At 73.1% G+C, this 55577-nt stretch carries 50 protein-coding genes (2 of these 50 cut by a window edge); 20 read left to right on the top strand and 30 right to left on the bottom strand.

Annotated features, from left to right (window positions below; genetic code table 11):
- The 3 genes from ACIQ6Y_RS01790 to ACIQ6Y_RS01780 form a co-directional block, all read right to left on the bottom strand.
- Positions 1-652, bottom strand: partial view of an Fpg/Nei family DNA glycosylase gene (locus ACIQ6Y_RS01790; protein WP_404031404.1) — the 5' portion only. The gene continues 212 nt to the left of window position 1, outside the view; only the first 652 of its 864 coding nucleotides appear in the window; its start codon is at positions 650-652; its stop codon lies off the left edge, out of view.
- Between the two features lie 31 nt (positions 653-683).
- Complete coding sequence (locus tag ACIQ6Y_RS01785) at positions 684-2768, bottom strand: SpoIIE family protein phosphatase (RefSeq protein WP_404031401.1); 2085 nt, start codon at positions 2766-2768, stop codon at positions 684-686.
- A 104-nt stretch (positions 2769-2872) separates the two neighbouring features.
- Positions 2873-4102: a DUF6777 domain-containing protein gene (locus tag ACIQ6Y_RS01780; RefSeq protein WP_404031399.1), complete on the bottom strand. Its 1230-nt coding sequence runs from the start codon at positions 4100-4102 to the stop codon at positions 2873-2875.
- A 127-nt stretch (positions 4103-4229) separates the two neighbouring features.
- Between ACIQ6Y_RS01780 and ACIQ6Y_RS01775 the strand changes: the two genes are divergently transcribed.
- A complete protein-coding gene (locus ACIQ6Y_RS01775; RefSeq protein WP_404031396.1) occupies positions 4230-5651 on the top strand; it encodes a lipase maturation factor family protein in 1422 nt (473 codons plus the stop codon).
- A gap of 28 nt (positions 5652-5679) precedes the next feature.
- Here ACIQ6Y_RS01775 and ACIQ6Y_RS01770 read toward each other — a convergent pair whose 3' ends face one another.
- On the bottom strand, positions 5680-6861 hold the full coding sequence (locus ACIQ6Y_RS01770; RefSeq protein ID WP_404031393.1) for a PP2C family protein-serine/threonine phosphatase: 1182 nt from the start codon (positions 6859-6861) through the stop codon (positions 5680-5682).
- A 189-nt stretch (positions 6862-7050) separates the two neighbouring features.
- Between ACIQ6Y_RS01770 and ACIQ6Y_RS01765 the strand changes: the two genes are divergently transcribed.
- Positions 7051-7605 (top strand): cysteine hydrolase family protein, encoded by a 555-nt coding sequence (locus ACIQ6Y_RS01765; RefSeq protein WP_404031390.1) that lies wholly within the window; start codon positions 7051-7053, stop codon positions 7603-7605.
- Positions 7606-7614: 9 nt separating this feature from the next.
- Here ACIQ6Y_RS01765 and ACIQ6Y_RS01760 read toward each other — a convergent pair whose 3' ends face one another.
- The 3 genes from ACIQ6Y_RS01760 to ACIQ6Y_RS01750 all read right to left on the bottom strand — a co-directional run bounded on the left by ACIQ6Y_RS01760 (position 7615) and on the right by ACIQ6Y_RS01750 (position 9766).
- On the bottom strand, positions 7615-8265 hold the full coding sequence (locus ACIQ6Y_RS01760; protein ID WP_404031387.1) for a zf-HC2 domain-containing protein: 651 nt from the start codon (positions 8263-8265) through the stop codon (positions 7615-7617).
- A 289-nt stretch (positions 8266-8554) separates the two neighbouring features.
- On the bottom strand, positions 8555-9067 hold the full coding sequence (locus ACIQ6Y_RS01755; RefSeq protein ID WP_404031385.1) for a hypothetical protein: 513 nt from the start codon (positions 9065-9067) through the stop codon (positions 8555-8557).
- Between the two features lie 150 nt (positions 9068-9217).
- Complete coding sequence (locus tag ACIQ6Y_RS01750; protein WP_404031382.1) at positions 9218-9766, bottom strand: sigma-70 family RNA polymerase sigma factor; 549 nt, start codon at positions 9764-9766, stop codon at positions 9218-9220.
- 214 nt (positions 9767-9980) lie between these two features.
- On the opposite strand from ACIQ6Y_RS01750, the gene ACIQ6Y_RS01745 reads away from it, so the two are divergent.
- Positions 9981-11138: a CapA family protein gene (locus tag ACIQ6Y_RS01745; protein WP_404031379.1), complete on the top strand. Its 1158-nt coding sequence runs from the start codon at positions 9981-9983 to the stop codon at positions 11136-11138.
- A gap of 16 nt (positions 11139-11154) precedes the next feature.
- On the opposite strand, the gene ACIQ6Y_RS01740 is transcribed toward ACIQ6Y_RS01745, so the two are convergent.
- A complete protein-coding gene (locus ACIQ6Y_RS01740) occupies positions 11155-11610 on the bottom strand; it encodes a universal stress protein (protein WP_404031376.1) in 456 nt (151 codons plus the stop codon).
- A 147-nt stretch (positions 11611-11757) separates the two neighbouring features.
- On the opposite strand from ACIQ6Y_RS01740, the gene ACIQ6Y_RS01735 reads away from it, so the two are divergent.
- The gene (locus tag ACIQ6Y_RS01735) at positions 11758-12591 is read left to right on the top strand and encodes a polysaccharide deacetylase family protein (protein ID WP_404031374.1); all 834 of its coding nucleotides are present in this window, start codon (positions 11758-11760) and stop codon (positions 12589-12591) included.
- A 33-nt stretch (positions 12592-12624) separates the two neighbouring features.
- Here the strand turns inward: ACIQ6Y_RS01735 and ACIQ6Y_RS01730 are convergent, their stop codons facing one another.
- Entirely contained in the window at positions 12625-13302 is a 678-nt protein-coding gene (locus ACIQ6Y_RS01730; protein ID WP_404031371.1) for a class F sortase, read from the bottom strand.
- 638 nt (positions 13303-13940) lie between these two features.
- Between ACIQ6Y_RS01730 and ACIQ6Y_RS01725 the strand changes: the two genes are divergently transcribed.
- On the top strand, positions 13941-14345 hold the full coding sequence (locus ACIQ6Y_RS01725; RefSeq protein ID WP_404033641.1) for a hypothetical protein: 405 nt from the start codon (positions 13941-13943) through the stop codon (positions 14343-14345).
- 116 nt (positions 14346-14461) lie between these two features.
- Here ACIQ6Y_RS01725 and ACIQ6Y_RS01720 read toward each other — a convergent pair whose 3' ends face one another.
- The 3 genes from ACIQ6Y_RS01720 to ACIQ6Y_RS01710 all read right to left on the bottom strand — a co-directional run bounded on the left by ACIQ6Y_RS01720 (position 14462) and on the right by ACIQ6Y_RS01710 (position 16485).
- Positions 14462-14995 (bottom strand): hypothetical protein, encoded by a 534-nt coding sequence (locus tag ACIQ6Y_RS01720; RefSeq protein ID WP_404031368.1) that lies wholly within the window; start codon positions 14993-14995, stop codon positions 14462-14464.
- Positions 14996-15250: 255 nt separating this feature from the next.
- Positions 15251-16015: a DUF4239 domain-containing protein gene (locus tag ACIQ6Y_RS01715; protein WP_404031365.1), complete on the bottom strand. Its 765-nt coding sequence runs from the start codon at positions 16013-16015 to the stop codon at positions 15251-15253.
- A gap of 197 nt (positions 16016-16212) precedes the next feature.
- The gene (locus ACIQ6Y_RS01710; protein WP_404031362.1) at positions 16213-16485 is read right to left on the bottom strand and encodes a hypothetical protein; all 273 of its coding nucleotides are present in this window, start codon (positions 16483-16485) and stop codon (positions 16213-16215) included.
- Between the two features lie 595 nt (positions 16486-17080).
- On the opposite strand from ACIQ6Y_RS01710, the gene ACIQ6Y_RS01705 reads away from it, so the two are divergent.
- The 4 genes from ACIQ6Y_RS01705 to ACIQ6Y_RS01690 all read left to right on the top strand — a co-directional run bounded on the left by ACIQ6Y_RS01705 (position 17081) and on the right by ACIQ6Y_RS01690 (position 21721).
- Complete coding sequence (locus ACIQ6Y_RS01705; RefSeq protein WP_404031359.1) at positions 17081-18025, top strand: SCO0930 family lipoprotein; 945 nt, start codon at positions 17081-17083, stop codon at positions 18023-18025.
- 208 nt (positions 18026-18233) lie between these two features.
- The gene (locus ACIQ6Y_RS01700; RefSeq protein ID WP_404031356.1) at positions 18234-19046 is read left to right on the top strand and encodes an SAM-dependent methyltransferase; all 813 of its coding nucleotides are present in this window, start codon (positions 18234-18236) and stop codon (positions 19044-19046) included.
- Complete coding sequence (locus tag ACIQ6Y_RS01695) at positions 19043-21187, top strand: putative bifunctional diguanylate cyclase/phosphodiesterase (RefSeq protein ID WP_404031353.1); 2145 nt, start codon at positions 19043-19045, stop codon at positions 21185-21187. Before ACIQ6Y_RS01700 ends, ACIQ6Y_RS01695 begins: the two co-directional genes overlap by 4 nt.
- Before the next feature lie 54 nt (positions 21188-21241).
- Positions 21242-21721 (top strand): ester cyclase, encoded by a 480-nt coding sequence (locus tag ACIQ6Y_RS01690; RefSeq protein ID WP_404031350.1) that lies wholly within the window; start codon positions 21242-21244, stop codon positions 21719-21721.
- A gap of 3 nt (positions 21722-21724) precedes the next feature.
- Here ACIQ6Y_RS01690 and ACIQ6Y_RS01685 read toward each other — a convergent pair whose 3' ends face one another.
- Complete coding sequence (locus tag ACIQ6Y_RS01685; RefSeq protein WP_404031347.1) at positions 21725-22609, bottom strand: LysR family transcriptional regulator; 885 nt, start codon at positions 22607-22609, stop codon at positions 21725-21727.
- A gap of 120 nt (positions 22610-22729) precedes the next feature.
- Here ACIQ6Y_RS01685 and ACIQ6Y_RS01680 point away from each other — a divergent pair, with 120 nt between their 5' ends.
- From ACIQ6Y_RS01680 to ACIQ6Y_RS01660, 5 genes are all read left to right on the top strand, one after another.
- Positions 22730-23401, top strand: coding sequence for a succinate dehydrogenase (locus ACIQ6Y_RS01680; protein WP_404033639.1), 672 nt, complete (start codon positions 22730-22732; stop codon positions 23399-23401).
- A 2-nt stretch (positions 23402-23403) separates the two neighbouring features.
- Positions 23404-25353 (top strand): fumarate reductase/succinate dehydrogenase flavoprotein subunit, encoded by a 1950-nt coding sequence (locus tag ACIQ6Y_RS01675; protein WP_404031345.1) that lies wholly within the window; start codon positions 23404-23406, stop codon positions 25351-25353.
- Positions 25350-26096, top strand: a complete 747-nt coding sequence (locus ACIQ6Y_RS01670; protein ID WP_404031342.1) for a succinate dehydrogenase/fumarate reductase iron-sulfur subunit — start codon at positions 25350-25352, stop codon at positions 26094-26096. Before ACIQ6Y_RS01675 ends, ACIQ6Y_RS01670 begins: the two co-directional genes overlap by 4 nt.
- A 245-nt stretch (positions 26097-26341) precedes the next feature.
- A complete protein-coding gene (locus tag ACIQ6Y_RS01665) occupies positions 26342-27118 on the top strand; it encodes a GNAT family N-acetyltransferase (RefSeq protein WP_404031339.1) in 777 nt (258 codons plus the stop codon).
- Positions 27118-27996, top strand: a complete 879-nt coding sequence (locus ACIQ6Y_RS01660; RefSeq protein WP_404031336.1) for a lysophospholipid acyltransferase family protein — start codon at positions 27118-27120, stop codon at positions 27994-27996. Before ACIQ6Y_RS01665 ends, ACIQ6Y_RS01660 begins: the two co-directional genes overlap by 1 nt.
- Here the strand turns inward: ACIQ6Y_RS01660 and ACIQ6Y_RS01655 are convergent.
- The 6 genes from ACIQ6Y_RS01655 to ACIQ6Y_RS01630 form a co-directional block, all read right to left on the bottom strand.
- Positions 27951-31271 carry an SAV_2336 N-terminal domain-related protein gene (locus ACIQ6Y_RS01655; protein ID WP_404031333.1) on the bottom strand — a complete coding sequence of 1107 codons (3321 nt, stop codon included), beginning with the start codon at positions 31269-31271 and terminating at the stop codon, positions 27951-27953. The two genes, ACIQ6Y_RS01660 and ACIQ6Y_RS01655, sit on opposite strands and share 46 nt — an antisense overlap.
- Positions 31272-31356: 85 nt before the next feature.
- Complete coding sequence (locus ACIQ6Y_RS01650) at positions 31357-32307, bottom strand: AAA family ATPase (RefSeq protein ID WP_404031331.1); 951 nt, start codon at positions 32305-32307, stop codon at positions 31357-31359.
- The gene (locus ACIQ6Y_RS01645) at positions 32304-34454 is read right to left on the bottom strand and encodes a trypsin-like peptidase domain-containing protein (protein WP_404031328.1); all 2151 of its coding nucleotides are present in this window, start codon (positions 34452-34454) and stop codon (positions 32304-32306) included. The genes ACIQ6Y_RS01650 and ACIQ6Y_RS01645 overlap by 4 nt, the downstream gene beginning before the upstream one ends.
- A gap of 3 nt (positions 34455-34457) precedes the next feature.
- Positions 34458-34853, bottom strand: coding sequence for a CU044_2847 family protein (locus ACIQ6Y_RS01640; RefSeq protein ID WP_404031326.1), 396 nt, complete (start codon positions 34851-34853; stop codon positions 34458-34460).
- A 119-nt stretch (positions 34854-34972) separates the two neighbouring features.
- Positions 34973-37309 carry an ATP-binding cassette domain-containing protein gene (locus tag ACIQ6Y_RS01635; protein WP_404031323.1) on the bottom strand — a complete coding sequence of 779 codons (2337 nt, stop codon included), beginning with the start codon at positions 37307-37309 and terminating at the stop codon, positions 34973-34975.
- 25 nt (positions 37310-37334) lie between these two features.
- Positions 37335-38333, bottom strand: a complete 999-nt coding sequence (locus tag ACIQ6Y_RS01630) for an LLM class flavin-dependent oxidoreductase (RefSeq protein ID WP_404031321.1) — start codon at positions 38331-38333, stop codon at positions 37335-37337.
- Between the two features lie 115 nt (positions 38334-38448).
- Here ACIQ6Y_RS01630 and ACIQ6Y_RS01625 point away from each other — a divergent pair, with 115 nt between their 5' ends.
- Entirely contained in the window at positions 38449-40098 is a 1650-nt protein-coding gene (locus ACIQ6Y_RS01625) for a TROVE domain-containing protein (protein ID WP_404033637.1), read from the top strand.
- Positions 40099-40108: 10 nt separating this feature from the next.
- On the top strand, positions 40109-40600 hold the full coding sequence (locus ACIQ6Y_RS01620) for a hypothetical protein (protein ID WP_404031318.1): 492 nt from the start codon (positions 40109-40111) through the stop codon (positions 40598-40600).
- A gap of 36 nt (positions 40601-40636) precedes the next feature.
- On the opposite strand, the gene ACIQ6Y_RS01615 is transcribed toward ACIQ6Y_RS01620, so the two are convergent.
- Positions 40637-40852, bottom strand: coding sequence for a dodecin (locus ACIQ6Y_RS01615; RefSeq protein ID WP_404031316.1), 216 nt, complete (start codon positions 40850-40852; stop codon positions 40637-40639).
- Positions 40853-41084: 232 nt separating this feature from the next.
- Here ACIQ6Y_RS01615 and ACIQ6Y_RS01610 point away from each other — a divergent pair, with 232 nt between their 5' ends.
- Positions 41085-42356, top strand: a complete 1272-nt coding sequence (locus tag ACIQ6Y_RS01610; RefSeq protein ID WP_404031313.1) for an extracellular solute-binding protein — start codon at positions 41085-41087, stop codon at positions 42354-42356.
- A 19-nt stretch (positions 42357-42375) separates the two neighbouring features.
- Here the strand turns inward: ACIQ6Y_RS01610 and egtD are convergent, their stop codons facing one another.
- From egtD to egtA, 4 genes are read right to left on the bottom strand one after another with little or no spacing between them, the layout of a single operon-like run.
- Complete coding sequence (gene egtD / locus ACIQ6Y_RS01605) at positions 42376-43347, bottom strand: L-histidine N(alpha)-methyltransferase (RefSeq protein WP_404031310.1); 972 nt, start codon at positions 43345-43347, stop codon at positions 42376-42378.
- The gene (gene egtC / locus ACIQ6Y_RS01600) at positions 43344-44135 is read right to left on the bottom strand and encodes an ergothioneine biosynthesis protein EgtC (protein WP_404031308.1); all 792 of its coding nucleotides are present in this window, start codon (positions 44133-44135) and stop codon (positions 43344-43346) included. The genes egtD and egtC overlap by 4 nt, the downstream gene beginning before the upstream one ends.
- Entirely contained in the window at positions 44135-45457 is a 1323-nt protein-coding gene (gene egtB, locus ACIQ6Y_RS01595) for an ergothioneine biosynthesis protein EgtB (protein WP_404031306.1), read from the bottom strand. The genes egtC and egtB overlap by 1 nt, the downstream gene beginning before the upstream one ends.
- The gene (gene egtA / locus ACIQ6Y_RS01590) at positions 45454-46767 is read right to left on the bottom strand and encodes an ergothioneine biosynthesis glutamate--cysteine ligase EgtA (protein ID WP_404031303.1); all 1314 of its coding nucleotides are present in this window, start codon (positions 46765-46767) and stop codon (positions 45454-45456) included. Before egtA ends, egtB begins: the two co-directional genes overlap by 4 nt.
- 323 nt (positions 46768-47090) lie before the next feature.
- On the opposite strand from egtA, the gene ACIQ6Y_RS01585 reads away from it, so the two are divergent.
- Both ACIQ6Y_RS01585 and ACIQ6Y_RS01580 read left to right on the top strand, forming a co-directional pair.
- Positions 47091-47924 (top strand): TIGR02452 family protein, encoded by an 834-nt coding sequence (locus ACIQ6Y_RS01585; protein WP_404031300.1) that lies wholly within the window; start codon positions 47091-47093, stop codon positions 47922-47924.
- 207 nt (positions 47925-48131) lie between these two features.
- Positions 48132-49205 (top strand): hypothetical protein, encoded by a 1074-nt coding sequence (locus ACIQ6Y_RS01580; RefSeq protein WP_404031297.1) that lies wholly within the window; start codon positions 48132-48134, stop codon positions 49203-49205.
- Positions 49206-49238: 33 nt separating this feature from the next.
- Here the strand turns inward: ACIQ6Y_RS01580 and ACIQ6Y_RS01575 are convergent, their stop codons facing one another.
- The 4 genes from ACIQ6Y_RS01575 to ACIQ6Y_RS01560 all read right to left on the bottom strand — a co-directional run bounded on the left by ACIQ6Y_RS01575 (position 49239) and on the right by ACIQ6Y_RS01560 (position 52916).
- Positions 49239-49688 (bottom strand): type II toxin-antitoxin system PemK/MazF family toxin, encoded by a 450-nt coding sequence (locus ACIQ6Y_RS01575; RefSeq protein WP_404031295.1) that lies wholly within the window; start codon positions 49686-49688, stop codon positions 49239-49241.
- Between the two features lie 48 nt (positions 49689-49736).
- Complete coding sequence (locus ACIQ6Y_RS01570) at positions 49737-51125, bottom strand: flotillin family protein (RefSeq protein WP_404031292.1); 1389 nt, start codon at positions 51123-51125, stop codon at positions 49737-49739.
- 121 nt (positions 51126-51246) lie between these two features.
- Positions 51247-51465, bottom strand: a complete 219-nt coding sequence (locus ACIQ6Y_RS01565) for a hypothetical protein (RefSeq protein WP_404031289.1) — start codon at positions 51463-51465, stop codon at positions 51247-51249.
- Between the two features lie 26 nt (positions 51466-51491).
- Positions 51492-52916: an amidase gene (locus ACIQ6Y_RS01560; protein WP_404031287.1), complete on the bottom strand. Its 1425-nt coding sequence runs from the start codon at positions 52914-52916 to the stop codon at positions 51492-51494.
- A gap of 155 nt (positions 52917-53071) precedes the next feature.
- Here ACIQ6Y_RS01560 and ACIQ6Y_RS01555 point away from each other — a divergent pair, with 155 nt between their 5' ends.
- Entirely contained in the window at positions 53072-54061 is a 990-nt protein-coding gene (locus tag ACIQ6Y_RS01555; RefSeq protein ID WP_404031285.1) for an NAD-dependent epimerase/dehydratase family protein, read from the top strand.
- Between the two features lie 233 nt (positions 54062-54294).
- On the opposite strand, the gene ACIQ6Y_RS01550 is transcribed toward ACIQ6Y_RS01555, so the two are convergent.
- Together ACIQ6Y_RS01550 and ACIQ6Y_RS01545 are read right to left on the bottom strand one after the other, a co-directional pair.
- Complete coding sequence (locus tag ACIQ6Y_RS01550; protein WP_404031282.1) at positions 54295-55404, bottom strand: sensor histidine kinase; 1110 nt, start codon at positions 55402-55404, stop codon at positions 54295-54297.
- A gap of 3 nt (positions 55405-55407) precedes the next feature.
- A protein-coding gene (locus tag ACIQ6Y_RS01545) for a response regulator transcription factor (protein WP_404031280.1) crosses the window boundary here: on the bottom strand, positions 55408-55577 show its end. The gene runs 565 nt beyond the window's last position; only the last 170 of its 735 coding nucleotides appear in the window; its start codon lies off the right edge, out of view; it ends in the stop codon at positions 55408-55410.

Raw genomic sequence — 55577 nt, 5'->3', positions numbered from 1 at the left:
CCGCCTCGGTGAGGGTGGTGCGCAGGGCGTCGTAGAGGCGGGAGGTCTCCTCGGGGGTGAGGGACGCGGCCAGCTTGAACGGGGACATCTTCGCGGCGTGCAGGATCTCGTCGCTGTAGGCGTTGCCGACACCGGCGATCAGGCTCTGGTCGCGCAGGGCGCCCTTGAGCTGCCGTCGCTCACCCGCGAGCAGCGCGGCGAAGCGGGCCTCGTCGAAGTCGTCGGCGAGCGGGTCGGGGCCGAGCCTCGAGATGCCCTCGACCTGCCCCGGGTCGTCGACGACGTACACCGCGAGCCGCTTCTGCGTCCCGGCCTCGGTCAGGTCGAAGCCCGCGCCCGTCTCCAGGGCGACCCGCAGGGCGAGGGGGCCCTTGCCGGGGCGGGGCGGGCCGTCGGGCAGGCGGTCCTTCCAGTGCAGCCAGCCCGCGCGCGCCAGGTGGGTGACCAGATGCGGGCCGCCGTCCGTGGCGAGGTCGAGGAACTTGCCGTACCGGTGCACGGCGCCGACCTCGCGGCCCTCCAGGGCGCTGAGCGGTGGGTCGTACGTCTTCAGGACGCTGATGGCGACCGGCAGCACCCGGACGATCTCGTGGCCGACCAGGTTCTCGGTCAGGAAGTCCTTCAGCGCTTCGACCTCGGGGAGTTCCGGCATACGTCCAGAGTGCCATCGGGGCCGCGCGACCTCATGTCGCCTGCGCCACCTCGAACTCGCACCACACGCACTTGCCGCCGCCGCGCGCCTCCACGCCCCAGTCGTCGGTGAGCAGGTCCACCAGCAGCAGGCCGCGGCCGGAGACGCCCGAGTCGCCCGCCTCGCGGCGGCGCGGCAGGGCGCTGGAGGAGTCCTCGACCTCCACCCGCAGCCGCCGGCCGCCGGCCAGGGACCGCAGGGTGACGATCGCGGCGCCCTCGGTGTGCATCAGCGCGTTGGTGATCATCTCGTCGGCGACGAGCACGATCTCGTCCGCACGGTCGCGGGCGCCCCAGGCGCGGACGGCGGTACGGACCATCCGGCGGGCCTCGCGCAGGGCCTCCGGATCGCCGGAGGCCACATGCTGCTGGAGCCGGCCGCCCGTCTGGGGCGCGTCCATGCCCCGGCGGTGCAGCAGGAGAAGCGCCACGTCGTCGTCGCCGCCGCGTTCCTCGGCGAGGTCGATGAGCATGTCCGCCAGACGCCGTACGTCCTCGGGGCCCGAGGCGATGAGCGAGGTGAGGGTGCGCATGCCGTCGTCGAGGTCGGCGCCGGGCTGCTCGACCAGGCCGTCGGTGCACAGCAGCAGGGTGTGGCCCGGGTCCAGCTCGATCGTGGACACCGGATACTCCAGGCTGCCGAACTCCGCGGACAGGCCGAGCGGCAGCCCGCCCGCGACGGTGACCCGGCGGCAGGTGCCGTCGGACTGCCGCACGAGCGGGTCGATGTGCCCCGCGCGCACCACCTGGACCACTCCGGTGGCCAGGTCGGCCTCGGCGTACAGACAGGTCGCGAAGCGGTCGGTGTCGAGTTCGTGCAGGAACACCGAGGCGCGGGCCATCACGGTCGCCGGGGTGTGGCCCTCGGCGGCGTAGGCGCGCAGCACGATCCGCAGCTGGCCCATGACGGCGGCCGCGTGCGTGTCATGGCCCTGGACGTCACCGATGACCGCGCCGACCCGCCCGCCGGGCAGCGGGATCAGGTCGTACCAGTCGCCGCCGATGTCACGGCCCTGGGAACCGCCGATGGTGGCGGCACGGTAGCGGACGGCGACGTCGGCGCCGCGCACGCTGGGGATGGTGCGCGGCAGCATGGCCTGCTGGAGGCCCTGCGCGATGTCCTTCTCCTGCTCGTAGAACATGGCCCGTTGCAGGCTCTGGGCGATGCTGCTGCCGAGGGCGACGAGGATGTTGCGCTCCTCGGCGCTGAAGCCCTCGCGGTCGTTGTAGAGCAGGCCCATCGCACCGATCGGCCGGGCCTGGACGATCAGCGGCAGATACGCGGCCGCGGTGATCTTCAGGTCGGTGATGTGCGGCCACAGGATGGGATAGCCCGCCGCGAACTCCTCCGGGGACTCGATGAACCGGGGGCTGAGGGTGCGCACGACCTCGCTCATCGGGTACGGCTCGTCGATGCCGGTGACATCGGTGCCGGGCACGAAGCTGCCGGTCGGCCCCTCGGCGATCAGCCGGATGCGGCCCGCCTCCACCAGGCCCATGACCAGGCTGGTCGCGCCGAGGTGGGTCAGCCCATGGGTGTCCTTGATGACGTCGATGACGTCCTGGACGGTCCGCGCGTGGGCGAGGGCGGCCGTGGCCATCTGGATCACGCTGCTCTGGTCGAGACGGACGTCGTCCCCCATCAGACGGCGGCTGTGCGCCTCGCTCTCGGCGAGCTCCGGGGTGGCGTCGCGGACGATGCCGATGATGCGCCGCGGGCGTCCGGTCTCGTCCCGGCGGATGTAGCCCTGGGTGTGGGTCCAGCGCAGGGTGCCGTCGCGGCAGCGGACCCGGAAGTAGGCGCCGTAGTTCTCGCTGCCGTCCTTGAGCGCCTGCGACACCATCGCGTCCAGCCGGCGGGCCTCGCCGGGCGGCACGCGCAGGCCGAGGGTCTCGGGGTGGTCGTCGTACTCCTCGGGCAGCACGTCGAACACCTCGTGGGCCCGGGCGTCCATCGTCATCAGGCCGGTGCCCAGGTCCCAGTCGAAGGTGCCCATACGGTTCAGCGCGAGCACCGAGTCCGCGTGGGCGGGCCAGTCGTCCGGGAGTGACAGCGCGCTCGCTCCCCGGTCAGCCATGGGCCCACCTTGCCAGTGTTCGACGGATTCTTCGACCGGGGCCGCCCGGCCGGGCGGCCCTTTCGCGGGCGTACGGCCGGGAGGGCCCGCGGCGGGCGTACGGCTCACCCGGCGAAGACGTCGGTGGGGCTGCCGAAGATGCTCTCGGCGGTGCCGCTGCGGGTGCCGGCCGTGTCGTCCGGGACGTCGTCCGGGATCAGGCCGCCGCTGTCGGGAAGGTCGGGGGAGTCCGGGACGGTCTCGGGGCCGACGTCCTGCGACGGGGTGCGCGGTGCCGTCTGCGTGCCGGGCGAGCTCGGCGGTGTGGCGGTCACCGTGGCCGCCGGGCAGTCCCCGGGCGTGGGCGGCACGGTCGCGCGGCCGGTGCCGCCGGGGGTGACGGTGACCGTCGGGGTCACGCAGCCGGACGGCGGCGACGACGGCGACAGCGGCCGGCCGGGCTCGGAGACGTCCGGAGGCGCGAGTTCGTCATGCGTCCCCGGGCTGGACGTGCTCGGCGTGGCCGGGGCCGGCGTGCTGGGACGGGGGCTCCTGCTCGCGCTCTCCAGCTCGCTCGGCGTCGGGGGCCGGGTCGTCGCCCAGGCGGGCGGGCGTACGGGGCGGTCGTGCCGGGTGTCGTGGCCGCAGCGGCGCTCGATCCAGGTGTGGTCGACGACGTCGATGATCGTGATGTGGGTGATCACCTCGGGTGCCGGAGTCACCACGACCACCTGGGACGGCCGGTAGCCGGGCCAGGCGCTGCCCTTCGTGACCGGAGCGCGGTCCGCCGAGGTGGGCGGCAGCAGCGGGTTGCCGCAGGCGCAGCGCACCCGCGGCACGCCCCGGGTGTCGACGAGGACGGCCGTGCCGGACTGCAGGACGGATGCGAAGGCGGTGGCCCGGCCGTCGCGGTAGCCGTGGTTGGTGACCTGGGTGTCGGCGCGCAGCACGACCGGGGTCAGGCCGCGCAGATAGCCGGGCACGGCCCGCGGGGTGATGCCCTCGACGTCGGCGAAGGCACGCGCCCGGGCCGGGTCGGCGGTGAGGTACTCGATCTGCCGCGGTACGTCACAGCTGCCGGCCTGCTCCGTGCCGCCGTACAGGCCGGGTGTGGCTCCGGAGACGGAGCGCGGCCGGGACGGCGGCTCGGCGGGCTGGGACGCCTGTTTGTCCGGTCGTACGCCGGAGGCGTCCGTGGAGCCGGTGAAGGGGTTGGGCCCCTGGGCCGCGACGGGCTGGAGGAGGACCTCCTCGCCGGCCCCGGCCGACTGCGCGAGTTCGACGGCGCAGCCGGTGGCGAGCAGTGCCATCGTGAGGGCGACTGCGGCGACGAGGGTTCGGATGGGTGACCGCACCACGTTCTCCCGCCTGGTTTCGGGCAATACCTCCCTATTGTTTGCTTCACTCACTCGGGTTACGCAAATGGAACAGGGCGGTACACAGAGTGACCGGCGGGACGATGGAGGGAGAGGAGCGACGGCCGTGGACTGGTTCACCGCACCCGAGTACTGGCTGAGCCGGCTGGTCTTCCAGCGGGCCCTGGCCGCCGTGTACCTCGTGGCCTTTCTGACGGCGGCCCTGCAGTTCCGTGCACTGATGGGCGAGCGCGGCATGCTGCCGGTCCCGCGCTTCGTCGCCCGGGCGCCGTTCCGGCAGGCGCCCAGCCTCTTCCAACTCCACTACTCCGACCGCTTCTTCGCGGCCTGCGCCTGGACGGGCTGCGCGGTGTCCGCGGGGCTGGCCGCGGGGGTCGACTCGCTGCTGCCGCTGTGGGGCGCCATGCTGCTGTGGGTCGTGCCGTGGGTGCTGTACCTGTCGATCGTCAACGTCGGCCAGACCTGGTACTCGTTCGGCTGGGAGTCGCTGCTCCTGGAGGTCGGCTTCCTCGCGGTGTTCCTCGGCAACGACGAGGTCGCGCCGCCGATCGTGGTGCTGTTCCTGCTGCGCTGGATCCTGTTCCGGGTGGAGTTCGGCGCGGGGCTGATCAAGATGCGCGGCGACGCCTGCTGGCGCAGCCTCACCTGCCTCGACTACCACCACGAGACGCAGCCGATGCCGGGCCCGCTGAGCTGGTTCTTCCATCATCTGCCCCGGCCCCTGCACCGGGTCGAGGTCGCCGCCAACCATGTCACGCAACTCGGTGTGCCCGTCCTGCTGTTCACGCCCCAGCCGATCGCCTCCGCCGCGGCCGCGCTGATGGTGGTCACCCAGCTGTGGCTGGTGCTGTCCGGCAACTTCTCCTGGCTCAACTGGATCACCATCGTGCTGGCCCTGTCGGCGATCGAGTTCCCCGCCGATCCGCCGTCCGTGCCGGACGCCCCGCTCTGGTACGAGGTGGTCGTGCTCGCCGTCGCCGCCCTGCTCGCCTTCCTCAGCTACCACCCGGTGGTGAACATGATCTCCCGGCGGCAGGTCATGAACCGCTCCTTCGATCCGCTGCACCTGGTCAACACCTACGGCGCGTTCGGCAGCGTCAGCCGGGTCCGCTACGAGGTGGTGGTCGAGGGCACCCTGGACGACACCCCGCGCGCCACGTCCGACTGGCGGGAGTACGAGTTCAAGGGCAAACCCGGTGATCCCCGGCGCTGGCCGCGGCAGTTCGCCCCCTACCATCTGCGGCTGGACTGGCTGATGTGGTTCGCCGCGCTGTCCCCCGCCTACGCCGGGGCGTGGTTCGGGGCGCTGGTGGAGCGGCTGCTGGAGAACGACCGCGACACCCTGAAACTGCTGCGCCGCTCACCGTTCCCGCCGGACACCCCGCCTCGGTTCGTACGGGCCCGTCTCTTCCGCTACCGGTACACGACCTGGCAGGAGCTGCGGGAGACGGGGGCCTGCTGGGAGCGGACGTACGTACGCGAGTATCTGCCGCCGACGCGGCTGGACACCCCGATGCGCCGTGGGTGAGGCGGCCGCACTCAGAGAGCCGAGCGGCTCAGCGGGTCGGGGGCCACCACTCCAGGAGCAGGATCGTGGCGTCGTCCCGCAGCCTGTTGGGCTGTGCGTCCAGCAGTGTGTGGATCAGCCGGCGCAGGATCTCCGGGGCGAGCTCACCGGCGGCCGTGGCGCGGATGACGAAGTCCGCGAACCGGGTCAGGCCCAGCTCCTCGCCGTCGTGCGTACGGGACTCGGTGACCCCGTCGGTGTACATCAGCACCCGGTCGCCCGGCTCCAGCGCGATCTCGTGGCACTGCCGGCCCCGGTCGGTGAGCAGGGACGGCAGGCCCATCGGCGGATCGGGCTCGCGTGCCAGGGCGTCGACGAGGAGCCGCTGGTCGCGGATGAGCAGGGGCGTGGGATGCCCGCAGTTGCTCCAGCGCAGCATGCCGCTCTCCAGGTCCAGCTGGGCGAGGATGCCGGTGCAGAACTGGTCCGGCAGCCATGTCGACAGCGCGGTGTCGACGTTCTGCACCAGCTCCGGCAGGTCCGCGCCGGTGCGGCGGGCGTTGCGGCACGCGGCCAGCGCGACCGCGCTGGTGAGCCCGGCGGGCAGGTCGTGGCCCATGGCGTCCAGGACCGAGGCGTGCAGCGTCGTCTCGGTCAGCGCGTGGTCGAAGGCGTCGCCGCCCAGCTCGTAGGCGGGTTCCAGCACGGCCGTCGACACGGCGTGCGCGGTGCCGATCGTGCGCGGCGGCAGAAACGCCCGCAGCATCTCCGCGGGCAGCCGCATCGGTTCCGTGCGCGTACGCCGGACGAAGGAGTCCTTGTAGGCACGCCTGGACGTCACCAGCATGCCCATCAGGGCCGCGAGCGCCCTGCCGCGCCGCAGCGAGAGGGGGGTCAGCTCGGGGCAGTGCACGGCGAGGACGCCCAGCCGCTCGGCGCCGTCCAGCAGCGGCAGCCAGGCCGTCAGGCCCCCGGAGTCCGAATCCGTCACCCGCAGCGACTGGGTGCGGTAGGCCCACCCGGCCGCCGAGTCGTCGATGGGCAGGGCCGGGACGACGTCGGTCAGCGGCACCAGTTCGTGCTGCTGGAGATCGGCCAGGTAGACCACGCAGTGCTGGAGCCCGAGCGCCTTGGAGCAGCGGGCCACCGTGGTGGACAGGTCCAGCCGCGCGTTGTCCGAGTCGGCGAGGAACCCCTCCAGGAGGCCGTCACCGCTGTCCGCCGTCACCACACGGCTCCCCTCGTCGGTCCCCCCAACGGTCGGGTGCGTCGTCCAGCAGTCTCACACCGGGCCGCCGCGCCCGCCCGGCGGCAGGGGCCGTACCGGGGACGGCGCCCGCGCACGGAGGGACTGTCAGTGGGGTGTCCTACGCTGGGCGGCACATGATCCACAGGTGAGGGATCCGAACCGGGAGGCACCGTGACCACCTTGCCCGACCGCCCGAACAGCGCACTGGTCGTCATCGACTTCCAGCAGGATGTCGTGGCCGGGGTCCACGACCGCGAGGGCGTCACCGCCAACATCGTCACCCTGATCGACCGGGCCCGGGCCGAGGACATCGACGTGGTCTGGGTGCAGCACTCCGACGAGGAGCTGCCGCGCGACAGCGAGGGCTGGAGGTACGTGCCGGAGCTGGCCCGCCGGGACTCCGAGCCCCTGGTGCACAAGAGCTACTGGGACTCCTTCGAGGACACCGACCTGGAATCGGTGCTGGCCGAGCGGGGTATCGGACGCCTCTTCGTCACGGGCGCGCAGACCGACGCCTGCATACGCTCCACCGTCCATGGCGCCTTCACCCGTGGCTACGACGTCTTCCTCGTCGGCGACGCCCACACCACGGAGGACCTGAGCGCGTACGGCGCCCCGAGCCCGGCCGAGGTGATCGCGCACACCAACTTCTACTGGAAGGGCCAGCGCGCCCCGGGCCGCACGGCGGGCACCGTGGCGACGGCGGAGGTCGACTTCAAGGGCTGAGCCGCGGGCTCACGGGGCGGGGATCGTGACCAGGCGCTCCCCGGTCGCGGTCCGCACCTCGTAGCGGGCGATCTCGTCGGGATGCAGGGCCGCGCCGCCCTGCATCGACGTGGGGCGGGCGTCACGCGGCGCCACGGTCCAGCTGGTGACGGTCTCCTCGGAGCCGTCGCGCCCCACGGCCACCAGGCGGCAGGCGCGCGGACCGGCTGCGTCCTTCACCTCCAGCGCCACCTGGCTGCCCCACGGCTCGTCCGCGGAGGTCACCCGGGCCCACACCCCCGACCGCTCGTCGGTGGCCGAGGCCTGCACCGCCCCGGTGCCGCCCCCGGCCGTGGCGGCGATCACCGGCCCGGCCACGGCCAGCACCACCGACGCGGCCACGGCGTACAGGGTCCGCCGGCGCCGCGCCCGATGCCGTGCGGCCACCTCGGCGAGCAGCCGGTCCAGCAGCCGCGGGCCGGTGCCCGCCAGGGGGTGCACCCACCGGGGCGTGGCCCGTCGGTACAGCATCAACTGCCGGGTCGCCGGGCCGAATTCGGTCACGTGCGCGGTGCAGCGGGCGCACTCCATGAGGTGGTCCTCGAAGCGGAAGGCCTCCGCCTCGTCCAGCACGCCGAGCGCGTAGGCGGCGACGTCGCGATGCCTCTCCAGGGACCTCATGCCGAATCCTCGTGCCGTTGAGTGCGGGTGGGGTTACTCCTTGCTCCCACCCGTACGCACCGCACCGCCGAATCACTCAAGCCACGCGGGAATCCCGGCCCAGAGGATTCGGAGCCGTCGGGGCGGCGGATTGGCCGCGCACCGGAAAAAGTCGGGATCGTGACGGGGCGGGGCCGGATCGGGTCGGTCCGCGCCCGGTCGGGCCGCCTCGCGGGCGCGGTGCCCGCCCGCGTCGGAAACGGACCCGGGGGCGTACCCGGAGTCGGACTCGGAGACGGAAGAGGCCGAATCAGAAGAGGCTGATGGCGAGATGGCCCAGCGGCAGGCCCAGTTGCCAGGCCGGGGTCCAGACCTTCGGGCCGTCCTCCTCGCCCGTGGCGCCGCCCGGCACCGCGTTCAGGTCGGGGGCGAGGAGCTCGGTCTCCTCCAGCCAGCGCCAGGCCGCCGCGGCGAGGTCCAGGTCGGGAGTGGGGACACCGGCACCGGCCGCGGCCGCCTCCGCGGTCAGCTCGGCCATCCGCTCCCCGACCCAGTCCTGCCACGGCTGGTCGTACGCCGTCAGGGACAGCCAGGTCTCCAGCTGGGTGACCACCCGGATGCCGGACAGCTCGCCCTCGGTGTCGGAGAGGAAGACGGTGAGCGCCAGCGCGTCACGGCCGGCGCGGAACTCGAAGGACGTCGGCGGCATGAGGTCGCCGGACCGCAGCAGCTCGTCGGCGATGTACTCGGCGTACAACCAGGCCATGGGGACGGCGAGTTCGCCGCCGCCCTGCCCGTCCGTGCTCTGACCTCTGTGAAGCATCCCTTCCTGCCTTCCTCCGGTGCGTGCGCGTCGCCCGACCCCCGGTCCCGTCGGATGAGAGACCCTTCCGGAACACGGATGAGGACAGCCGATTACTCAACCGGGGTCCTGGGCAAGGCGCTTTACGGAGGCTTGACCAGACGGTCGGTTTCACCGCAGGTCGGCCGCGTAACCCGGAAGCACCCGGCGCAGGGCGCGCAGCGCGTAGTACGCGCGGGACTTCACGGTACCGGGCGGGATCCCCAGCGTTTTCGCCGCTTCCGCCACACTCGCCCCTTGGAAATACACCAGCACCAGGACTTCACGGTGCTCCGGAGTGAGTGTCTTCACAGCCTCGCGCACATCGACCGTCGCGGCCGACCGCTCGGCATGATCGGCGCACACCCGGGCGCTCTCCAGCACGGCGTCCCCGACCTCCGCCGGACGCGCCTGCCGGGCCCGTCGCGCGTCGATGGCCAGCCGCCGGGCCACGGTCAGCAGCCACGGCCGTACGGACTCGAAGGCATCGGCGCGCAGCGCCTCGGGATGCTGCCAGGCGCGCACCAACGTCTCCTGCACCAGGTCCTCGGCGCGTTGCCGGTCGCCGTCGCAGAGCCGCAGGAGCAGCGCGAAGAGGGGCCGGCCGTGCTCCCGCTGCAGTGCGGCGAGCTCGTGCTCGGCGGTCGTCGTCCCGGTGGTGAGCGTGGTCGCGGCCGTCATGGCCGAAGGCAATCGCAGGGGCGCGCGCCGGGACAGGGAGCGCGCACGGATGTGCGGCGGACGGTCGAACGCGTCGACGAACGGTTCGACGAACGGTCCCGGACAGCCCCGTCCGCGCGGACCGGACGGGTTAAAGGGGGCGGGCGAGTCGTTTGCACCGAAGGTCACCTTCGTACGTATTGGTGAGTAAATATCACTAAATAGAGGTGAACGGATGATCGCACGCAGACGACAGGTCGCCCTCGCCCTGACGGCCCTCCTCACCGCAGGCGCCGCCTGCCAGGCCCAGCACCGCGAATCCCCGGCACACCCCGGACGCCCGGCGCCCACCGCTGCCGACCCGCGTGGCTTCACCCTCGTCGCCTCCGGCGACGTCCTCCCGCACAGCTCGATCATCGAACGGGCCCGCTTCGACGCCGGCGGCACGGGCTATGACTTCCGGCCCATGCTCGCCGGGATCGAACCCGTCGTCTCCCGCGCTGACGTGGCGCTGTGTCACATGGAGACCGTCTACGGCGCCGACGGCGACTACTCCGGCTACCCGGCGTTCAAGTCCCCGCCCGAGGTCGCCCGCGGCCTCGCCGCCACCGGCTACGACGGCTGCTCCACCGCCTCCAACCACAGCCTCGACGACGGCGCCGACGGCATCCGGCGCACCCTGGACGCCCTCGACTGGGAAGGCGTCCGGCACGCCGGCAGCGCCCGCACCGAGGGCGAGGCCCGCACGGTCACCGTCCTGCTCGCCGGTGACGCCAAGGTGGCCCACCTCGCCTACACCTACGACACCAACGGCTACCCGCTGCCCGCGGGACAGCCCTGGGCGGTCAACCTCATCGACGAGCAGAAGATGATCGCCGACGCCCGCGCGGCCCGGCAGGCGGGCGCCGACGTGGTCGTCGTCTCCGTGCACTGGGGCACCGAATGGCAGGACGAGCCCGACGACCGCCAGCTCACCCTCGCCCGCACCCTCACCGCCTCCCGCACCGACGGCCGCCCCGACATCGACCTGATCCTCGGCACGCACGCCCACGTCCCGCAGGCGTACGAGAAGGTCAACGGCACCTGGGTGATCTACGGCATGGGCGACCAGGTCGCCGGCGAGATGTACAACTACCAGGGCGCCGCCGACCCGCGCGGCAACCAGTCCACCCTCGGCCGCTTCACCTTCGCCCCGCCCGCCCGGCCCGGCGGCCGCTGGGAGGTCACCAGGGCCGAGTTCGTACCGCAGCTGTTCGACATCGACGCCGGGCGGGTGGTCAACCTCAACGCCGCGCTTGAGCAGGGCGCCGACGTCACCGCCGTACGCGACCGGATCCGGGACGTGGTCCTCAGCCGGGGCGCGGCGAAGGACGGCCTGGTGATGGGGGAGTAAAGCCCCCCGGGTCCCGCTACGGCACGACCGTCACCGGCCACCGCCCGGCCTTCACCAGCCGGATCGCCACCGAGCCGACGATGCGGTGGCCGGCCTGCTCCGAGGCGCCGACGACCACGGCGTCCGCCTTGAGCTCGTCGGCCGCCTGCGCCAGGCCGTTGTAGGGGTCGCCGCGGAAGGTGTGGAACTCCCAGCGCACGTCGAATATCCCCTTGACCCGCTCGGCCGCCTCACGGATCTGCGCCACGAGATCATCGGCGATCTCGCCGGTCGCCTCCGCCACCGGCACGCCCAGCGCCGCCCCGGCCGCCATCACCGGCTGCACGTACACCACGGTCAGCAGCGCGCGCTGCCGCCGGGCCAGACCGCCGGCGTAGGCGGCGGCCCGCAGCGAGGAGTCCGAGCCGTCCACGCCGACCAGGATGACCTTGGGCCCGTCGGTGCCCCGCTCGAACTGGTGCTGTTCTGTCACAGCCAGAGGCTATCGGAACCCCCGACTCCGGCAGCCGCGGGGCAGGACCGGGGCGGGACCGCTCCGGCTGGGCCAAGCGGGTGCAATCACGCCGCCGGACCGGTGGCATGGTGGTGCGGCACCCTTCCACGGGGCGACTGATGAGTCATGAAGAAGGATCAGTTGTTCAGCAGGCGCCGGGCGTTGATCGCCGGCGCGGCCGCCGTCGGTGCGGCCGGTACGGCCGGTCTGCTCACGCTGGGCAAAGAGCCCGCCGCACCCGCGGCCCCCGTGTCCGGCGCCCCGGCCCACCGGGTCCCGATGAAGCCGTCCGCCTACCGCCTCCAGCCGCTCACCGGCTACGGCCCGCCCCGCAGCGCACCTCACCGGACCCTGGTGCGCCACGAGCCGCTGCTCCAGGTCTCCGGACGCGGCCGGACCATGGTGCTGACCTTCGACGACGGCCCCGACCCCCGCTACACCCCCGACATCCTCGACACCCTGCGCAGGTACGACGTACGCGCGATGTTCTTCGTGTGCGGCGAGATGGCCTCCTACAACCAGGACCTGCTCGCGCGGATGGCCGACGAGGGACACGCCGTCGGCAACCACACCTGGTCCCACCCCCTGCTCACCCGCCTGAGCCGCTCCCGCATCCGGGACGAGATGGAACGTACCTGCGACGTCATCGAGGAGGCCTACGGCGACCGCCCCGAGTGGTTCCGCGCCCCCTACGGCGCCTGGAACCGGGCTGCATTCCAACTCGGCGCCGAGCTCGGCATGGAGCCGCTCGCCTGGACCGTCGACACCCTCGACTGGACCACCCCCGGCACCCGCACCATCACGCGCCGCGTCGAGAACGGCGCCGCCCCCGGCGTCGTGGTGCTCTCGCACGACGCCGGGGGCGACCGCTCCCAGAGTGTCCGGGCCCTGCGCGACTATCTGCCCCAACTGCTGGACTCCGGCTATCACATCACCGTGCCGCGCCGGCACTACGCCTGACGACGGGGCCCGCCCGCCCGGCCGGGGTGACGCTCAGCGAACCTCGACCAGGCGGGCGAAGGCCACCACGTTCCCGTCGTAGCCGTTCTGCTGGGAGAAACCGCCGCCGCAGGTGATGACCCGCAATTCCGCGGCGCCCTTGGAGGCGTACACGCGGTCGCCGGGAAAGTCGTTCTTCTCGAAAACCTCGATGCCGTAGATCTCGAACACGGCCGTCCTGCCGTCCTGCCGGGCGACCTCGACGCGATTTCCCTTCTTCAGCGCCCCGAGGCCGTAGAACACCGCGGGACCCTGCTTGTTGTCGACATGCCCGACGACCACCGCGGTGCCCTTCTCGCCGGGGGCGACGGCACCCGTGAACCAGCCCGCCAGATTCGGGTCCTCGGGCGGCGGCGCGCCCACCCAGCCGTCCGCGTCCAGACCGACGGGCATGATCGGCGCGTCGACCTGGATCGCCGGGATCCGCACCCGGTCGGGCACGGCGTACGGCAGCGGGTCCGGGGCCTGGCCGAAGGTGCTGCCCGGCACGGTGCGGCTGTCGGCGGCCGCCGCGGACGCCGGCTGCGGCGGGCCCACGTCGAATTCCCCGGACCCGTTGCGAATGAGCGCGAGACCGGTCAGCAGAACAAGCGCTATCACGCCCCAGGGGGCGCGCTTCTTCCGCCGCTCCTCCTCTTCGGCCAGCTCGGCCGCCAGCTCGGACGCAGACATTCGCCATCCCCTCTCGACGCGGCCGTCGCCACGTCATTTCGCGCATACGAGAACGCTAAGGGCCGCACGCGGAACCGGCGACGGGGCAGCGACGAACGGGTTATGCGTCGGGGTGAACGGTGCGCCATCCGAGTAGCGCGGAACAGGAATTTTCTGACGGTCCGTGACCTGCGGCAATATCCGATTGTGCGGTTTTCTTTCGGCGTGTCGCCTCACCGATACGGACCATTGCCGAAATGCGGGCGTGCGCAAGGCATCTGAGGGTCTTTCGTGGGAGGCGTTCTCTCGCCGATCGACCGGGGACGGGCCCCGGGGCGCCTTCCGCGGAGGATCACATGCGTAACTCTCGTGCCCTGGCGGTCTCAGCCGCCGCGGTCGCCGCATTCGCACTCGCCGCCCCCGCGGCCGTCGCCTGGGACGGTTCCGGCCTCGGCGGCGCCAACCCCGGCTTCAACGGTGGCAACGGCGGTGGCAACGGCGGCGGGTTCAACGGCGGTGACGGCGGCGGCAACCCCGGCGGCGGCAATGGTGGCAACCCCGGTGGCGGCAACGGCGGTGGCAATGGCGGAGGCAACCCCGGCGGTGGCAACGGCGGTGGCAACCCCGGTGGACCCAGCGGCGGTGACGGCTTCGGCAACATCGTCAGCAACATCGTCGCCCTGCCCAGTGTCGTCGCGCGCGGCGGACAGATGACGATCACCGTCGACGGCTGCCCGCGCGGCGGCACGGCGACCTCGAGCGCCTTCCCGGCGACCCGCCTCGAACCCATCAACGGTGCCAACCAGACGGCGAGGGGCACCGCCACCATCAACAGCAACGCGGCCCCCGGGTCGTACAGCATCACGGTCCACTGCCAGGGCCGCCAGCCGCTGACGCGCGACAACGCCTTCACCGTCATCGGCGGTGTGCGCGGTGGTCTCGGTGGCAGCAGCACCAGCGGTGCCACCCCGACCGACATGGCCATCGGCGCCGGCCTGGTGGCGGCGGCCGCGATCGGCGGCGGCGTCTTCTGGATGCGCCGCCGCGCCGAGAAGCGCGTCTGACCTCGCCCGCGCCCTCGACGGCCCCTTACGTCCGACTCGCACGTGACGGCAACGGACTTCGCCCCCGGATCCCAGTATCCGGGGGCGAAGTCCGTGCGGGCGGCGGTCCGGCGGGGTCAGGCGCCGTCCTCGCCCGTGCGGCGGCGCGAGAAGTAGTACGCCGCTCCGACCGAGCCCGCGATGAGCGCGGCACCCAGTCCGATCTCCTTGAGGTCGAACCCGGCGAGGCTGCCGCCCTCACCGGCGTGCACGCCCCGGGGCGGCGACAGCGGCACCGGCGTGGGACCGGCCGGTCGGCCGCCGGCGATGGCCAGGTCCGTGGAGCCGCTCACCCCGTCGCAGGTGAACGTCACCCGGTACATCGCCCCGGCCTTGGCCTCCCAGTCGACCGTCGTCGAGGCCGAGGAGCGGCCCGAGCGGATGGAGACGGTGTCGAAGATGCCGGACGTCACCGTGACGGTGCCTCTGCAGCCGCCGCTGTCCCGGTCCACGCGCAGGGTGACCTGGCCGCCCGCGGCGATCGTCGTGGGCATGACGCTGAAGCCGAACGGTGTGATGTTCCCGTCGCCCTCCGCGACGGCGCTCGGCGCGGAACAGCCCAGGGTGGTGACGCCCAGCAGTGCGGCCGAAGCGACGCGTATCGCGCGCATGGTGAATCCTCCGGTCCCCGAGGAGCAGCCGCGGACCTTTTCCGCTTGCGCCATCAATGCACCTCGATGACCGAAACGCTAGGAAGGTGCGCACAGGTGCGCGAACGCAGTCGGGCGAATGGGGCATGGGCGTGCGCCGCCCGGGGGACACCGGCGGCGTGGCGGCCGGCCCCGGGCCCCGGACGGTGCGGGGTCCGGCCCTGGGACCTGGACGGTGCGGGGGCAGGCCCTGGGACCTGGACGGTTCGGGGTCCGTCAGTCCCCCACGCCCGGGAAGAGATGCAGGAACGGCTCCACCGACGCCGTGATGCCCCGGCTGTACGGGGCGTCGAAGTCCCAGATGAGGAAGAGCAGGAAGGCGATGAGCGCGGAGAACAGCCCCGCGAGGACGAGTTCGCGCGGTGTCCGCCGGATCTGGAGCGCCAGCACCATGCCGATGGTGATCACGGCCCCCGCGAGCAGCCCGAACCACACCACCCCCGGCATGGTCGCGCCGGTGGAGGTGGCCCGCGCGCTGCGCGCCTGGTCGGCCGCGGCCACCTGGTCCACCAGCGGCTGGTACGCCTGCGCCTCGAAGTCGTCGGCCGGCTCGTAGTCGGTCACGTCCGCGCGGATGCGCTCCAGGAGCTCGTCGCCCCGCTCGGTGACCTTGCCGGTGTCGGACATGTGCTTCCACTCGGCGCCCACGACATGTCCGACATACGTGTTGACGTCGTCCCGGATCCGGTCGCGGACCTCCACCGGATAGACCCGGACCCGCTCCGACACCTCGTGCAGCGCCTGCGCCTCGGCCCGCACCTGCTCCTGCGCGGCGCTGCGGGCCTCCCAGACACCGGCGATGGCCAGGCCCAGGACGATGGCGTACACCACGCCGATCCACATCGTCATGTACTCGATGACGTCCGGGGTCTCGCTGGGGTCCTCGTCGTCGTCCGCCGCACGGTTGCGCACGAGGGCGAGGGTGAGCACCACGGCACAGGCGGCCAGCATCGCGAGGGTGAGAACAAGCCATTCCGGCAACAGGGGCCTCCAGGGATCAGCGCGCCCGCAGCGCGGCCACGGCGATCACCGCGGGAACGGTGATGAGCAGGACGAAGGTCATCGGCGAGTTCCCGTCGTGCGACACCCGCTGCTGCCGAGGGGGCTTGTACGGCGGGTAGGTGACGGGGGTCGCCGAGGGGTGGGGAGTGGGCGTGGGCGTCGGGGTCGGCGTCGGCTTAGGGGTGGGTGTGGCTCTGGGGGTGGGTGGCGGCGGGGGTGCCGGAGCGGGTGGGGGTGGGAGCACCGGAGCGGGTGGGGGCGGTGGTGTGGGCCGGGGCTTCGGCGGAGGGGGCGTCGGGGTCGGGGTCGGGGCGGGCGTCGGCTTCGGGGGCGTCGGCGTGGGCGTCGGCGTAGGGCTGGGAGTGGGAGTCGGCGTCGGTGTCGGTTCCGGGCACGGCGGGGGAGGGGGCGGCTTCGGGCACGGCGGGGGAGGCGGCGGCTTCGGGCACGGCGGCGGGACGGGCCAGGTCGGACCGCTGCCCGCGACCGCGACAACCCGCGTCCCGTCGCCGCTGATGCCCGCGACCGCGACCGCCTGCGACCCGTCGCTGCTCATGCCCGCGACCGCGAACGCCTGTGTGCCGCCGCTGTCCGCGACCGCGCCGGCCTCCGTGCCCCCGGGCCCCGTCGAGGCCCAGGCGCATGCGTCGGCCGTCGCGACTCCGGCCGGCGCGCCCACCAGCGCCCATGTCAGTGCCGTCAGAGCCAGCACGCGCACGGCGACGGCGCGACGGGTCGGTTGGGGTCCATGCACGACGGAGATCATGGGCCCTTCCCGCGCCCGCCATGCCCGGCGCCGAGGCGATTGCCCCAAATGGGGGACAGAGTGGGCGGGATGGTTTGAACAGGGTTGACGCGGAACCGTCTCGGTGGCGCGGGCACGCCGGGGTTGCCGGGGGCCGGGGTGCCGGGCGCGCCGGGGGTGTCGGGTCGCAAAGAAATCCCCTCCCCCGTTGAACACCTCCGCCCCCCACCCCGTACCTCATGCCGTGCGGTGGCGGTAATGGCTCGCCGTAACATCCTTGGGATCATGGGGAGTTGACGATGAAGACCTCCTGGCGGAGCGCCTCGTTCGTGGCGGGTGCCGTGGCCGTGCTGGCGCTGACGACGGCGTGTGGTCAGGAAGAGGGTGCGCAGCCGGCCAGTCAGAATGTGGGGGCTGCCGCGCCGGCCGGTGGATACGGCGTGGGATCCGGTGGCGGGTACGACACCGGGACGGGTGGGGCCGCGCAGGAAGGGCAGCCGGTCGCGGCCGAGGGTGCGGGCAAGCTCGCCGTGGCGACCAACGCCGAGCTGGGGCAGGTGCTCACCGACAGTGCGGGCCGCACGCTGTACCGCTTCGACCAGGACACCGCGGAGCCGCCCAAGACCAACTGCGACGGCGACTGCGCCACCGCCTGGCCCCCGGTCCTCGCGGACGACGCCAGCGCCGGCGAGGGCGTCGACCCGGCGCTGCTCGGTGAGGTCGCTCGCCCCGATGGCAGCAAGCAGCTCACCGTCGGCGGCTGGCCGGCCTACCGCTACGCCAAGGACGTCAACCCCGGCGACACCAACGGCCAGGGCGTGAAGGGCACCTGGTACGCGCTGGCCCCCGACGGCAAGAAGGCGAAACTGGCCGATCTGCCCGGACTGTCCACCCGTAACGACCCGAAGCTCGGCGAGATCGTCGTGGACCGCAATGGCATGACGGTCTACCGCTTCATGAAGGACGAGGCCTGGCCGAAGCCGGTCTCCGCGTGCACCGGCGCCTGTCTGGAGAAGTGGCCGGCCGTCGAGCCGGTCGCCGCGAACGACACCAAGGGCGTGCAGAAGAAGGGTCTGATGAGCTTCACCCGCCCCGATGGAGCGAAGCAGCAGACGGTCAACTGCTGGCCCATCTACACCTTCTCCGGTGACAAGGCCCCCGGTGACACCAACGGCCAGGGCGTCGGCGGAACCTGGTACGCCGTGGCGCCCGACGGCAAGCCGATCGGCGCTCCGAAGGAGTAACCGGCTGCTTGCCCTGGTCCGCCTCTCCGCCCCCACGGAGGGGCGGACCGCTTTGGTGTGTTTGCAAGGGTTTAGCGGACGTCAATTCGGCACATGCCGCAGGCAGTGACCGGGAACGGATGGTCAATTTCCGTTTCCGCTCGCTCCTTTGGCGGGCGATCAGTAGCCTCTGCTCGAACACCGGATCGCCTACGCCTTGGAGAGATAGATGGAGCGTCCCGCCTGGGCCCCACGGAGCATCGACATCTCGGTGCCCAGCGTCTCCCGGATCTACGACTTTTATCTGGGCGGTTCGCACAACTTCGAGGTCGACCGGGAAGCGGCCCGAAAGGCGATGGAGTTCATGCCGGGCCTGCCGAAGATCATGCAGGCGAACCGGGCGTTCATGCGGCGCGCGGTGCGGTTCGCGGCCGACGAGGGCATCACCCAGTTCCTCGACATCGGCTCCGGCATCCCGACCTTCGGCAATGTCCACGAGGTGGCGCAGCGGGCCCACCCCGGCGCGCGTGTCGTCTACGTCGACAACGACCCGGTGGCCGTCGCGCACAGCCACGCGGTCCTGGAGGGCGACACCGGCACCGGCGTGGTCGCGGCCGACCTCAGGAAGCCCCATGACATCCTCGCCGCCCCCGAGGTGGAGCGGCTGATCGACCTGAACCGTCCGGTGGCGCTTCTGCTCGTTGCCATACTGCACTTCGTGGAAGACGCGGACGACCCGTACAAGGCGGTGGCCGAACTGCGCGACGCGCTCGCGCCCGGCAGCATGCTGATCCTCACGCATGCCTCGTACGAGGGAATCCCGCTGCCCGCGGAGCGGGCCGAGGGTGCGGTGGACGTATACAAGGACATTCGCAACCCGCTGATCATGCGCTCGCGCGACGAGGTCGCGCGGTTCTTCGAGGGGTACGACATGGTGGAACCCGGACTGGTGCCGATGCCGCGCTGGCGGCCCGACACCGCACCGGAGGACGAGGACCCGTATGCGTTCTCGGGGTTCGCGGGCGTGGGGCGTTCGGCGTGATCGCGGAGCCGGACGGGCCGGAGGGCAGACTGCGCCGGTTCGCGACGATCTGGAGCCGCGCGGTCTTCCCGGTCACCGTGACGTCCCTGACCCGGCCGGAGTTCGAGGAGCAACTGCTGCCGCTCGCCCGCCGGTTGAGCGAGGCGCTGCTGGCCAGGACCTTCGACGCCGCCGAGGGCCGGGCGGTCGGCGCGGCGCTGGTCGCCGCCCACTGCACCGACCCGGACGTGCTCAGCCGCACCCTGGACTGCGTCGACGCCTATCTGGTGCTCTACTGCGGCGAGGACGGCCCCCAGGAGGACCTGCGGGCCCGTTCGGCGCGTCTGCAGCACTCCATGGCCGCCGGGTTCGCCCAGGCCCTGCGTGAACGCACCCTCGCCGAGCAGGAGTCCATCGCCCAGGCCGCGCTGCGCGCCCAGGGCGTGGTGGCGCAGGCCCTGCACGCCAGCGAGGCCCGCTTCCGCGCGGTGTTCGAGGGCGCGGCCATAGGGATCGGCATCGCCGACCTGGACGGCAACATCCTCGAGGTCAACGACGCCCTGCTGCGCATGTTCGGCGGCTTCGAGCAGAACGTGCGCGGCCGCAACGTCCGCGAGTGGACGCACGCCGAGGACGCCCCGCAGGTGTGGCGGCTGTACGAGGAGCTGGTGAGCGGCGAGCGCGAGCACTACCACATCGAGAAGGCCTTCTACCGGCCCGACGGAACGGTCCTGTGGACCAACCTCACGGTGTCCCTGCTGCGTGACCCCGAGGGGCGCCCGCAGTACCAGCTGGCGCTGATGGAGGACACCACCGAGCGCCGGCTGCTCAACCTGCGGCTGCGCTACGAGGCCACCCACGACGCGCTGACCGGCCTGCCCAACCGCACCCTGTTCTTCGAACGCCTGGAGAAGGCCCTCAACGCAGCCCCGGACCAGCGCTTCGGCCTGTGCTACCTCGACCTGGACGGCTTCAAGACCATCAACGACAGCCTCGGCCACGCGGCCGGCGACCGGCTGCTCGTCGAGGTCGCCGACCGGCTGCAGTCCTGCGCCACGGCGCCCGGTGAGATGGTCGCCCGTCTGGGCGGTGACGAGTTCGTGGCGCTGACGACCGGTCCGGACACCGAGCGGGAGGTCGACGAACTCGCCGCCCGCATCCAGAACGTGCTGCTCGCCCCCGTCCGGATCGAGGGCCGCGAGCTGACCGTACGCGGCAGCATCGGCATCGTGGAGGGCCCGGCCGGCGGCCGGCGCAGCCCCGCGGAGGTGCTGCGCAGCGCCGACATCACGATGTACCGGGCCAAGTCGGCGGGCGGCAACCGCTGCGAGCTGGCCGACCCGGAGGCCGACGCCCGTGCGATCACCCGTCACGGTCTGACCACGGCGCTGCCCGCGGCCCTGGAGCGCGGCGAGTTCTTCATCGAGTACCAGCCGCTGGTCCACCTCGGCGACGGCAGCGTCCGTGGCGCGGAGGCCCTGGTGCGGTGGCTGCATCCGCAGCACGGCGTGCTCGGCCCGGACCGGTTCATCCCGCTCGCCGAGCACACCGGCCTCATCGTCCCGCTGGGCCGCTGGGTCCTGGAGCAGTCGGTGCGTCAGGCCCGGGAGTGGCGCGAGCGCTACGCCGACACCGACGCCGGCCCGCTGCGCATCAACGTCAACCTCTCGCCCTGCCAGCTCAACCACCCCGGCCTGGTCCAGGACACCGTCGACATCCTGGAGGCCGCGGGCGTCACTCCGGACGCCCTGTGCCTGGAGGTCACCGAGTCCGCCCTCATCGGCGCCGACGACGACCTGCTCAAACCGCTGCGCCGGCTGGCCGAGATGGGCGTCGACATCGCCCTGGACGACTTCGGCACCGGCTACTCGAACCTGGCCAACCTGCGCCGCCTGCCGGTGAGCGTGCTCAAGCTGGACCGCTCCTTCACCCAGGGCATGCAGCAGTTCCCGGCCGACCCCGTCGACCTGAAGATCGTCGAGGGAATCGTCTCTCTCGCCCACAGCCTGGACCTGGCGGTCACGGTGGAGGGCGTCGAGACCGGAGCCCAGGCCGAGCAGCTGCGGATACTGGGCTGCGACACGGCCCAGGGCTGGTACTACGCCCGCCCGGGCCCGCCGGAACGCCTGCACGAACTGGCCTTGGCGGACGCGCGGGGCTGAGCGGTGGCTGACCGGTGCCCTCCTGCCTACGATCGAGGTGGGGGTACCGGGGCCATGAGCGGAGGGACCGCGGACATGGACGTCACCCACATGCGCCGCCTCTTCGAGGCCCACCGGGAGGCGGAGGCGGACCGGGACATCGACGGCATCCTGCGGACGTTCGTCGACGACTGCTTCCTGGAGACGAAGGCCCTGGGCCTGCGTAGCCAGGGCCGGGACGCGGTCCGCGCGGCCTACGCGCAGCAGTACTTCGTCGCGTTCCCCGACCTCGCCCCCGAGGACGAGGGCATCGCCTTCGGCGACGACGTCGTCGCCGTGTGGGGCCGGCTGCGCGGAACGAGCCGCGGCGACTGGCTCGGCGTCCCGCCCGGCGGCGGCAGCTTCGACGTGCCCTTCGCGAACGTCGTGCCGTTCCGGGACGGGCTGATGGCCGGCGAGACGATCTACTTCGACCTGGCCACGCTGTGCGAACAGGCCGGCATCCCGCTGGACGCCGTACGCGCCGCGGCGGCGCAGCGCAGGGCTGCCCGGTAGCGGTCAGCGCTCCAGCAGCATCCGCTGCAGCTCCCGGGCGGCCCGCGGCGGAGCCACATCGCTGCGGTGGGCCAGCGCGATCGTGCGATGCAGCCCGGGCCGGGCCAGCGGTGTCACACGCAGTCCGTGCCCGGACCGCGCGGCGACCATCTTCGGTACGACGGCCACCCCCAGCCCCGCCCGCACGAACCCCAGCACGGCGTCCATCTCGCCGCCCTCGACCGCGAAGTCCGGCTCGAACCCGGCCGAGCGGCACGCCGCGACGGTCAGCTCCCGCAGGTCGTACCCGTGCCGGAACATCACCAGCCGCTCGCCCTCCAGATCGGCGACGGCCACCGCACGGCGCCCGCCCCCCGGGCGTGGCGCGTCCGGCGAGGACACCACGACCAGGTCCTCCCGCAGCAGCTCGACCGTCGTCAGCGCCGGCGCGGGCGTCGGCAGCGGCAGCACGACCAGCGCCAGGTCGAGCGCACCGCGCGCGAGCTGCCGTACGAGATCGAGGGAGCCGCCCTCCTCGATCTGCAGGCGGACGCCGGGGTAGCGGTCGTGGAAGGCGCGCAGCACATCGGGCAGCAGGCCGGTGCACAGACTCGGCGTCGCCCCCAGGCGCACCCGCCCCCGCTGGAGCTGCACCAGCTCCTGCACCTCGTGCCGTGCGGTGTCCGCGTCGGCGAGGATGCGCCGGGCCAGTGGCAGCAGCGCCTCGCCCGCGTCGGTCAGCGTGATGTTGCCGCGGGCCCGCTGGAACAGGTCGGCGCCCAGCTCCCGCTCCAGCGCCTTGATCTGCTGCGACAGCGAGGGCTGGGCGACATGGACGGCCTCCGCGGCGCGGGTGAAGTGCCGGGTCTCGGCGACGGCCACGAAGTACTGGAGCTGATGGAACTGCACGCCACCATCATAGGTGCAGCCTATGGAAACGAGCCGGACCATGTCTTGGACCGATGAGGACCTCCGGCCCTAACGTCGTGACCCATGGCTCTGGCAACGCGGACGGACCGACGGCCGTCCATGGCGCGCACGATCTGGGACAGCTCCGTCGGCAAGAAGACAGTGATGGCCGTCAGCGGCGTGATCATGCTGCTGTACCTGGTCGCCCACGTCATCGGCAATCTGAAGATCTTCTTCGGCCCGGACGAGTTCAACCACTACGGCCACTGGCTGCGCACGGTCGGCGAGCCCTTCATGCACTACGAGTGGACGCTCTGGCTCATCCGCGTCGTGCTGCTCGTCGCCGTGGTCGCGCACGCCGTGTCCGCCTACCAGCTCAGCCGGCGCGACATCAAGGCACGGCCGAGCAAGTACGCGCACCGCAAGCCCCGTTCCAGCTACGCGACCCGCACGATGCGCTGGGGCGGGATCATCCTCGGCCTGTTCATCGTCTGGCACGTGCTGGACCTGACCACCGGCCAGGTGCACCCGGGCGGCTTCCAGGAGGGGCACCCGTACCAGAACGTCGTGGACACCTTCTCCACCTGGTACGGCAACGTCGTCTACATCGTGGCGATGCTCGCGCTCGGCCTGCACGTCCGGCACGGCTTCTGGAGCGCCGCCCAGACCCTCGGCGCCGGCAGCCGCACCCGCGACCGCGCCCTGAAGACGATCGCGAACGTCCTCGCCCTGCTGCTCACGGCCGGCTTCGTCGCCGTACCCGTGGGCGTGATGACCGGAGTGGTGAGCTGAACATGACTACCTTCGCGGACTACGAGACCGGCGCGCCGCTGACCGACGGCAAGGCGCCCTCCGGCCCGATCCACGAGCGCTGGGACAAGCGCAGGTTCGAGGCCAAGCTGGTCAACCCGGCCAACCGGCGCAAGCACACGGTGATCGTCGTCGGCACCGGCCTGGCCGGCGGCTCGGCCGGCGCCACCCTCGCCGAACAGGGCTACCACGTCGTCCAGTTCTGCTACCAGGACTCCCCGCGCCGCGCGCACTCCATCGCGGCCCAGGGCGGCATCAACGCGGCGAAGAACTACCGCAACGACGGCGACTCCGTCCACCGCCTGTTCTACGACACCGTCAAGGGCGGCGACTTCCGCGCCCGCGAGTCCAATGTGCACCGCCTCGCGCAGATCTCCGTCGAGATCATCGACCAGTGCGTCGCGCAGGGCGTCCCCTTCGCCCGCGAGTACGGCGGCCTGCTCGACACCCGCTCCTTCGGCGGCGTCCAGGTGTCCCGCACCTTCTACGCCCGCGGCCAGACGGGCCAGCAGCTCCTCCTCGGCGCCTACCAGGCGCTCAGCCGGCAGATCGCGGCCGGCAACGTCGAGATGCACCCCCGCACCGAGATGCTCGACCTGATCGTCGTCGACGGACGGGCCCGCGGAATCGTCGCCCGGGACCTGATCACAGGCCGCATCGACACGTACTTCGCGGACGCCGTGGTGCTGGCGAGCGGCGGCTACGGCAACGTCTTCTATCTGTCGACGAACGCCATGAACTCCAACGCGACCGCGATCTGGCGGGCGCACCGGCGCGGCGCGTACTTCGCCAACCCCTGCTTCACGCAGATCCACCCCACCTGCATCCCGCGCACCGGCGACCACCAGTCCAAGCTGACGCTGATGAGCGAGTCGCTGCGCAACGACGGCCGGATCTGGGTGCCCAAGGCCAAGGGCGACACCCGCCCGGCGCATCAGATCCCGGAGGACGAGCGCGACTACTACCTGGAGCGCATCTACCCGTCCTTCGGCAACCTCGTCCCGCGCGACATCGCCTCCCGCGCCGCGAAGAACGTCTGCGACGAGGGCCGGGGAGTGGGGCCGGGCGGCCAGGGCGTCTACCTCGACTTCGCCGACGCGATTCGGCGCATGGGCCGCAAGGCCGTCGAGGCGAAGTACGGCAACCTCTTCGACATGTACCAGCGGATCACCGACGAGGATCCGTACGAGGTGCCGATGCGGATCTACCCCGCCGTGCACTACACGATGGGCGGACTGTGGGTCGACTACGACCTCCAGACCACCGTCCCCGGCCTGTTCGCGATCGGCGAGGCCAACTTCTCCGACCACGGCGCCAACCGGCTCGGCGCCTCCGCGCTGATGCAGGGCTTGGCCGACGGCTACTTCGTGCTGCCGGCCACCATCAACGACTACCTCGCCCGCAACCCGCACCAGGAGACGGTCACCGCCGAACACCCGGCCGTGCAGGAGGCGTTGGCGGAGACCGAGGACCGGATCAACCTGCTCCTCTCCGTCGACGGCGACCGCACACCCGACTCTTTCCACCGCGAAGTCGGCGAGCTGATGTGGGAGTTCTGCGGCATGGCCCGCACCGACACCGGGCTGCGCAAGGCCCTGGAGCGCATCCCGCAGATCCGCGAGGAGTTCTGGCGGCGCATCAAGGTGCCCGGCACCGGCGAGGAGTTCAACCAGTCGCTGGAGAAGGCCAACCGCATCGTCGACTACCTGGAGCTCGCCGAGCTGATGTGCCTCGACGCGCTGCACCGCAGTGAGTCCTGCGGCGGCCACTTCCGCGAGGAGTCCCAGACCCCGGACGGCGAGGCCGCCCGCAAGGACGACGCGTTCTCCTACGCCGCCGCCTGGGAGTTCACCGGCACCGGCGAGGCGCCCGTCCTGCACAAGGAAGACCTGGTCTTCGAGTACGTCCACCCCACCCAGCGGAGCTACGCATGAAGCTCACCCTGCGCGTCTGGCGGCAGAAGAACGCCGACGCCGACGGCACCATGTCCACGTACGAGGTGGACGGCATCTCGCCCGACATGTCCTTCCTGGAGATGCTGGACACGCTCAACGAGGAGCTCATCCTGCGCGGTGAGGACCCCGTGGCCTTCGACCACGACTGCCGCGAGGGCATCTGCGGCGCGTGCTCGCTGGTGATCAACGGGGACGCGCACGGGCCCGAGCGGACCACCACCTGTCAGCTGCACATGCGGTCCTTCCAGGACGGCGACACCATCGACGTCGAGCCGTGGCGGGCGTCGGCCTTCCCGGTGATCAAGGACCTGGTCGTGGACCGGTCCGCCTTCGACCGGATCATCCAGGCCGGCGGATACATCACCGCACCGACCGGCTCGGCCCCCGAGGCCCACGCCACGCCGGTGCCCAAGCCGGACGCCGACCTCGCGTTCGAGCACGCCGAGTGCATCGGGTGCGGGGCGTGTGTGGCGGCGTGCCCCAACGGGGCGGCGATGCTGTTCACGTCCGCGAAGGTGAACCATCTCAATGTGCTGCCCCAGGGGGCGCCCGAGCGGGAGACGCGGGTGCTGGACATGGTGGCGCAGATGGACGAGGAGGGGTTCGGGGGGTGCACGCTGACCGGTGAGTGTGCGACGGCCTGTCCCAAGGGGATTCCTCTGGTGTCCATCACCGGTATGAACAAGGAGTGGCTGCGGGCTGTTCGGAAGGTCAAGCGGTAGCGCCGTGGCTTGTTGAGGCCGTCTTCGGGGTGCGGGTTGTGGGTGGTTCTCGCGCCCGCGCGGCGGAGCCGCATATCGATACAGCCCCGCGCCCCTGAGGGCATTTCCCTGGGGCGCCTCAGAATGTGGCGTTCAGCATTCCCACATCCGCCCTCCTGGCAGTGGTCACGCGCACGCCAACCGGCGTCGGAAGAACTGGGGTGTCCCCAAGCCCCGCTCCACCGGCCCGTGCCCAGGAGAGAGCCATGTCCGGCGTCAGCACGCTCACACCCACGCGCTACACCGTCAGTCTGGCCCGCGACGAGGACGACGTACGGGCCGCGCAGCGGCTGCGCTACGACGTCTTCGCGGGGGAGATGGGGGCCCTGCTGGCCACGCCGCAGCCGGGCCTCGACGTCGACGCGTTCGACGCGTACTGCGACCACCTGCTGGTCCGGGACACCGCGACCGGCGAGGTCGTCGGCACCTACCGGCTGCTGCCGCCCGAGCGTGCCGCGATCGCCGGGCGGCTGTACTCCGAGGGCGAGTTCGAGCTGTCCCGGCTGGACGGCATCCGGCCCGGACTGGTCGAGGTCGGACGGTCCTGTGTGCACCCCGACCACCGCGACGGGGCCGTCATCGGACTGATCTGGGCCGGCATCGCGCGGTACATGGTGGACGGCGGCCACGAATGGCTGGCCGGCTGCTGCTCCCTGCCCCTCGCCGACGGCGGCGCCCTCGCCGCCGCCACCTGGGACCGGGTGCAGGCCAAGCACCTGGCACCCGAGGAGTTCCGGGTACGACCGCTGCTGCCGTGGAGCGCCGAGGGCGTGACCCGGCCCACCGGACGCGACGCGTCTCTCCCGCCCACCCGCCCTGCGCTTCCTCCGCTCCTGCGCGGTTACCTCCGCCTCGGCGCCTGGGTGTGCGGCGAGCCCGCGCACGACCCGGACTTCGGGGTCGCGGACCTCTGTGTGCTGCTGTCGATGCGCCGGGTCGACCCGCGCTATCTGAAGCACTTCCTCTCGCTCGTCCCGGCCTGATGAGCGCCTGGCTGCCCGGCGCGCCCTGCACCCCGCGGGCGTGCATCGACGGGGCGGGGGCGTCCGCGGCGGCCGTCGTGCGCGGCGTGCTGCGCCTCACGGCGGTCGCCGCGCTGATCCTCACCGGGGTGCTGCTGTCGCCGTTCGGCCCGAGGCTTCCCGCCGCCGCCGTACGGCGCTGGTGCCGATGGATCGTACGGGCGGCGGGCGTACGGGTGCGCATCACCGGCGGCGCCGCGCCCACCGGCGGGCTGCTGCTGGTCGCCAACCACATCTCCTGGCTGGACATCCCGCTGCTGGCCGCCGTACGCCCGGCCCGGATGCTGGCCAAGCGGGAGATACGCCAGTGGCCCGTGGCCGGGGCGCTGGCCTCGCGCGGCGCGGTGTTCATCGACCGCGACCGGCTGCGGACCCTGCCCGCCACCGTCGCCCAGCTCGCCGAGGTGCTGCGCGCCGGCGCGGCCGTCGGGGTCTTCCCCGAGGGCAGCACCTGGTGCGGCCGCGCCCAGGGCCGCTTCCGCCGGGCGGCGTTCCAGGCCGCCCTCGACGCGGACGTCCCCGTCCAGCCGGTCCGCATCCGCTACCGCCTGACCGACGGCACCCCGACCACCCGCCCCGCCTTCGTCGGCGACGACTCCCTGCTCGCGTCGGTCTGGCGCGTGGTCACGACCCGGAACGTGACAGCAGAGGTGGACGTACGCCCGGCCGTCCCGTCCGGCGCGCACCTGGACCGCCGCAGCCTGGCCCGGGCGGCGGAACACGGCACGGTGGGCGGCGGTCCGACGGCCCATCCGCACACCGGGTCGCCCACGCCGCCGCGCACGTCCGACGGTCAGCGCGCCGACGGCTCCAGGGCCAGATACGCCAGCCTCAGATAGGCGTCCACGGTCGCCGGCCGGAGCCGCTCCAGCTTCCAGCCACGGGTCTGCAGCGCGGGATCGGCCGGTATGTGCACCACCTGCGACGCGGTCAGGCCCAGCCGTTGTGCCAGCAGAGCGGGTTCGAAGGGCCCCGCCCCCTCGACATCGGTGGCCGCCACGAGCGCGGTCTCGGACAGTTCCCCGCCCACGTCGCCACGCAGCGCGCGCCAACTGCGCGTGGCCGCCTCCACGGAGGCGGCACGGGTGCCGCAGCACAGGATCAGCCGGTCGGTGTGCGCCAGGACGGCCGCGGCCGGGGGACCCAGTTCGAGCGGGGCCCAGTCGGTGAGCACCACCGGGTAGTGCGGTGCGGCGTGGGCGAGGACGCGGACGTAGTCCTGCGCGTACGCGGGGCTCGGCATGAAGTGGCCCGGCCGGTGGGCGACCACCTCCAAGCCGGAGGCGCGTCTTGTCGTCAGCGCGCTGATCTCGTCGTACGACGGGCTGTCGGGCAGGGCCGCCACGTCGCGCAGTGTCGTCGAGCCGAGGCTGGGCACGTACATGTCCAGGGAACCGGTTGCCGCCGCCCCGTCCAGGGCCAGCACGGGCTCGCCGCGGACCGCGGCCAGCAGCGAGCCGAGCACCATGGTCGCCGTGGCCCGTCCGCTGTGATGATGGGCGCCGACCAGGGTCAGCCGACGGCTGTACGGCAGTGGCGCGCGCACGTGCTCCAGGTGAGTCCGCGACAGCCGACGGGCCGTACCGAAGCGAGGCAGCCGCAGCCCGGGCCGCCCCTGCCGACGGGCGGCCTCCGGCGGGCTGAGCGGCACCCGCTCTCCCGGCCGGGCAGCGGACGGCGCGTCGGGCTCGGGCCCGCTCCGCTGCTGGAGACGGGTCCTGGCGACATACCGGGCGAGCGTCTCGGCGACCTCGTCCGCCGGGGGACGCCGGGCCGGGTCCTGGTCCATGCACCGCAGCACCAGCCGGCGGAGCGGCTCCCAGGTGTCGCCCTGCCACAGGTGCATGCCCTCCCTCAGCCCCGGCAGGTCCACGCCCGCCTTGGTGCTGAGCAGCTGGAGCAGCTCTCCCAGCGCCCGCACATTGTCCTCGCGGGTGGGTGCCGGACCGGCGCCCGCGAACTCGCCGTCCACCGCGCAGTCCGACAGATCGGCCAGGACCACCGACCGGCGCAGCACGAACACGCTGTCGGCGTCCACGGAGGAGGGCACCAGCCCGTTCATGTGGCACAGGGTGAGGGCGTTGGCGACGTAGCAGCCCACCAGCAGGCCGCGCAGCAGGTCGAACGGGGCGGTGCCGTCCGTCAGGGCCTGGGCGAGAAGGTCCGCGAGCCGGGGCGGCTGGGCCTGAGGTGCCTCCGCGTCGGCGATCGGCGTCATCGCCAGCCAGGGCGGCGAGCCGTCCGGGTCGGCACCGAGCAGGGCGGGCGCGTACTGGCCCCGGAGCCGGTCCAGGGCCACGGCCTCGACCTCGATCAGCCTGGCTGCGGCGGGCAGGTCCGGTCGGGGCACTCGCAGCACGGCCTCGGCGCCCCGCGCGTCGACACCGCGGTACAGCAGGGTGCGCCGGCCACGTCGCCGTCCGCGCAGCTCGTATCCGCCGAGCTCCCGCGGATCGGTGTCGCCGAGCGCGTCCCAGCCGTCCGCGTCCGGCCCGGTGGCGCCCGCCACCGGCTCCGACGGGTGGGCCGTGGACCCGAACGACACTCCGAACCGGGTCAGCAGGCGCCGTTCCACGCTGGTGAACGGAAGATGCGAGCCGGGCACGTGGTCGGGGCCGTCCGGATGGGCGAGCCATGCCGGGAAATCCGGCGAGCTGCCCGCGAGTTCCTCCAGCCGGCGGCCGATCCGACGGCTGGTCCGCAGCAGTTCGGGCTGCGGTACCGCGTCCAGGAGCACGGCCTTGGCGGACTCCGTGAAGTCGAACACACGGTGCTTGGCGGGTAACGGGCCCGGCACCGGAGCCGGATGCGGACGGACCAGCCCGCCGAGGAACACCTCGGCGAGATGGGAGGTCGTGGCCTGCCACGGCACGGCGGACTGCACCAGCCGCATGACCGGGACCGACAGCGGTGACACCGCCGCGAGATGGGCCGCGAGCCGGTACGCCTCCGGCGTGGCGGCGTCCCGGAAGTGCTGGGCGTTGCCGAGGTCCCGGGCGGCGGCCAGCGGGCCGTCCCGGCCGGGACGGGTCAGCATCGGCAGCTCGACGGTGGCGCCGGGCGAGGCCAGCAGCCGCGCCCAGTCGCCCAGCGCGTCGGGCGTGGGTTCGAGGACCGGCACCGGTACGCCGTCGAACCGGGTCAGCTCCAGGGGCAGCACCGGGTCCGCGAGCTCCCAGGAGGTGTTCGCGCCGCCGATGCGCCGCGTGGTCGCCTGCCAGCGCTCGGCGAAGACACCCGAGGCCTCCCACATCTCGGGCGGCAGCGTGTGCACCACGGCGACCGGGCCGCGCGCCGCCCGCCCCGCCAGCAGCCGGTGCAGCGCGCCGGACCGCCAGGCCGCGCCCATGCCGTCGGTCACGACCAGCAGCAGAGTGCGGCCCGACGGATCGTTGACCGTGTTCAGCGGCAGTTCGGTGCTGCCCGGATGGAAGGGCCGGGCGTGTACCCGGGGTTGCTGCGCCGACCGGGTGTCCAGGCCGAGGACACGGGTCGTGGCGAACGCGCCCATCCGCTCCAGCAGGGCCCGCAGTTCGGCCCCGAGCCGGTGCCACAACAGCATGGACAGACCGTCGTCGACCAGCAGGACGAGGTTCAGCCAGCGCTCGCGCACCGGGCGCTCCACCACGTCCGGCAGGCCCGTCTCGGCGAGTTCCGCGGCCGTGCGCTCCTCGTCGATCTCCGTGCGGTGCCGGCTGTCCCGGCGCCGCCGCAGCGGGCGCAGCGCCCGGGCCAGCGCCAGCTGGTCGGGCAGCGCCTTCTCCTCCGGGACCCGCACAGGCATGGCCCGGCGCGACTCGGCCCCGGGCCGGGAAGGCGGCGGTGCCGGAGCGGGGGCCTGCCGCGCGGCGGCGTACAGCGCGGGCTCGGTCAGATCGGGCAGGTCCGGGTCGAAGGGGTCGGGTGCAGGTTCGTGCGGCGCGGCCCCCTCCGGCTCCGCGGCGGGCTGCGGCTGCGGTACGGCGCCCTCCTCACGGCACAGGGGGGCGTCGGCACCCACAGGCAACCGGCGGGCCAGCCACAGCACATCGAGCACTTGGTCCGCGTCCAGGTCGACGTCGCACGCCGCCAGCACGCGCAGCATCTCGGCCAGCCGCGCTCCGCCGCCCGCCATCGTCACCTCGCCCCGGTGATCCGCCGTGGCACGGCGCCCGGCGTACGGCGCGCCGCCCGGGCCGGTCGTGTCCCGCCCGGCACGGTCACAGCGCCCCGGTGAGCTGGTGCAGTACGGCGTCCAGCAGCCCGTCGGCGTCCAGGTCGACGCCGCCGGCGCGCAGGAACACGGCGTTGAGCAGCTGGTCGGTGGCCAGTTCGCCCGGGGCGCGGCGGCGCAGGAAGGCGTCGATCAGGTCGTCGGCCTCGCGCAGCGCCTCCTCGCCGAGGTGCGCGGCCACGATGGTGCGCAGCCGCTGCTCGTCGGGGACCGGAAGGTCCAGGCGGATGCAGCGGCGCAGAAAGGCCGGCGGAAAGTCCCGCTCGCCGTTGCTGGTGATCACCACGACCGGGAACTCCGAACACTGCACGAGCCCCTGGTACACCCGCACGGCACCCCGGTGGTCGTGCGTCTGCACCTCCACGTCGGCCATCTCCTCCGGCAGCCGGGTCAGTTCCGGGATGTCGAAGAAGCCCTCCTCGAACACGGTCAGCAGGTCGTTGGGCAGGTCGACGTCGCCCTTGTCCATCTCGTCGATGAGCAGGCAGCGTGGCGTCACCGATGGCACCAGCGCGGTGCCGAGCGGGCCGAGCCGGATGAACGAGCCGATGGACGGCTCGCGTTCGCCGCGGTCCCGGCTCAGAGTCGTCTCCCGCAGCCGACCGATCGCGTCGTACTGGTAGAGCGCGTCCTTCACCGTGGAGCGGCTGTTGACGGACCAGCGCAGCAGCTCGCCCAGGCGCAGCTCATGGGCGACGGCCCGGGCCAGCGAGGACTTGCCGGTCCCGGCCGGTCCCGTCACCAGCAGCGGGCGCCTCAGATGCAGCGCCGCGTTCACCACGTCGGCATGTTCCGGCGCGATCACGTACGGCAGTTCGGGTCGCAGGCGCCGCTCGGGTGTGAAGCGGCGCCAGGGCGGTGCCGGCGGCAGGGTCACGTCCTGCGGCACGCCGTCGCCCCGGAACAGCCGCCAGTCGGCATCGGGCACGGGGGTCATGTGCTCTCCTGGGGTTCGGTCAGATGAAGCCGGGGCACGGTACGGTCGGCGTCGGCCCAGGCGAGGACCGGTCGTCCGGGGAACTCGGGCGGGTTGGCCTTGGCGTTGGCACGGTAACTGCGCACGCCGTCGGGCAGTTCCGGTGTGGCGACCTGCGCCATGTGCTCGACGGAGTGCGAGCCCCCGTCCCGGCCGCGGTCCCACACCACCACCGGTATGCCCAGGGCGAGGCAGGTCTGCACGATGCCGTCCCGCTGACCGGGCGGCACATCCACACTGACGCGCACGGTGTCGAGTTGGTTGACCAGCCGGGAGTAGATCGTGTCCCGGTCCATCGCCGCGGAGACCAGGAACGTCTTGCCGGAGTCGAGCCTGCTCCATCTGCTGCGCCAGTGCGCGATGAACCTGCCGTGCCGACGCAGCAGTTCGGGACAGTGCACGACCAGCGGGAACTCGACGCCGAGCACCCCGGGCACGAGGTCGTCCGGGTCGCGCGCCGCCCATTCGTCGACCGGCAGGTTCAGTCCGGTACGGTCCACCAGGACCTCCACCAGCGGCGGCCGTTCGTCCTCCGCGGAGGGAGTGAGCGAGTCCAGGACGCGCAGCACCTCACGGGCCGCCTCGGCCGCCGAGTACGTGCGGACGCTGTCCGTGGACACCTGGCGGGGGCCGGCCCCCTCGTCGCACCACAGCCGCAGCCGGTGCCGGCCCCGGCCGGCCCGGGTGACCTGCACCAGCACCCGTACGCGCGTGGTGCGGCCGCGCACGGCACGCGCCCATTCCAGCGCGTCGGAGCGGCGTTCCCCCAGCGCCGCCCGCGGGATGCCGAGACGGTGGGCCACGCCGTCCGCCCACATCCGCAGCCTGGCCCGCTCGGGACCCGGGCACAGCGCGCCCAGGTACTCCATCACCCGCAACAGCGCGGGCACCCGTCGCTCGTCGCCACTGGTGCGGCCGTCTCCGGGCAGCGCCTCCAACCGGTCCAGGACGGCGTCCACGGTGTCGCCGACCGTGCCGGCCGCGAGGTGCGGCAGCGCGGCCCGGACCACCTCGGGCAGCCGGGTCAGGACCGTCCGGTCCAGGGCGCGCAGCTGACCGCGCAGATGCGCGTGCTCCTTCGGGGACAGCAGCCGCGGCACCACGGACAGACCGCCCGCCGCCAGCAGACGGTCGGCCGCCTCGGGGTTGTCCCGCCGCAGGATCTCGGTCAGTGCCGCCAGTGCCCGCGGATGCGTCAGCAGGAAGTCGGCGAACTCCCGTGCGGCGGGCGGGGTGATGTCGCTGCCGGGTGCGACGCCGCACGCGAGGGCGAGCCGGCGCCCGTAGTCGACGGTCTCCGACCGCGTCGACAGCACGGGGTACAGGGCCTGCTTGATCATCACGTGGACGGGGTCGTCCCAGTCGAGGGGCTCCTCCGCCCCGCCGTCGAGTACGCCGAGGGGCCGTAGCTCCGCCTCGATGATCTGCCACGGAACGGCCCAGCTGCGCCGGACCATCTGCTGCGGGTCGTACGGCAACGGGGCCTTGGTGAGCGGGTCCGTCCGGGGCATGAAGTGGCCGACGACCATCCCGACGACCGCGTCGTCCGCGTCGCTCCACAGCGGGCCGCCGCTGTAGCCGCGGCCGACCGCCATGCCGGTGGGGGCGCCGTCGAGATAGCTGAGGGAGCCGTGCAGCCCGACGGTGGTGAGCCGGGCCAGGGTCGACGGATGGCGGCCGCCGTGCCAGACGGTCACCTCCTGACCGACCTTCATCGGCGCCGGGCGGGGCGCGGCGAGCAGCCCCCCGGGCAGTGCGTCGACCCGCAGCACCGCGAGATCGCCGAGCCAGTCGGGGTCGCCGGGGCGGACCGGTCCGCCGTCACGGGCCCGCGGCGGGATCCAGTGGGAGACGCGGGCCGCGAGCGTGACGGGGACTCCGGCGGCGCCCTGCAGTTCGACCCGCAGCTCGGCGAGTCCGGGGGCCCGGGTCTCGAAGAGCGCTCTGCCGTGCGCGGAGTTGACGACATGAGCGCAGGTGAGGACCGTCTCAGGGCCGAGCAGGAAGCCCGCTCCGACCGCGTTGCCGCCCTCGGGGGCGCGTACGGACACCACGTGGAAGGACGGGTCGTGGTACTGCACGACCTGGGCGGATCCGAACCACCCCACGCCTCACTCCGCCGCGGTGGCCGTGCCGGTGTCCGCCGCCGGGTCCGGCCGCCAGCACGCGGTGACGGTGAGATGGGCCTGGCCGCCCGTGCCCACGATGCCGAACTTCAGGTCGTGGCCGACCTGGATGCCGAACGTCACGGTCATCTCGGTCGGCGGGTCCGGTACGGCCCGGGCGGCGTCGTGCACTTCCTGAAGCAGAGGTCCGAGGGGCTTCAGGGCGCCGCGCAGCGCTCCCGCCGCGAACTCGGCGGCCGACCTCCCCTCGCGGGCCACGGGCACCGCCGTGCCCATGCCGTCGGGGAGGTCCGCGCCGGGCGCCGTCGTCCCTCCGGCGGGCGTCAGCAGGAAGCGGACCGGAGTGCCGTCGCCTAAGGCGAGGTCATCTGATTTGGACACGATGACATTGTCACCGGACAACGGCGTGTCTCACCGTCCATACGTCCAACTCGGTTACCGATTCGATGAATTGGAAGCCATGGACCACGAGGGTGTCATGAACCCCGAGGCCTCGGGCGTCAACCCTGCCGCGCGGCGCGCGCCAGATAGGGCGCTGTCGTGCTTCCCGAGGCCTTCGCCACCTCCACGACAGGCCCCGCCGCCACGATCCGCCCCCCGGCCTCGCCCCCGCCAGGCCCCAGGTCGATCACCCAGTCCGCCCCGGCCACGACAGCCATGTCGTGCTCGACGACGACCACCGTGTTCCCCGCGTCGACGAGTGCGTGCAGATGGTGCATGAGCAGCTCGATGTCGGCCGGGTGCAACCCGGTCGTCGGCTCGTCGAGGAGGTACAGCGTGTGCCCGCGCCGCCCCCGCTGCAGCTCGCTCGCCAGCTTGATGCGCTGCGCCTCCCCGCCGGACAGCTCCGTCGCGGGCTGGCCCAGGCGCAGATAGCCGAGGCCCACGTCGAGCAGGGCCCGCAGGCTGCGCGCCACGGCAGGGGTGCCGGCGAAGAACTCCGCGGCCGCCTCCACCGTGAGGTCCAGCACCTGCGCGATGGTCAGCCCGCGGTACGTCACCTCCAGCGTGCCCGGGTTGTAGCGGGCCCCGCCGCAGTCCGGGCAGGGCGTGTACGTGCTCGGCAGGAACAGCAGCTCCACGCTGACGAAGCCCTCGCCCTGGCAGGTCTCGCAGCGGCCTCCGGCCACGTTGAAGGAGAACCGGCCGACGCCGTAGCCGCGTGCCCGGGCGGCCTGCGTCGCCGCGAACTCCTTGCGCACGACGTCGAACAGGCCCGTGTAGGTGGCCAGGTTGGAGCGCGGGGTCCGGCCGATGGGCCGCTGGTCGACCAGCACCAGCCGTTCCACACCGTCGAGTTCCTCGGTGATCTCGCCGATGAGCGTGGACTTGCCGGACCCGGAGACACCGGTCACCGCGGTGAACGCGCCGAGCGGGAACTCGGCCGTGAGGTTCTTCAGGTTGTGCCGGGTCACCGGGCCGACCTTCAACCAGCCGCGAGGGGAGCGGACTTCACGGGCCGGGGCGGGGGAGCGGCCGAAGAGGAAGCGGGCCGTCGCCGACTCGGCCACGCCGGCCAGGTCCGCCACCGGGCCGCTGTGCAGCACCCGGCCGCCGTGCTCGCCCGCGCGCGGGCCGACGTCCACGATCCAGTCGGCGCCCCGCACCACGTCCAGATGGTGCTCCACCACGAACACCGAGTTCCCGGCCGCCTTCAGCCGCCCCAGCACCGTCAGCAGCGCCTCGGTGTCCGCCGGGTGCAGTCCGGCCGACGGCTCGTCCAGGACGTAGACGACCCCGAACAGTCCCGACCGCAACTGGGTGGCCAGCCGCAGCCGTTGCAGTTCGCCGGCGGACAGCGTGGGCGTGGGCCGGTCCAGGCTGAGATAGCCGAGACCCAGCTCGACGACCGGCGCGATCCGGGACTTCAGGTCCTCGGTGAGCACCCGGGCCGCCTCGGAGGTGCCCTCCACAGACGCCGCCAGTTCCGCCAGCGGAAGCGCCGCCAGTTCGGCGACGGTCCGCCCCGCGAAGGTCACGGCGAGCGCCTCCGGACGCAGCCTGCTGCCGCCGCACACCGCGCACGGCGCGGCTGTCAGGAAGCGCTCGGCCTTCGCCCGCAGGGTGGGACTCCTGGAGTCCGCGAAGGTCTTCATCACATAGCGCCGCGCGCTCATGTACGTGCCCTGGTACGGGCGTTGGATGCGGTCGGCGTCCCGCACCGGGTGCACGGTGACGACCGGCTGCTCGTCGGTGAACAGGATCCACTCGCGCTGTTCGGCGGGCAGTTCGCGCCAGGGCCGGTCCACGTCGTACCCGAGCGCGTCGAGGATGTCGCGCAGGTTCTTGCCCTGCCAGGCACCCGGCCACGCGGCGATCGCGCCGTCCCGGACCGACAGCGACGGGTCGGGGACCAGCAGCTCCTCGGTCGTACGGTGCACCCGGCCCAGGCCGTGGCACTCGGGGCAGGCGCCGGCCGCGGTGTTGGGGGAGAACGCGTCGGAGTCCAGGCGCTCCGCGCCCGGCGGGTAGTCGCCCGCGCGGGAGAACAGCATCCGCAGGGAGTTGGACAGGTTCGTCACCGTCCCCACCGAGGAGCGGGACGTCGGCGCCGAGCGGCGCTGCTCCAGCGACACCGCGGGCGGCAGCCCGCTGATCTCGGCGACCTTCGGGGCGCCCACCTGGTGGATCAGCCTGCGGGCGTACGGCGCCACGGACTCGAAGTAGCGGCGCTGCGCCTCGGCGTAGATCGTGCCGAAGGCGAGCGAGGACTTGCCCGAGCCGGACACGCCGGTGAACACGGCCACGACGTCCCGAGGGATGTCCACGTCCACGTTCCTCAGGTTGTGCTCTCGGGCGCCGCGGACACGGACGTACGGGTCGTGAGGGTGGTGCATAACGGGCAACCTTAGCCGGTGGCGATCACCCGGAGACGATCGAGGCCAGCCGCCGGTAGGAGTCCAGCAGGGCGTCACGGTCGTAGGTGCTGGTGGTCACCAGGACCTCCTGCGCGCCCGTCTCCTTCAGGACCGTCTCCAGCTCGTGGGCGACCTGTTCCTCGGTGCCCGCGAGCTGCCCGGTCAGGCCCGACTCGTAGAAGCCGCGCTCCCGGTCGGTCATGGTGAGGGCCTGGACGCGCTCGGCGGGCGGCAGCGGCGGGAAGGTGCCGTGGGTCCGGGAGTACGCCATCGACCAGGCCTCCGGGACCAGCAGCCGGCGGGCCTCGTCGGGGGTGCCCGCGACGGCGACGTTGCCGGAGATCACCACGTACGGCTCGGGCGCCCAGGGGGAGGGGCGGAAGCGGTCCCGGTAGTGCTCGATGCCGCGCAGCATCTTCTCGCGGCCACGCAGGTCGCCGATCACCATCGGCAGGCCCGCCTCGGCCGCGATCGTCGCGCCCTCGCCCATGGCCAGCACGAATGGCGGCACGGTCAGGCCGTCCGCGGGCCGAGCACGCACGCCCGTCGGGGAGGTGCCGCGGAACCAGCCGAGCAGCTCCTGGAGCTGGCCCGCGAAGTCCTCCGCGTCCTCCTTGTCGCGGCCCAGCGCCTTGCGCACGCCGGTGGTGAAGCCCACCGAGCGGCCCAGGCCCATGTCGATGCGGCCCGGGAAGAGGGACTCCAGCACACCGAACTGCTCCGCGACGACCAGCGGCCGGTGGTTGGGCAGCATGACCCCGCCCGTGCCCACCCGGATGGTGCTCGTCGCCGCCGCGACGGCCGCCGCCAGCACGGTCGGCGCCGAACCGGCCACCCCGGGCACGCCGTGGTGCTCCGACACCCAGAACCGGTGGTAGCCGAGCGCCTCCACCTCCCGCGCCAGCGCCACGGTGTCGCGCAGCGCCTCCCCGGGCGGGTGGCCCTCGCGCGTGCGGGAACGGTCGAGCACGGAGAAGCGGGTCGCGGCGATCACGGAAGTCACACAGGGTTCAACGCGGCCCGCGCGTGGGCATTCCCGCTTATTCGCTGGCATGCTCACGCCGCCCACTCCTACGGTGAACCCCGGTTTCCCGCCCCCGTCACCGAGGAGCTCCGCCATTTCCCGTTTCAACAGCCGCCGTTCGCGTACCCTCACCGCCCCGTCCGCGCCCGTCACCACGACCGGCGCCCGGACGACGACGTACGAGGGCGGTGCCGCACACGTGCGGGACGCGAAGAGCGAACTGTTCCTGCTGGCGGTCGTGAACATGGTCGGGCAGCAGACCTTCTACGAGAAGGCGGGGGGCAGGGACACCCGCTACCGCGACCTCGTGCGCGGCCTCGCCGTCCAGGAACCCGAGTGGGCGGCCGGCCTGCTCGGCTGGCTGCGCGGCTCGGCCCAGATGCGCACCGCCTCCCTGGTGGGCGCCGCCGAGTTCGTCCACGCGCGCCTGGACGCGGGCCTGTCCGGGTACTCCCGGCAGGTCGTCGACTCCGTGCTCCAGCGGGCCGACGAGCCCGGCGAACTGCTCGCCCACTGGACCCGGTCGTACGGCCGCGCCCTGCCCAAGCCGGTCAAGCGCGGTGTCGCCGACGCCGTACGGCGGCTGTACACCGCCCGGTCGCTGCTGAAGTACGACACCGCGTCCAAGGACTTCCGGTTCGGCGACGTCCTGAACCTGGTGCACGCCTCGCCGGACCCGGCCAAGCCGTGGCAGGGCGAGCTGTTCCGGTACGCGCTGGACCGCCGGCACCACCCGGACGGCGCCGAGGTGCCCGAGACGGACGCCACCCTCGTCGCGCACCGCGCGCTGACGGCCGCACCGGTGGGAGAGCGCCGGGCGCTGCTCACCTCCCCGCAGGGGCGGGAGCGACTGGCCGCGGCCGGTCTGACCTGGGAGGCCCTGGCGGGCTGGCTGCAGGGGCCGATGGACGCCGCGGCGTGGGAGGCGATCATCCCCTCCATGGGCCTGATGGCGCTCACCCGCAATCTGCGCAACTTCGACGAGGCCGGGGTCGGCGACGCGGTCGCCGAGCAGGTGGCCGCGCGCCTGGCCGACCCGGAGGAGGTGCGCCGCTCGCGGCAGTTCCCCTACCGGTTCCTGTCCGCCCACCGGATGGTGCCGTCCGGCAGGTGGGACAAGGCCCTGGAGTGCGCGCTCGCCGCGTCCACCGCCAATGTCCCGGCGCTGCCCGGGCGCACGCTGGTGCTGGTCGACACCTCCGGCTCGATGCTGGGGCAGGTGTCGGCGAAGTCGATGATCCGGCACGTCGACGTCGGCGCCCTGTTCGGCGTGGCGCTCGCGGCCCGCGGCTGCGAGGTCGACCTGTGGGGCTTCGCGGACGGCGCCTTCCGGCACGAGCTCGTCAAGGGCGGGCCGGTGCTGCGGCAGACCGAGGCGTTCTGCGAGCGCGTCGGCGAGGTCGGCTTCGGCACGGAGACGGTCGCGGCGCTGAGGCAGGCGTACCGCGGCCACGACCGCGTGGTCCTGGTCTCCGACATGCAGGCGTTCGCCCACCCGGGCCACGGCGGCTCCGGCGCGCGCGAATGGAGGCCGCGCGGCCGGCAGGGCAAGAACGTCTCCGTGTCCGAGGCGGTCCCGGCCCACGTGCCCCTGTTCGGCATCGACACCACCGGCTACGCGAAGGCCTCCATCGACACCGGCGCGCCGCACCGCTACGAGGTCGGCGGCTTCTCCGACCAGCTGTTCACCATGGTGGACCTGCTGTCCCGAGGGGTGGACGCGGGCTGGCCCTGGGAGGCCTAGGCTGCTGGGTGTGACCTCAGACGCCCGACGGCCGCTCGCCGTGTTCGACCTGGACAACACCCTCGCCGACACCGCGCACCGCCAGCACTTCCTCCGAACCAGGCCGCGGAACTGGGACGCGTTCTTCGCGGCCGCGCCCCAGGACCCGCCGATCCCGCAGGGCGTGGCGCTGGCGGTGGAGAGCGCCGAGGAGTGCGAGGTCGTCTACCTCACCGGGCGGCCCGAGCGCTGCCGCCGCGACACGCTGGAGTGGCTCGCGGCGCACGGACTGCCCGAGGGGCGCGTCCACATGCGGGGCAACGCCGACCGCAGGCCCGCCCGCTACACCAAGCTGGAGATCCTGCGCCGGCTCGCCCGTACGCGTGAGGTGCGGATGCTGGTGGACGACGACGAGCTGGTGTGCGAGGACGCCGAACGGGCGGGCTTCACGGTCGTCCGCGCCCGCTGGGCCACGCCCTCCGCCGAGCTGAAGGTGGCGCAGGAACGGGAGGGGCGCACCTGAGGGCCGTATGCGCGAGGCCCTTGCGCGGGCCTTGGCTCAGTCGCTGTCCTCGAGGCGGAAGCCGACCTTCAGTCCGACCTGCCAGTGCGCGATGTCGCCGTTCTCGATCTGGCCCCTGACCTGCGTGACCTCGAACCAGTCCAGGTTCCGCAGCGTCTGCGAGGCACGGGAGATGCCGTTGCGGATGGCCTTGTCGACGCCCTCGGGCGAGGTGCCGACGATCTCGGTGACCCGGTAGGTGTGGTTCGACATGGGGATGCTCCTCCTGCTGTGACGACCGATGGCGTCGGCGCCGCGTGTGGCGCGCGTCACTCCACGGTGCCCCAGGCTGCGGCGGAGCGCGAGACATCGCGCCGGTGTCCGGGCGCCCCTTGACCTTCGCATTGGTCCATACCAAAATCCAGCACACCCGTACGGGCCTTCGTGCCCGTCCCCCCACGTCGGGTCCCTCTCCCCTGTCCGTCAGGCAGAACAGGACCGACCAGTGACACGCCGCCTTCTCGCCCTCGTCTGCGTCTCCGCCTCCCTCGTCGCCGGCTGCGGCCTGCTGCCGGGCGGCAGCGACCCGCAGACCGTCACCGTGTGGCTGATGAAGGACAGCGCCTCCCGGGACTTCCTGGACCGCTTCACCGAGGACTTCGAGCGCACCCACCCCGACATCGACCTCGACATCCGCATCCAGGAATGGACCGGCATCGGCCCCAAGGTGCAGGCCGCGCTGGAGGCGAAGGACGGTGAGGACGCCACCGCCGACGGGCCCGATGTCGTCGAGGTCGGCAACACCCAGGTGCCGCAGTACGTCGACGGGGGCCGGCTGGTCGATCTGACCCTGGAGTCCGTGCGGGACTGGGGGAGCCGGGACTGGCTGCCCGGCCTCGCCGAGCCGGGCAAGCTGCGCGGCCACCAGTACGGCATCCCCTGGTACGCCGCCAACCGGGTGGTCGTCTACCGCAAGGACCTCTTCGCCGAGGCCGGCATCGACGCCCCGCCGAAGACCCGCGAGGAGTGGCTCACCGCCACCGAGAAGCTGAACTCGGGCGGCACCGAGGGCATCTACCTCGCCGGACAGGACTGGTACACCCTCGCCGGGTTCATCTGGGACGAGGGGGGCGAGCTGGCCGAGGAGACGGGCGGCAGCTGGCAGGGCTCCCTGGACAGCCCCGAGGCCCTGCGCGGCATGGACTTCTACCGCCGCCTCCAGGCGCTCGGCTCCGGACCCGTCGACGCCGACGAGGAACACCCGCCCCAGGCGGACGAGTTCGCGCGGGGCGAGATCGCCCAGATCGTCGCCGTACCCGGTGTCGCCCGGGCCGTCGTGCAGCGCAACCCCGAACTCGAGGGCAAGCTCGGCTTCTTCGCCGTGCCCGGCCGCACGGCCGCCCGGCCCGGCGCCGTCTTCACCGGCGGCTCCGACCTCGTGATCCCCGACAACACCGACCAGCGCGAGGGCGCCCTCGCGGTCGTCGAGGCCCTCGCCGGCGCCAAGTGGAACACCGACCTGGCCCGCACCATGAACTACGTCCCCAACAAGACCACCCTCGCCCCCGCCGTCGCCGGCGAGGACGGCGTCGCCGCCATGGCCGCGGGCGCCGCCCAGGGCCGGGCCACCCCCACCACACCCGAATGGGCCGCGGTGGAGGCGGACAACCCGATCAAGGCCTATATGACCAAGGTGCTGCGGGGCGCCGACCCCGGGCCGGAGGCCCGCCGGGCCTCGGAGCGGATCACCGAACTGCTGGCGATCCCGCTGTCCTGACCCGGCCGGGCGCCTCGTCTCACCTCGCCGTGCTCAGCGACAGGGCGAATCGCCCCTGCGCGTCCGTCCACCAGTGGCTCAACTCCAGCCCGGCAGCCGCCAGTTCGGTGCGTACGCCGTCCCTGCGGAACTTCGCCGACACCTCGGTGCGCAGCTCCTCGCCCGCGGCGAAGTCCACGGCGAGGTCCAGGGCGGGGATCTTCACGGTCTGCTCGCTGCGGGCGCGCAGCCGCATCTCGATCCACTCCCGCTCGGTGTCCCACAGCGCCACGTGGTCGAACGCGGCCGGGTCGAAGTCGGCACCGAGCTCGCGGTTGACGACGGTCAGCACGTTCTTGTTGAACGCCGCCGTCACCCCGGCCGCGTCGTCGTACGCCCGGACCAGAGTCTGCTCGTCCTTGACGAGGTCCGTGCCGAGCAGCAGCGCGTCGCCGGGGGAGAGCATGGCCCGCACGGAGGCGAGGAACTCCGCCCGCTCGGCGGGCAGCAGGTTGCCGATGGTGCCGCCGAGGAACGCCACCAGGCGCGGCCCCGGAGTGTCCGGCAGGGCCATCTCGGCGGTGAAGTCGGCGATCAGCGCGTGCACGCCCAGCCCCGGGAACTCCTCCACCAGCGCCTCGCCGGCCTGCGCCAGGGCGCTGTCGCTGACGTCGACCGGGACGTACGTCTCCAGCGTCCCGAGCGAGGTCAGCGCGCTCAGCAGATGCCGCGTCTTGTCGGAGGAGCCCGAGCCCAGCTCGACCAGTGTGCGGGCGGGCAGCGCGGCGGCGATCTCGTCGGACCGGTCGAGCAGGATCTCCCGCTCGGCGCGCGTCGGGTAGTACTCGGGCAGCTCGGTGATCTGCTCGAACAGGTCGCTGCCGTGGGCGTCGTAGAACCACTTCGGCGGCAGCGTCTTGGGGTGCGCGGTGAGTCCGCCCAGGACGTCGGCGCGCAGCGCGGCCTCGGTGGCGTCCTCGGCGAGCAGGCGGGTGAGACGGAACTGGCTCACGGACGGGGCTCCTTCGGGGATGCGGGGGCCGAGGCGTCGCTCGGTTCCTTGAGGGGGGAGAGCTGGACGTCGGTGCCGGTCGCCACGAGCAGGGTGCGGTCGGGGACCTCCCGCCACAGCGGATCGTCGTCATGGGGCTCGGAGGCCACGACCGTGCCCCGGCCGGGCTCGCTGAGGTACCACAGGGTGTCGCCCCATGCGGTCGCGGCGATGGAGGTGCCGTCGGTCAGCAGCAGGTTCAGCCGGGAGCCCGGGGCGGCCGCGGCCACCTCGGGGACGGTGTCGGCCAGCGCCCGGCCCATGTCGTCACCGGCCCGCAGCCGGGCCAGCACCAGCGCCCAGACCAGCGCGGAGTCGTTGCGGGCCGCCAGCCGCAGCAGGTCCACCGGTGCCAGACCCGCGGCGACCGGCGCGAGGGAGTCCGGCCAGCCGGTGACGGCGCCGTTGTGGCTGAACAGCCAGCGGTCCCCGGCGAAGGGTGCCGCCGCTGCCTCCCCGTCGGGGCTCGGCACGGTCGCGTCCCGCACCGCCGCGAGCAGCGCGGTCGTGCGCACCACCCGGGCCAGGTCGGTGAGGCCGCCGTTCGCCCAGATCGGCCCGAAGCGCCGGTAGCGGGCCGGTACCGGGTCGCCCTCGGCGTACCAGCCGATCCCGAAGCCGTCCGCGTTGACCGTGCCGTGCTTCTGCCGCCTGGGCGCCCAGGACTGCCGGTACAGCGAGTGGGACGGCTCGAACAGCAGCCGCCCGAGCGGCACTTCGGGGCCCACATAGGCCAGGTGACGGCACATCAGACCGACTCCGAGCGCGCGGTGCGGAATCCGGAGAAGATCTGCCGACGGATCGGATAGTCCCAGTTGCGGAACGTGCCCCGGCAGGCCACCTGGTCCACGGCGAACGAACCGCCGCGCAGCACCTTGTACTCGGGCCCGAAGAACACCTCGGAATACTCCTTGTACGGGAATGCCGCGAACCCGGGGTAGGGCAGGAAGTCGCTCGCCGTCCACTCCCACACGTCACCGATCAACTGCCGCACGCCGAGCGGCGATTCACCGGCCGGGTAGCTGCCGGCCGGGGCCGGGCGCAGATGCCGCTGCCCGAGGTTGGCGTGCTCGGGGCCCGGGTCGGCGTCGCCCCACGGGTAGCGCCGGGAACGGCCCGTGGCCGGGTCGAAGCGGGCGGCCTTCTCCCACTCGGTCTCGGTGGGCAGCCGCCGCCCGGCCCAGCGGGCGTAGGCGTCGGCCTCGTACCAGGACACGTGCAGCACCGGCTCCTCGGGCGGCACCACCTCGGTCACCCCGAACCGGCGGCGCAGCCACTGCCCGCCGTCCAGGCGCCAGAACAGCGGGGACCGGACGGAGTTGCGGCGGATGTGCGCCCAGCCCTCGGACGTCCACCAGCGCTCGGTGTCGTAGCCGCCGTCCTCGATGAACGCCAGGTAGGCGCCGTTGGTGACCGGCGTGGTGTCGATCCAGAAGGGCGCCACCTCCCGCCGGTGCGCGGGGCGTTCGTTGTCCAGCGACCACGGCTCGGTGGAGGTGCCCATGGTGAACGGGCCGCCCGGCACCAGGACTTCGGCCGGACCCGTGAACAGCGGCACCGGCTCCGGGTCCGGTGCGGTCAGCGCCTGCGGGCCCTTGCGGAGCTGATGGGTGATCAGCATGGTCTCGTCGTGCTGCTGTTCGTGCTGGGCGACCATCCCGAACGCGAAGCCCGCCTCCGTCAGCCGGGTGCCGCCCTGGAACGCGGCCCCCTCCAGCACGTCCAGGACCCGCCCGCGCACCTGGGCCGCGTACCTGCGGGCCTCCCCGGGCGGCAGCAGCGGCAGCTTGGGCCGCTCGGCGCGCGGATGCTCGAAGGCGTCGTAGAGGCTGTCGATCTCGGGCCGCATCGCCTCCTGCCCGGCGACGGCCCGCAGCAGCCACTGCTCCTCCTGGTTGCCGATGTGCGCCAGGTCCCACACCAGCGGCGACATCAGCGGCGAGTGCTGGGCGGTGAGGTCCGGGTCCTCCACACAGCTGGTCAGCAGCGTCGTACGGTCGCGGGCGGTGGTCAGCGAGGCCAGCGCCCGCTCGCGGAAGGTCTCGGGGTCGAGGGCCGGCTCGGTGGTCATGCGGGGATGTCCTTCCCGTGCGCCCCGGTGACCGGGGAGAGATCCGTGCGGTGGAGGCGGTCGAGCAGATCGTCGGCGGGGCAGCGGCCCCGGGCCACATAGCGGTCCGCGAACGCCGCGACGGCGTCCGTGACCTCCCGCCCGGCGCCCAGCCGCGGCAGCGCCTCCTGGGCCGCCGCGAAGCACAGCTCGGCGACCTCGCGCAGCTCGGGATCGGAGAGCCCGTCGCGGGCGGCGTCGCGCCACAGCGGATTGTGCGGGGCGGGCAGCGACAGGGAGCGCTCGGCCAGCGGCTTGACGGCGCGATAGGCCGTCTCCGCGCCCTCCGGATCGTCGAACAGGGCCGTCGTCACCGCGAGCGGCACGATCCAGCCGTCGTCGCCCGGCTGGGCGTCGATCATGCGCAGCTCCAGATGGCCGCGCGGCCGGACCGGCGGGAACAGCGTCGTGAGGTGGTAGGCGAGGTCCTCGCGGGTGGGCGGCCGCGGCCCGCCGGAGCGGGTCCACTCCCGGAAGGTCAGCCCCTCGGGCACCTCCCACGGCCCGCCCTCCTGGCGTACGCACATCACCGGCGCGTCCAGCACATGCCGGGCCCAGGCGGTGCGCGGGTCGCCGTCCAGCGCGGGCGCGCCCGCCCGCCCCGGGCCGATGCGGGTCCAGGTCAGCTGCCGGGTGGAGCGCCAGCCGGTGGGCCTGCGGCCGGCCAGCGGCGAGTTCGCGAAGGCGGCCACCAGAACCGCGCCCAGCTGGTGCGCGAGCCACCAGCGCCGCCCCATCCCGAGCGGGCCGGGCTCCTCGTGGCCGGCGTCCAGGCACACCTGCACCGACGCCGAGGCGCACATCATGTCGCGGCCCGCCGGACCCGTGCGGTCCAGGCAGGTCTCCATCGCGTCGTAGCGCGGCGAGTGCAGATAGCGGCGCGGCGGCCGCCAGGGGTCCTGGCCGATGCCGAGCAGCGCCAGGCCGTGTCCGCGCAGGGCCGCCCGTACGGCGGCGAGGTCGGCGGAGACGACCGTGACGGCTTCCGTCAGGGACGCGGCGGGCGGTGAGCTCAGCTCCAGCTGACCGCCGGGTTCGACGGTGAGCGCCGATCCCAGGGGGACCGTGCGCAGTGCGGCGTAGGCCGCCGCGAGACGTTCGGGTGCCACGGGGGACCACGGCCGGTGCGGCTCGTGGACCAGCCACTCCACCTCGACCCCGACGGTGCCGGGTGGTCCGGTCTTGAAGCAGATGCCCCGTACCAGGGCCTCGACCTCGGCTTCCGTGATGGCCCTGCGGGGCTCCGTACAGTCGCCTGCCGAATCGGACATGCCAGGATCCTCCAACGCGTTCCCTCATGCCTCCGGCCCGGTTCCCCTGGGCCCCGGGCGGCCTCATCCGTCCCAGCCAAGACCCTCCGAACGATTCGCACAAGGGTGCCCCCCGGGACTTCCGGGAGTGTGAACCTCCGATTCCGCAACGTTGTCGTGATCTTCGCTGGTCGTTCAGGGGGTGGGGGCCGGGTCGTCACCGTCCGTTTCCGATCTCGTCGAAAACCCTTTGCCCGCACGTCCAGCATTGCGCAGGATGCGTCCATGAGCACGACGGGGGAGGGCGCGCGGTGCGTGCCCACGGCGCCGACGGGGGTGGCGCCGTGAGCGCGCGCCTGCGCGGCATTGCGAAGGAGACGGAAGAGATCGTCGCGGCCGGGTCCTACCGGGCCCCGGCCGGACACGAGGTGCCGCTCGCGGCGGCCGTCGAGGCGGCCCGCGCGGGCACCCGTGTGTACGGTCCCGAACCGGTCCCGCCGACCGGTCCGGTCACGCCTGCGACGACGAAGACCGAGGTCACCGGCGAGAGCAGCCTGGAGGCCGCCCGCCGGGTCGGCGGCCGCGTGGCCGTCCTCAACTTCGCCTCCGCCCGCAACCCCGGCGGCGGCTTCCTCAACGGCGCCCAGGCCCAGGAGGAGGCCCTGTGCCGCGCCTCGGCGCTGTACACCTGCCTGCGCGCGGCCCCGCGGTTCTACGACCACCACCGCACCCACCGCGACCCGTTCTACACGGACCGCGTCATCCACTCACCGGCCGTGCCGGTCTTCCGTGACGACCGCGGCGGCCTCCTCGACGAGCCGTACCTCGCGGGTTTCCTGACCGCCGCCGCCCCGAACGCCGGTGTCGTCCGCCGTACGGCACCGGAGCGCGCCGCCGAGCTCCCGCGGGCCCTGTCTGCGCGCGCCGAGCGCGTCCTGGAGACGGCCGCCGCCGAGGGCTACCGGCGGCTGGTGCTCGGCGCCTGGGGCTGCGGCGTCTTCCAGAACGACCCGGCGCAGGTGGCAGGCGCCTTCCACGCGCTGCTGGGGCCCGGCGGACGGTTCGCCGGCACATTCGAGCACGTGGTCTTTGGCGTGCTGGACCGCACACGGGGCGCGGCGGTACGGGGCGCCTTCGAGCGCACCTTCGCCCAACCGCCGCCTCGGGCCCAGCCGTAGCGGTCCCGCACGTATGTACGACGATGCGGTGTCCGCCAGCGGCTCGATCATGCGATCATGCGGGCGGCTCTCGAACGGACCGTGCGCGGTCAACCGATCGTACGGTCGAGCGATCGAGCCATGGACATCGAGCGATCGAGCGATCAAGCGATCGAACGGCAACGGGGGTGCGGTGTGAGCGGGGCCGGGGGGCAGGACGGGTCGTCCGTGTCCGACGAGGAATGGGAGCGGTTCCTCCGTGAATCGGTGACGGGCGCGTCCGGGGCCCCCGTGGAGCCGTCGGCGCGCGCCCGCGAGGTGGAGCGGCGGCTGCGGGAGCGCTCCGGACAGCCGGAGGGCTGGCGTACGTACACGCCGGCCCGGCCCCGGAGCAGGACGGGCTGGTACGTGGCCGGACTGGTGGTGGCCGTGTCCCTCCTGGTCGTGGGCCTCTTCCCGCAGCAGGTCGTCGGCTGGTTCGGCGGCGGCGGACAGGACGGGGCGCCGTTGGCCGCCGAGTCGGAGAGGCCGCGGGAGGCGCCCGGTGCCGAGCCGGACCTGCGCCCCACGCTCGCCGAACCCTTCCGGGGCTCGCCCGCCGCCCGCTGGGCCGACGGAGCGGCCGGGATCAGGGTGCCACCGGCCCGGGCGACCGGCTGGATGGACGCCGCCCAGGTCGAGCGGGCACTGCGCCGGAGCCGGGACTTCCTGGTGGCCGCGAGCCTCGACTCCCGTGTGCTGCGCGGCGAACGGCCCACGAAGGCGATCGCGCTGCTGAACCCGCACCAGAAGGACGTCCAGGACTATCTCCGTGCCGCCCTGTCCCCGACGGCGCCCACGGCCGAGAACGACCCGCTGCTGTTGTTCAGCCGATTCCGGCCGGGCCAGGCCCAGTTGGTCGGTGACGTGGTCAAGACGCGCGGCCGGCTCACGTACCGGGAGGGGAAACGGGGGGCGGTCGAGGTGACGGCGGACGTCACCTTCGTGTACCCGGTCGCCCCGGCGGGCGACAGCGGGCGGGACACCGAGGTCATCCGTACGATCGTGCGCCGCGAGGTGGTGATGAGCTGGGACGACCCGGCCGAGATCGTCACCGAACCGGGAACGCTGTCCCTCGTGTCCTACGTACTCGACATGACCAACGGCGGCTGCTCCGCCCCGACCGGCTACTTCGTGCCGCCCTTCGGCACGGCTGACGAGCAGAACACCGACGAGGGCCGCCGGCTCGATCCGTACGACCGCAGCGAGCCGGTCGGCACGACGGGCACGGGCGACGGTTGCGTGACCGCCACCCGTTCCTAGGGCCTGTCTTCCGGACCGTGCCGGCGTCCTGCCTCAGGTCCAGCCGTAGCGCTCGTGCAGGCGCCGCCGGACCAGGTTGAACCGCATCCGGTCCAGCGCGCACGCCTCGCGGCGCATGCCCTGCTCATGGAGGCGCAGCACCCGGTCGACGTCGACCCAGGACTCCCGGCCGGAGCTGTCCCACGGGCCGCTGCCGATCGCCACCCACTCCCGCTGGTGGTCGTGCCGCTTGCTGGACAGCTGTACCGCGAGGAGCGTGCCCCTGCCGCGCTCCCGGGCCACCACCAGCACCGGCCGGTCCTTGCCCCGTCCGTCGTGCTCCTCGTACGGCACCCACGTCCACACGATCTCGCCGGGGTCCGGGTCGCCGTCGTGGGCGGGGCAGTACTCGGTGTGCACCCGGCCCACCGAGTGCGGATCGATCTCGGTGGTCGCGTGCGGGCCGTAGCGGCCTGGCGTGTTCTCATCGATGAACGCGGTCACGACAGGCACCTTAGAGGGTGCCGCCGCGACCGCGGGTGCCGGTCCGGCTCAGGTTTCGTCGACCTGGACCTTCTGGGCGGAATTCACCGGGACTTTCGGGACAGGGACGGTGGCGCCGTTCACCGGCGACGTCCCGTTCTGGTTCATCGAGGCGAGCAACTGCCGGGCCAGCCCGAGACCCGTGCCGCCCATGGTGAGCGCCTTGGCGAACAGGTCGGCCATGCCGTCGGCGCCGTTGAGCAGCACCATGTTGTCGACGTTGCCGAACGCGGAGGCGCCGGCCCGCACGATCTCCGGCCAGTTCTCGGCGAGTTGCTGGGCGACGACGGCCTCCTGGTTCTCGGCGAGCGCGGCCGCGCGTGCCTTGATGGCCTCCGCCTCGGCGAGTCCCTTCGCCCGCAGCGCCTCCGCCTCGGCGAGTCCCTTGGCCTGGGTGGCGGCCGCCTCGGCCTCGCCGGAGGCCCGGGTCTCGCGGGCCTTCGCCTCGGCCACCGACATCCGCGCGTCGCGCTCGGCGTCGGCGAGGGTGCGCTGCTCGTAGGCCTTGGCGTCGGCGGGCTTGCGCACATCGGCCTGGAGCTGCTGCTCGCGCCGTTGCGCCTCCAGTTCGGCGACGCGCGTCTCCTGGACGACGACCTCCTGCCGGGCGCCCGCCTCGGCGAGCGGGCCCGCCTGCCGGGCCGTGGCGGCGGCCTTGTCCTGCTCGGCCTGGTAGCCGGCCTTGAGGATCTCGCTGTCGCGGGTCGCCTCCGCCATCCGCGCGAACGCCTGCTGCTCCGCCTCGGTGGCCAGCCGGTCGGCCTGCGCCTGCGCGATGCGCGCGTCGCGCCGCACGGCCGCGGTGTGCGGGGCGGAGAGGTTCTTGATGTAGCCGGTCGGGTCCTCGATCTCATGGATCTGCAGCGAGTCGACGATCAGGCCGAGCTTCTCCATCTCGGTGCCGCAGGCCGCCCGCGCCTGCCCGGTGAGCTTCTCACGGTCGCGGATCATGTCCTCGACCGTCAACCCGCCCACGATCGCCCGCAGATGACCGGCGAACACCGTGTGCACCCGCTCCGCCATCAGCTTCTGCTGGTCCAGAAAACGCCGGGCGGCATTGGCGATCGACACGAAGTCGTCGCCGACCTTGAAGATGACCACGCCCCGCACCTTCAGCGGAATGCCCTGGTGCGTGACGCAGTCGACGTGCAGTTCGGTCTGGTTGAGGTCCAGCGACAGCTTGCGCACGGCCTGAACTCCGGGCAGCACCAGCGTGCCCCGGCCGGTGACGATCCGGAACCCCATGCCCTCCTCCAGGCCCTCCAGACGGTGCTTGGAGCCGGAGATGATCAGGGCCTCGTTGGGTTCCGCGACGCGCCACATCAGTTTGAACAGGCCGATCAGAACGAGCAGGGCGGCCAGAGCCGTCCCCGCGACGACGCCGACGAACATCGGCATACACCCCCTGTGCCGGGTGCCTGGCGGCACCGAACGTACCCGGGAGTGTGAGGCACGCCACAGGCGGTGTACAGGGCCCGCCCGGCCGCTGTTGCCCGCTTGGTACGAAGTTCCCGCCGCCTCAACTGCCGTACACGGCCGAGACATAGACGGTCCGCGGCGGCAGGTACTCCACGACCGTCACCACCGTGCCCCGCTCGATGCGCTCCGCGCCGGAGGCCGCGTAGGCGAGGAAGTGCTCGGCGCCGCCGCGCACCCGGACGATCACCTCGCCGACGAGCCCGGGCCCGATCGTGCCGGTGACCCGCCCCAGGAGCCCGACCATCGTGGTGTCGTCCATGGTCACAGCGTACGGGCCGAACGGCCTCACGCGGCCCGGGAATCCACGCCGAGCTCCGGCGGCGGCACCCGCTCGTGCCAGCGCAGCTCCGCCTCCAACCGGGCGGCGAGCGACACCAGGAGGGGCTCACTGGAAGCGGGCCCCAGTAGCTGGGCGCCGACCGGCAGGCCACCGGAGACGAACCCGGCCGGGACGTTCACCCCGGGCCAGCCGAGCACGTTCCACGGCCACGCGTACGGACAGGCCGCGATCATCGCCCGGTCGGTCGCGAACCCCCCGAGCCCCAGCAGGGCCCCGATCCGGGGCGGGGGCGCGGCCGTCGTGGGCGCGAGGATGACGTCGTACGACGTGAAGAACGCGCCGATGCGGCGGTGCAGCACCGCCTCCGCCCGGCGCGCCGCGCGCAGCGGGACACCGCCGAGCAGCCTGCCGAGCCGTGCGGCGTCCCGGGTGCGCGGGTCCAGCAGCGCGGGTGAGGGGGTCTCGCGCACGTACTCGGCGATGCCCGCGGTGGCGCGCGGCACGAAGGTCAGCCCGATCTGCCCGTAGGGCGGGTCGGCCTCCTCCACGGTGTGGCCCAACGCGGCCAGTTTCTCGGCGAGTTCGACGACCCGGGCGCGGATCTCGGCATCGAGGCGGGCGCGCAGCGCGGTGAACGGCGGCTTCAGTGCGAGCGCGATGCGCAGCCGGCCGGGGTCGCGGCCGACGGCGGCCGAGAGGTCCAGCGGCGCGGGCCGGTGCGGGTCGAGCGCGTGGTTGCCGCTCGCGCAGTCCAGCAGCAGGGCCGCGTCGGCGACCGTGCGGGCGAGGGTGCCGTTGACGGTGATGCCCTGGAAGGCCTCGCCGCGCGGCCAGGTCGAGATCCGGCCGCGCTGCGGCTTGATGCCGACCAGGTTCGTCCAGGAGGCGGGGATGCGCACGGAGCCGGCCCCGTCCGAGCCGAGCGCGGCCGGCACCAGACCCGCGGCGACCGCGGCGGCCGAGCCTCCCGACGAACCCCCGGGCGTATGGCCCACGTTCCACGGATTGCGGGTCGCGCCGAACGCGGGCCCCTCCGTGAACGGCCACTGTCCCAGCTCGCAGGTGTTGGTCTTGCCGACGATCACGGCCCCGGCCGCGCGCAGCCGCCGTACCGCCTCCGCGTCCTCGGCGGACGGCGGGAACTCGCCCCGGCAGCCGAACGCGGTCGGCTCGCCCGCCACGTCCATGTCGTCCTTCACCGCGACCGGCACCCCGAGCAGCGGCAGGCGCGCTCTCGCGGCCAGTTGCCGGTCCGCGGCGTCGGCCTCGGCGAGCGCGGCCTCGGCCCGCACCACCCGAAAGGCGTTCAGCGACCCCTGCGTCGCCTCGATGCGGGCCAAGGTCTGCTCGACGAGGACGCGCGAGGTCACCTCCCCGGCGGCCAGCGCACGGGCGGTCTCCGCCAGACCTGCGGCACGGTCGAGCGTCATGGGGGGCACCTCCGGGGACGACCTCGTTGTCCTACCGAACGGTAACGTCAGCAGGGCGGCGGCGGAACGCACTTCACCGCACGAGGTCTTACGGAGCGGTGACGCCACGGGCGCGGCAGGGCCGGCCGGCACCCGACCCGGCCTAGCGTGACGGCATGCGTGTGCTGGTCACCGGCGGAGCCGGGTTCATCGGGTCCCATGTCGTCGAGGCACTGCGCCGCCGCGGGCACGAGGCGGTGAGCTACGACGTCCGGGCGGACCCCGCCGAGGACGTCCGCGACCCCGAAGCGGTCGCCCGGGCGCTGACCGGGGTCGACGCCGTGTGCCACCAGGCGGCGATGGTCGGCCTCGGCAAGGGCGTCGCCGACGCCGCCGCGTACGTCTCGCACAACGACCTGGGCACCGCCGTGCTGCTCGCCGCGATGGCCGAGGCACGGGTGCCGCGTCTGGTGCTGGCCGGGTCGATGGTCGTCTACGGCGAGGGCCGGTACACCTGCCCCCGCCACGGCACCGTACGCCCCGGCCCGCGGGCCGTCGCCGACCTGGACGCGGGACGGTTCGAGCCCGTGTGCCCGCACTGCGGCGCGGACCTGGCCCCCGGCCTCGTCGGCGAGGACGCCCCCGTGGACCCGCGCAACGTGTACGCCACGACCAAGCTCGCCCAGGAGCACCTCGCCGCCGCCTGGGCCCGCTGCACCGGCGGCTCGGCGGTGTCGCTGCGCTACCACAACGTGTACGGGCCCCGGATGCCCCGCGACACCCCGTACGCGGGGGTCGCCTCCTTCTTCCGCTCGGCGCTCGCCCGCGGTGAGGCACCCCGCGTCTTCGAGGACGGGCGCCAGCGGCGCGACTTCGTGCATGTGCGGGACGTGGCCGCGGCCAACGCGCTGGCGCTGGAGGCCGGGTCCGCCCCCGGCGCCCTCACCGCGTACAACACCGGCAGCGGCGAGCCGCACACCGTCGGCGAGATGGCCGAGGCGCTGGCCGCCGCGCACGGCGGGCCCGCGCCCCGCGTCACCGGCGAGTACCGGCTGGGCGACGTACGGCACATCACCGCCGACTCCGCCCGCCTGCGCGCTGCGCTGGGCTGGCGGCCGGAGGTCGGATTCGCGGAGGGCGTGCGGGAGTTCGCGCGGGAGGAGTAGCTGCGGTGCTGTCGGCCGGGTCTTTGCGTTCGCGCGGGAGGAGCGGCTACGGCGCTGTCGGCTGGGCCCTCGGGTTCGCGGGCGGCGTGCGGGAGCAGTGGTCACGGCGCCGTCGGCCGGAGCCCCGCGGATCCGCGGACGGCGTACTTCTCGCGGGTGAAGTAATTGCGGCGCTGTCGGCTGGGTCCCTCGGATGCGCGGACGTCCTATGGGAGTTTGCGCGGCAGCAGCAGCTACGGCGCCGTAGGCAGGACCACCTCGAAGCGGCAACCGCCCGGGATGTTGCGGACCGTGGCCCGGCCCCGGTGGGCCTCGACGATGCCGCGGACGATGGCGAGGCCGAGCCCCGCGCCCGCCGGGGGCGTCCGGGCGTCGGTGCCCCGCCAGCCGGTGTCGAAGACGCGCGCCAGGTCCTCCTCGGGGATGCCGCCGCAGCCGTCCGAGACGGACAGCACGACCCCTTCGGGTGAGCGCTCGGCCGTCACCGCGACCGTGCCGTCGGCCGGGGTCCGCCGGATCGCGTTGACCAGCAGATTCCCCAGCACCCGGCTCATCTCCTTGCCGTCCACCTCGACGGGCACCGGCTCGACACGGCCGCCCACCAGCCGCACCCCGTGCTCCCGCGCGAGCGGGTCCGCCCCGGCCAGCGCGTCGCCGACCAGGTCGTACAGGGACATCCGGGTGGGCGCCAGGGCGAGCGCGCCCGCGTGGATCCGGGACAGCTCGAAGAGGTCGCCGACCATGTCGTTGAGGCGCTCGACCTCGGTGCGCATCTGCCGCAGATAGCGGGGCGGGTCGGTGGCCACGCCGTCCTCCAGCGCCTCCGACATCGCGCGCAGCCCGGCCAACGGGGTGCGCAGATCGTGCGAGATCCAGGCGACGAGCTCGCGCCGCGAGGTCTCGAGGGCCCGCTCCCGCTCCCGGGACTCGGCGAGCTTGGCGCTGGTGGCGGCCAACTCCCGGCTGAGCGCGTCCAGTTCGGCGGTGGTCGGCCCGTCGGGCGCAGCGAAGGCGCCGCCGTCGCCGAAGGAGCGGGCCGCGACGGCGAGGTCCCGGCTGCGGGCGACGACCCAGCGGGCCAGCAGCAGCGCGGTCGCCAGCGACACCACGGCCGCCATGGCGACGACGGTCGTGACAACGGTCAGGTCGTGCGGGGACAGGAACATCGCCCACGCCACGGCGAGGGTCCCCGCCAGCATCGCGACCACCCCGACCGCCGCGACCACGGCGAGCGAGGCGGTCAGCGAGCGCCGCCGGATCAGGAAGAGGACGCCCGCCCCGGCCAGACCGGTGGCGGCGGCGCCCGCGAAGGCGTACAGGGCGATGAGAAGAGCGTCCGGCATCGGTCAGTCCTCCTCCGTGCCCGGCTCGAAGCGGTACCCCACGCCCCACACCGTCTGGATGAGGCGAGGACGGGCCGGATCGTCCTCGACCTTGCCGCGCAGCCGGCGGATGTGCACCGTCACCGTCGACAGGTCGCCGAACTCCCAGCCCCACACCTCCCGCATCAGCTCCT

The organism is Streptomyces sp. NPDC096205 (assembly GCF_044763135.1).
GTDB lineage: Bacteria > Actinomycetota > Actinomycetes > Streptomycetales > Streptomycetaceae > Streptomyces.
The sequence above is the reverse complement of the archived record's forward strand: the minus strand, read 5'-3'. Positions and strand labels throughout refer to the sequence as shown.

Excerpts from the sequence above, each read along its gene's own strand:
- ACIQ6Y_RS01785 (WP_404031401.1), bottom strand. The coding sequence starts at position 2,768 with ATGGCTGACCGGGGAGCGAGCGCGCTGTCACTCCCGGACGACTGGCCC.
- ACIQ6Y_RS01760 (WP_404031387.1), bottom strand. The coding sequence starts at position 8,265 with ATGAGGTCCCTGGAGAGGCATCGCGACGTCGCCGCCTACGCGCTCGGC.
- ACIQ6Y_RS01755 (WP_404031385.1), bottom strand. The coding sequence starts at position 9,067 with ATGCTTCACAGAGGTCAGAGCACGGACGGGCAGGGCGGCGGCGAACTC.
- ACIQ6Y_RS01750 (WP_404031382.1), bottom strand. The coding sequence starts at position 9,766 with ATGACGGCCGCGACCACGCTCACCACCGGGACGACGACCGCCGAGCAC.
- ACIQ6Y_RS01745 (WP_404031379.1), top strand. The coding sequence starts at position 9,981 with ATGATCGCACGCAGACGACAGGTCGCCCTCGCCCTGACGGCCCTCCTC.
- ACIQ6Y_RS01735 (WP_404031374.1), top strand. The coding sequence starts at position 11,758 with ATGAAGAAGGATCAGTTGTTCAGCAGGCGCCGGGCGTTGATCGCCGGC.
- ACIQ6Y_RS01730 (WP_404031371.1), bottom strand. The coding sequence starts at position 13,302 with ATGTCTGCGTCCGAGCTGGCGGCCGAGCTGGCCGAAGAGGAGGAGCGG.
- ACIQ6Y_RS01720 (WP_404031368.1), bottom strand. The coding sequence starts at position 14,995 with ATGCGCGCGATACGCGTCGCTTCGGCCGCACTGCTGGGCGTCACCACC.
- ACIQ6Y_RS01705 (WP_404031359.1), top strand. The coding sequence starts at position 17,081 with ATGAAGACCTCCTGGCGGAGCGCCTCGTTCGTGGCGGGTGCCGTGGCC.
- ACIQ6Y_RS01700 (WP_404031356.1), top strand. The coding sequence starts at position 18,234 with ATGGAGCGTCCCGCCTGGGCCCCACGGAGCATCGACATCTCGGTGCCC.
- ACIQ6Y_RS01690 (WP_404031350.1), top strand. The coding sequence starts at position 21,242 with ATGAGCGGAGGGACCGCGGACATGGACGTCACCCACATGCGCCGCCTC.
- ACIQ6Y_RS01680 (WP_404033639.1), top strand. The coding sequence starts at position 22,730 with ATGGCGCGCACGATCTGGGACAGCTCCGTCGGCAAGAAGACAGTGATG.
- ACIQ6Y_RS01675 (WP_404031345.1), top strand. The coding sequence starts at position 23,404 with ATGACTACCTTCGCGGACTACGAGACCGGCGCGCCGCTGACCGACGGC.
- ACIQ6Y_RS01670 (WP_404031342.1), top strand. The coding sequence starts at position 25,350 with ATGAAGCTCACCCTGCGCGTCTGGCGGCAGAAGAACGCCGACGCCGAC.
- ACIQ6Y_RS01665 (WP_404031339.1), top strand. The coding sequence starts at position 26,342 with ATGTCCGGCGTCAGCACGCTCACACCCACGCGCTACACCGTCAGTCTG.
- ACIQ6Y_RS01660 (WP_404031336.1), top strand. The coding sequence starts at position 27,118 with ATGAGCGCCTGGCTGCCCGGCGCGCCCTGCACCCCGCGGGCGTGCATC.
- ACIQ6Y_RS01655 (WP_404031333.1), bottom strand. The coding sequence starts at position 31,271 with ATGGCGGGCGGCGGAGCGCGGCTGGCCGAGATGCTGCGCGTGCTGGCG.
- ACIQ6Y_RS01650 (WP_404031331.1), bottom strand. The coding sequence starts at position 32,307 with ATGACCCCCGTGCCCGATGCCGACTGGCGGCTGTTCCGGGGCGACGGC.
- ACIQ6Y_RS01635 (WP_404031323.1), bottom strand. The coding sequence starts at position 37,309 with ATGCACCACCCTCACGACCCGTACGTCCGTGTCCGCGGCGCCCGAGAG.
- ACIQ6Y_RS01615 (WP_404031316.1), bottom strand. The coding sequence starts at position 40,852 with ATGTCGAACCACACCTACCGGGTCACCGAGATCGTCGGCACCTCGCCC.
- egtC (WP_404031308.1), bottom strand. The coding sequence starts at position 44,135 with ATGTGCCGTCACCTGGCCTATGTGGGCCCCGAAGTGCCGCTCGGGCGG.
- egtB (WP_404031306.1), bottom strand. The coding sequence starts at position 45,457 with ATGACCACCGAGCCGGCCCTCGACCCCGAGACCTTCCGCGAGCGGGCG.
- egtA (WP_404031303.1), bottom strand. The coding sequence starts at position 46,767 with ATGTCCGATTCGGCAGGCGACTGTACGGAGCCCCGCAGGGCCATCACG.
- ACIQ6Y_RS01570 (WP_404031292.1), bottom strand. The coding sequence starts at position 51,125 with ATGCCGATGTTCGTCGGCGTCGTCGCGGGGACGGCTCTGGCCGCCCTG.
- ACIQ6Y_RS01565 (WP_404031289.1), bottom strand. The coding sequence starts at position 51,465 with ATGGACGACACCACGATGGTCGGGCTCCTGGGGCGGGTCACCGGCACG.
- ACIQ6Y_RS01560 (WP_404031287.1), bottom strand. The coding sequence starts at position 52,916 with ATGACGCTCGACCGTGCCGCAGGTCTGGCGGAGACCGCCCGTGCGCTG.
- ACIQ6Y_RS01555 (WP_404031285.1), top strand. The coding sequence starts at position 53,072 with ATGCGTGTGCTGGTCACCGGCGGAGCCGGGTTCATCGGGTCCCATGTC.
- ACIQ6Y_RS01550 (WP_404031282.1), bottom strand. The coding sequence starts at position 55,404 with ATGCCGGACGCTCTTCTCATCGCCCTGTACGCCTTCGCGGGCGCCGCC.